This is a genomic window from Paenibacillus pasadenensis DSM 19293 (genome assembly GCF_000422485.1).
GTDB classification, from domain to species: Bacteria; Bacillota; Bacilli; order Paenibacillales; family Paenibacillaceae; genus Paenibacillus_O; species Paenibacillus_O pasadenensis.
In genome coordinates, this window is record NZ_KE383847.1 from 149,292 (window position 1) to 206,962 (window position 57,671).

Here is a 57,671-nt window from a genome sequence, read left to right on the forward strand (position 1 = left end):
GGATTCCCGCGATTGAAGGCACTCCCGGCTCCCTGTCCGAGCCGAAGCCCCGTATTCTTGCGATTCAAGGAACTCTCGGCTCCCTGGCCGAGCCGAAGCGCCGGATTCCCGCGATTGAAGGAACTCTCTACTCCCTGGCCGAGCCGAGGCTCTGCAACCTTTCCGCCGCGCGCTCCGTCTGGATCTATGCATCGTTAATTATTTATATCTAAAATATTTACCCCGAAGCGGGCCAAACATCCTGCGGATGGGTAATAGAACCAAAAGGAGGCGTTCACCATGAAAGCAAACGTTAAAAAAGCCGCCCTCTCGGTGCTGGCGGCGGCCGTCGTCGCCGGATTCGGAGCCTCGCTGCCGCAGGAGGCGGCCCATGCGGCAGCCAAGCCGGCCGCAGCGGCGTCGGCCTCGGATCAGAAAATGGCGATGGAGAAGCTGATGGCGATGTACAAGCCGGCGCTCGAGGGCCAGTTCCCGAACTTCAACGGCTTCACGGTCGGCGTGACGACCCGCCAGCAGGTCATCGACCAGCTCGGCGAGGCGCCGGAGCCGCGCAAGACGGCCGGAGGGTTCGACTTCTATCACGCCGAGATGGGCCATCCCGGCTACGCGCTCCGCTACGACCGCGACAACGTCGTCGCCGAGATGCGCTACTTCGGCACGAACGTCGAGCGCCAGACGAACATCGGCGGCATGACGCGCGACCTGCTCGTCCAGCAGTGGTTCATGCCGCAGGCTTCCACCGTGTTCACGTCGGGCGGCAAGAAGCAGAAGAAGCTCAGCTACGTGCGCGGCAACTATCAGCTCGACTTCATCTTCAACGACGTCAAAGGCACGGACCTCGACCACATCAATCTGATCCCGAAGGCGCTCTGAGCGGCCGCCGGGACGTGAAGCGCGACATCTGTTCCGGGACTCCCCGGGACAGATGTCTTTTCTTTTGCAGGCGGGGACGCCATCCCTGCTTTTCAACCGGCAGCCGGAAGGCTACACTGGAATCGGAACAGCCGACAGCGGCAGGCGAGGGCAAGAGCATGGCGGGGACTGCGTATGTCGTAGCCGGCTTGCCTGCGTGCGCTTCGGCGGGGAGGGAGAGATCGACGATGGAAAAGGCCCGTGAAAGGAAGCGGCTGCGCGAACATGGCGTGCGGATCGGAGGACTGCCGCCCGGTCCCGTCAACGCCATCACGGATGTGCCTGGCGTGCGGACGGCGCATGTGACGCTGATCCGGGACGAGCCGGGGCATGCGGTGCGCACCGGCGTGACGGCGATCCTGCCGCATGGCGGCAATCCGTTTCGCGAAAAGGTGCCCGCTGCCGCCTACGTCGTGAACGGCTTCGGCAAGACGGCGGGGCTCGTGCAGATCGAGGAGCTCGGCACGCTGGAGGCGCCGATCCTGCTGACGAATACGTTCGGCGTCGGCGCCGCGCTCGAGGGCGGGCTGCGCGCCATGATGGAGCAGGACGAGGGCGTCGGCGGAGAAGCCGGCTCGATCAACATCGTGGCGGCGGAGTGCAACGACCGCTATCTGAACGACATGCGCGGCCTGCATGTGCGGCCGGAGCATGCCGAGCGCGCGGTCCGGCTCGCCCGCGGCTCGGCGGAGGGCGTGCCTCCCGAGGAAGGCGCGGTCGGAGCCGGCACCGGCATGGTCTGCTTCGGCTATAAAGGCGGCATCGGCAGCTCGTCCCGGCTCGTGCGGACGGAGCAGGGCAGCGGCACGGTCGGGGCGCTCGTGCTGAGCAACTTCGGCCGGCGCGCCGATCTGACGCTGCTCGGCCGCCCGGTCGGGCGCTGGCTGGAGGAGCAGGCAGCCGCGGCGCGCAAGGACGCGAGCCGGCCGCTTGCCGGCATGGAGCAGGGGGGCGAAGGAGCGGGAGAAGGCGGCAGCGGCTCCTTCCCGCTGTCCCAGCCCCAGCCACAGCCCGAGCGCTCCGAGGACGGCTCGATCATCATCGTGCTGGCGACGGATCTGCCGCTCGACGCCCGTCAGCTGAAGCGGCTCGCCAAGCGGGCCGCGTTCGGGCTCGCCCGCACGGGCTCGGCGGCCGATCACGGCAGCGGCGACATCGTCGTCGCCTTCAGCACGGCGGAGCGCGTCGCCCATGAGCCGGACGAGCTCGCGCCGGCTCGCCGCTCGCTGCGGGAGGACGGCCCGACGCTCGCGGACGCCTTCCGCGCGGCGGCGGAGGCGACCGAGGAGGCGATCTGGAATTCCTTGTGCGCGGGCATCGGCATGACCGGGCAGGAGGGCCGCCGCGTCGAGGCGCTGCCAATCGAGCGCATCGTCCGCTGGCTGGAGGGGTAGCGGGCGCGATCCTGTCCTTCGAGCGCCAAGCCGAACAGCCCGAGCTCCGCGCGCAAGGCGGGGGCTCGGGCTGGCTTCGCAGGCGGGAGCGGCGGCTTGATTTTCACGATCAGGAGAGCCTCGGTCAGGACCGTGCAGGCCAGAGCCTCGGTCAAGGCTGTGCAGGCCGTTGGCGCTTCAAGGCAGACCGCGCCTGGCGGGGCGCCCGGCTCCTCGTCGGGCCGGACGCGCCTCTCTCGACCGTCAGGCGGCGTACATGTCCTCGATCGTCTGGCGGATCTCCTCCGGCGACTTGCCTTCGGCCATCATCGAGATCGACTCGGCGGCGATCTGCAGGCAGACGCCGCAGCGCGTGCCGTGGTCGTCCCAGATGACGGAGCCGTCCTCGCGCATCTCATGGATGAAGCAGTTCAGGTTGCTCTTGTGCCCGACGCTCTCCATGCAGCCGCAGTAGCACGGCATCGTCGAGAGCAGCTCGGCGGCTTTGGCGGAAGCGGCGTAGACGATGCGGATCTGCTCCGGCTGGGCGTCGAGGAAATTCGGCAGCGTGTCGGCCGAAGCGGTCTCCTCGCGCAGGTCGCCGGAGGCGTGGTCGGCATGATCGGCGTGATCGGCGTGGCCGGCCGAGGAGCCGGATTCGGCGTCCCCGCCCGAAGCGGGAGCGGAGCCTCCCCCGCAGGCGGCAAGCAGCAGCAGCAGGGCGAGGCCGGCGAGCGGCAGCAGCCGGCGCAGACGCGGCCGCAAGGAAATGCGATGAGGAATCATGGCGGGAACGGATGGCCTCCTTTGGCGGACGAGCTTTTTTCCACTATATCACACCTAGGCGCTCCATCCCGAAAAAAACGGTTGACCCTCACGCTGCGTGAGGCCTTATGCTGAAGCGGAAGGGAGGCGGAAAACGGATGCTGAAGGTGAAGGAAGCGGCGGAGCTGGCCGGGGTGAGCGTCCGGACGCTGCACCATTATGACGAGATCGGGCTGCTTCATCCGGAGGAAGCGACCGAATCGGGCTACCGGCTGTACTCGCCGCGCGACCTGAAGACGCTGCAGCAGATTCTGTTTTTCCGCGAGCTCGGCTTCCCTTTGAAGCAGATCAAGGCGATCCTGCACGATCCCGGCTACCGCGAGGAGGAAGCGCTGCGGCTGCACCGCGACCTGCTGCTGGAGAAGCGGAGGCGTCTGGACGTCTTGATCGCCAACGTCGAGCGGACGATCCGGCATGAACAAGGAGAGATGGATATGAGCGACAAGCAGCGGTTCGAGGGCTTCGACTTCGGGGCGAATCCGTACGAGCAGGAGGCGCGGGAGCGCTGGGGAGACCAGGCCGTGGACGAAGCGGGCGAGAAAGCGATGGGCGAGCAGGGGCAGGAGGAGATGAACGCGCTGTATCGCCGTCTGGCGTCGCTGCGCGAGCAGCCGCCCGCATCGGCGGAGGCGCAGGCGGCGATCGGGGAGTGGTACGCTTTCCTGCAGCGGTTCACGGCCTACTCGCCGGAGATGTTCCGCCAGCTCGGCGAGATGTATGTCGCCGACGAGCGCTTTACGGCGAACATCGACCGCTTCGGCGAGGGGCTTGCGGCCTTCATGAAGGAAGCGATGGCGGTTTACGCGGACCGCGCCTGAGAGGCGGCCTTGACGGGCCGCTTGATGAAGGGCTGGGCCGAGTCGGCTCAGCCTTTCTCCATCCAGAGCCATGCTTCATGCAGAGCCATGCTTCAGCTGGCACCGCCTTCCTTCCTTCGGGGGAAGGTTTTTCCTCGTTTCTGCCGATAGGTAGAGTAGAGGCGTACAGTGAGCTTGAATGGGGAGGAAAAAAGGATGAAAGCAGCAGCATGGCGCTGGCGCCGGTTCATGGCGGCCGCGCTCAGCGTATCTTTGGTCGGCTCGGGGCTGGCGGTCGGGCCGGGACGCGCGGAAGCGGCGGGACTGAGCCACGTCCAGTCCAAGATCGACGACGGAACTTCCGTCGCGATCCGGACGGGGGATTTCAACGGGGACGGAAACGAGGACGTCCTCGTGCTCGAATTGCTAGCCGATCGCGTCTTCGTGATGCTTGGACGCGGCGACGGGACTTTCGACAAGCAGGCTTCCGTCGGGGTCGGATTCAGACCGCGCATGGCCGAGCTCGCCGACTTCGACGGCGACGGGCGTCTCGATGCCGCGGTCGCCTGTTCGGAGGCCAATTCGGTCCATGTGCTTTACGGGGACGGAGCAGGCGGCTTCCGGACCGCCGAGGCGCTCGGCGGCGTGAATTATCCGTTCGGCATGGCGGCTGCCGATCTGGATGGCGACGGAGACATCGACCTTGCGGTCGGCAACCGCATGTCAGACTCGGTCACGATGTACGAAAACGATGCGGGCACGCTCAAGCTGCATGAAACGATCCCGGCAGGAACGAGAAATCGGGGCATGCTCGCCGGCGATTTCAACGGGGACGGGCTTGTGGATCTCGTGCTGGTCAACGATGCCGAATCCGTCGATTATTTGACGATCCTGCCCGGTACGGGAGCGCTCCGGTTCGGGGCGTCGTACAACGTGCCGCTTGGCCTCTCCCCGCAAGGCCTGGCCCAGGCCGATCTGAACGGAGACAGACATCTGGATCTCGTGGCGGCGCTCAACGGAACGAACGGCATCGGCGTGCTGCTCGGCCGCGGAGACGGGACGTTCGAGCCGCGCGCCCTTTATGCAGGAGGCGACAAGCCGCTTGGCGCTGCGCTTGCGGATTTCGACGGCGACGGCGTGCTCGACGTCGTTTCGGGCCGGCAGAGCGGCAGCATCGAATCGTATTTCCATCGCGGCCGCGGAGACGGGACGTTCGAGCCGGCGGCCGCCTTTTCGACGGCGCCCGTCCAGCTGGCCTACTATGCGGCGGGAGACTTCAACGGCGACGGCATCTCCGATCTGGCGGCGGCGAGCGGGACGGGCATCTACTCGCTGCTGAGCCAGGCGGAGGGCGAGCTTGCTTTTGCCGAGGCGGAAGCGACGGTCGGCGAAGCGGACGGACATGCCGAGCTGACGGTCACCCGGAGCGGCAGCGGGCTGGGCAGGCTCAAGGTCCGGCTGCGCAGCGAGGACGGCACGGCGCTGGCAGGCCGGGACTACCAGCCGGTCGACGAGCTGCTGCTGATCGAGGCGGGGGAGACGAGCGTTTCGTACAACGTCTTTGTAAAGGATGATGCGTCGTACCAAGGAGACCGCTCGTTCCGGCTGCGGCTGGAGTCGCCGACGGGCAAAGCGACGCTCGGAGCCGTCTCGGCCGTGACGGTCACGATCGTGGAGGATGAGCCGGCGCCGGATACGACGCCGCCTGCGGTCGACGCGTCGCGCTTCTCCGCGGTCGATGAATATGCCGGCACGCCGGATCGCCTGCAGGGGGCGGCCGGCGCGGCGAGCGAGCCGGGAGCGGCGATGCGCGCCTATCTCTGGAGCGACGCCGACGCCGACGGGGTCGTCGATGCCGGCGAGCTTGGCGCTGCGGTGCCGCTGGGCGCGAGCCTTGCAGACGGCTCCGTCGCGGCGGCGGCTATCGGTGATCTCGCTCCGGGCGCGTACCGCTACGTCGTGACGGCGACTGATGCGGCAGGCAACGAAAGCGCGAGAGCCGCCGCTGCCGCCGTCGCCTTCACGCTCGTCAAAGGCGAGCGGCCGACGCCGACGCCGACACCGACGGGGACGCCGACGCCGACGGGGACGCCGACACCGACGGGGACGCCGACACCGACGGGGACGCCGACACCGACGGGGACGCCGACACCGACGGAGACATCAACACCAACATCAACACCAACATCAACGCCAACACCAACACCAACATCAACACCAACACCAACACCAACATCAACGCCAACACCAACATCAACACCAACACCAACACCAACACCAACACCAACACCAACATCAACACCAACACCAACACCAACACCAACACCAACACCCACGCCATTCGCGGATGTCGTCGGCCACTGGGCGGAGGCGGACATCATTCGCGCGCAGGCGCTGGGACTGGTGCGCGGCGATGAAGCCGGCCGCTTCCGTCCGGATGCGGCCGTCACCCGCGCCGAGTGGATCGTCATGCTGGAGCGGCAACGGGGCGGAGCGGCTCCGCTGGCGTCGGGTACATTCGCCGATCAGGCATCGATCCCGGCTTGGGCCTCAGATGCGATCGGCGCCGCTCTTGCAGGCGGGATCCTATCCGGCTACGAGGATCGCAGCTTCCGGCCGCATCGTCCGGTCACGAGGGAGGAGCTGGCCGCGATGCTCGTCCGCACGACGGGGGCGTCCTTGGGCGACGACGGGTCCGTGCCGCGTTTTGCGGACGAGGAGGCCATTCCGGCATGGGCGAAGCCGTTCGTCTATGGCGCTGCCGGCGAAGGCTTGCTTCAAGGCCGAGGCGGCGGACGCTTCGGAGCCGAACAGCCGGCAACGAGAGCCGAGGCGGCCGTGCTGCTGACGCGGCTGTCGGAGCGGGGCTGATCAAGCGTACGCTTCGCGATGAGCCAGTCTTCCTGCCAGTCTTTTCTCCAGAACCAGCGGCTTCGCCTCGGCGGAGCCGTTGGTTCGTTTTTTTGGCGGAAGGACTTCTTGGCCTGCGTTAAGGTCAGCTTCGGAGCCATCTTCTGCTCCAGTTGCCGTCCAATCAAAACGAGAGTTTCGATTCCGCTTTTAGCGATCGATCTTGGATCTTCTACCGCGGAATCATAGGGCACTAGAAGGAAAGCATGTCTGTAGGTTGCCGGACGTTACCCTGATCGAGAGCCTGCTCCTTTCGATTGCACGGCGGTAGTCGGGGCACTTCGATTGCTTGAAGTTACCACTAAGGAGCGAGCTAGCGTGACTGCGGAGCTCCCTAACGCCATTTTTGCCGTTAAGGAGCGAGCTAGCGCGACTGCGGAGCTCCCTAACGACGTTTTTGCCGTTAAGAAGCGAGCTAGCGCGACTGCGGAGCTTCCTAACGCCATTTTTGCCGTTAAGGAGCGAGCTAGCGTGACTGCTGCGCCGACAGGGGCAACATCCGTCCGTGACGGTCCATGTGCGGAAGTCGAGGCACATCGCCGGTTGACAGACTAGCGGCCAGCTCAGCATAATGAGAAGGTATGAGAAAACGTTTGCGCAACCGCGCCGTGGCAGCACCAGCCGGCCGACGAATCGCCGCTAGCCGCTTACGGCTGCAGTCACGGCCGCTGGCGCGCCGGCCCGCCGTGCCGCACCCGCTCCGGCGCGGCTCCCCGCAAGCCTGCCGCTGGCGCTCCGGCTCGCCCGCCGTGCCGCACCCGCTCCGGCGCGGCTTCCCGCAAGCCTGCCGCTGGCGCTCCGGCTCGCCCGCCGTGCCGCTGCCGCTCCGGCGCGGCTCCCCGCGAGCCGGCCGCAACCGCGCCGCTAGCCGCCTGCCGGCAGCGGCGGAAGTGTTGCCGCGGGGCGGCGGCCGCCTTGCCATCGGGAGGCGCAATTGGATATGCTGTCAGGTGAGAGTTCAGACAGGGGTCAGAAGGGACGATTCGAACCGCAATGAACGAAAACCAAGAACAAGAGAAGAAAGTTCCCCGCTGGGCCTACGCGCTAGTCGGCGGCATCCTGCTGCTGGTCCTGCTGAGCGTCACCTACGCCGGCTTCATGAGCGGGAGGGTCGGCGACGACGCGGATGCGAGCGGAGGGCTGCCGGAAAAGACGGAGGACGGCGTCATGTTCCACGCCTGGAACTGGTCGTTCGACGCGATCCGGGAGAAGCTGCCGGAGCTTGCCGAGGCAGGCTTCAAGTCGGTGCAGACATCGCCGGTGCAGCCGAACAAGGAGCCTTTGACGAACGGCAGCCAGTGGTGGATCCTGTACCAGCCGACCGGCTTCGGCATCGGCAACTCGCAGCTCGGGACGCGGGAGCAGTTCCAGCAGCTGTGCGAGGAGGCCGAGAAGCACGGCATCAGCATCATCGTCGACGTCGTCGCCAACCATATGGGCAACGCCGGCGGCGGCGAGCTGGCGCATCGGCCGGCCAAGAACGTCGACCCGGAGCTGCTCGCGAACCCGGACTTCTGGCATGAGGCCAAGGGGGTGCTCGATTGGAACGCTCGCGGCCAGGTGACGCAGTGGGGCATCGGCTTGCCGGATCTCAACACCGCCAACGAGGCGCTGCAGGACAAGGTGATCGCGTTCCTGAACGATGCGGTCGCCCTTGGCGCGGACGGATTCCGCTTCGATGCGGCGAAGCATATCGAGCTGCCGGACGACCGGACGCCGTCGAATTTCTGGCCGCGGGTGCTCGGCGCGCTGGACGATAAGGAAAGGCTGTTCCTCTACGGCGAGGTGCTGCAGGGCGGCGCGGACCGCTACCCGTCTTATGCGGAATTCCTGCATCTGACCGCTTCGCGCTACGGGGAGTCGGTGCGCCATGCGGTCGGCTTCGGCGGGACGCCGGACGTATCGCTGGCGGAGGACTTCAAGGCGAGCCAGGTCGATCCGGCGAAGCTCGTGACCTGGGTCGAATCCCATGACACCTACGCCAACGACAGCGAGGAATCGACCGCGATGACCGACGAGCAACTGAAGCTCGGCTGGGCGATCGTCGCTTCGCGCGCCGGCTCGAATCCGCTGTTCTTCAACCGCCCGGCGGGCGGAGGCAAGTTCGCGGCACGCATCGGCGAGCCGGGCGGCGAGCTGTGGCGGGATCCCGACATCGCGGCGCTGAACCGGTTCCACAACGCGATGGTGGGCGAGGGCGAGCGGCTGCAGGCGCTCGGACCGGACGTGCTGCTGATCGAGCGCGGGGAAAAGGGAGCCGTGCTGCTCAACGCCGGCGCATCGGCCGCCCAGGTGGAGGCGGACACCGCGCTGCCGTCCGGCAGCTACGACAGCCATGCTTCCGCCGGCGGCACGTTCCTCGTCACGAACGGCAAGCTGGCCGGCAGCCTCGCGCCCGGCGCGATCGCGGTGCTGCAGCGCTAGCGCCGCCGGCGTCGACGGCAGGCGCGCAGCGGGAGCCCCGCTCCCGATACGAATCCCGGCAAGCGTTCGACCGGCTCTGCGGAGCCGGTCGAACGCTTTTTTTTCAGGACGACGATCCTCCTGCGGGCCGCGTTCGGCAAGCGGAGAAGGAGGGACTTTAGTCCGGCTTGACAGATTATGCAAAGGTTTGCATAATGAGGGGGACATCTAAGTGCAAGCGCTTGCATAAAGGGGGCGTCGAGCCTCGAAGCGCGACAATCCGGATGGAAGGAGGGGCTCGGGAAGGGGGAAGGCGCATGGCTTTCCTTTTATGAAAGCGTTTTCCAATAAAGGCGGCGCATGCCGCTGCCTCATTTCAGAATGCAAAGGAGAATGGTTGATGTTCAACAAGCTTAGATCCCGCTGGGGAATCGCCCTGGCCGGAGCGCTGCTGCTCCAGACGATCGCCGGAGCGGGGCTCGCGCCGGGAAGTCCCTCTGGACTCGCCGCCGGGACGGCTGCTGCGGCGGCACAGGAGTACGGCTTGCCGGCGGACGCCAAGGACGGCGTCATTTTCCATGCCTGGAACTGGTCGTTCGACAACATCAAGGCGCAGCTCCCGGCGATCGCGGCCGCGGGCTTCAAGTCGATCCAGACGTCGCCGATCCAGGGAAACAAGGAGCCGCTCAAGGAAGGCAGCCAGTGGTGGGTGCTGTACCAGCCGACGAACTTCGCGATCGGCAACGCCCAGCTCGGCAATCGCGAGCAGTTCCGCCAGCTGTGCGCGGAGGCGGAGAAGTACGGCATCGACATCATCGTCGACGTCGTCGCCAACCATACGGGCAATGCCGGCGGCGGCAGCCTGACGTACACGCCGGCGACGAACGTCGATCCGGATATCCGGAACAACACCTCGTATTGGCATGAGGCGCGCGGCGTCGACAACTGGAACGACCGCTGGCAGGTGACGCAATGGGGCATCGGCCTGCCGGACCTGAATACCGGCAGCCAAGGGCTGCAGGACAAGGTGATCGCGTTCCTGAACGATGCCGTGGCGCTCGGCGCGGACGGATTCCGCTTCGATGCCGCCAAGCATATCGAGCTGCCCGGCGATCCGGGAGGCTCGAACTTCTGGCCGCGAGTGCTCGGCTCGCTGAGCAGCCGGCAGGAGCTGTTCGTCTACGGCGAGGTGCTGCAGGGCGGGGCGGACAATTTTGCCGGCTATGCGGACTACATGAGCCTGACGGCTTCGAGCTATGGACATGAGGTGCGGCGGGCAGTCGGCTTCGGCGGCAGTCCGAACGTGGCGCTCGCCCAGCCGTTCCAGGCCGGCAGCGTGAACCCGTCCAAGCTGGTGACGTGGGTCGAGTCGCATGACACCTATGCCAACGACAGCGGCGAATCGACCGGCATGACCGACTATCAGCTGAAGATGGGCTGGGCGCTGATCGCGGCGCGGGCGCAGACAACGTCGCTGTTCTTCGACCGCCCGGCCGGCAGCGGCAAGTTCGGCAGCCCGCTCGGCCAGCCGGGACGCGGCCTCTGGCGCGACGGCGACGTGGCGGCGGTGAACAAGTTCCACAACGCGATGGCCGGCCAGGGCGAGTACCTGCGCACGCAGGGCAGCCAGACGATGCTGGTGGAGCGGGGCGCGAAGGGCGTCGTCATCGTCAATCTCGGCGGAGAGATCCGGATCGACTCGCCGACGAATCTGGCGAGCGGCACCTATGCGAACCGCGCTTCCGGCGGCGGCAGCTTCACGGTGTCCAGCGGCCGCATCACCGGCACCCTCGGCGGCGGCAAGATCGCCGTCCTGTATCAGGACGCGGCGCCAAGCCCGAGTCCGACGGCCGCGCCATCCGCGACGCCGAGTCCGAGCGCGACGCCGAATCCGACTGCGGCGCCGAGCCCGACGCCGAGCGCCACGCCGGTGCCGACGCCGACGCCGGCCGCGGGCATCGTCGTGCACTTCTACAAGCCATCCGGATGGGGAACGCCGAGCGTTTATTATTATGACGACAGCGTCAGCCCGGTCCGCACCGGTCCGGCCTGGCCGGGAACGGCGATGACGGACGAGGGAGACGGCTGGTACCGCTACGCGCTCCCTTCCTGGAGCCAGGCCAAGGTCATCTTCAGCTCCAACGGCGCTCAGCAGCCGGCGGCGCAGCAGCCGGGCTATGCCGTCTCCGGGAGAGAAGCGTGGATCAAGGACGGCGCGGTCAGCGCGGCGAAGCCGGAGCAGGGGCTGGTGCAGGTGACATTTACGATTCAGAACGCCGCGACGGTCATGGGCCAGAACGTGTTCATCGCCGGCAGCATCGCCGAGCTGGGCGGCTGGGACCCCGCGAAGGCGGTCGGACCCGGCTCGGCGGCGGCCTATCCGACCTGGACCGTCACGGCGAAGCTGCCGGCCGGGGCGAACATCGAGTTCAAGGAGATCAAAAAGGACGGATCGGGCGCTGTCGTCTGGGAAAGCGGATCGAACCGGATCTATACGGTGAGCGCGTCCAATCCGAACGTCACGTTTTCCTTTCGGCCGTGAACCATGAATGCCGCTGAAGGTTAAGCATGTGCAAAAAAAACGTCTGGCAGGGCTGGGGCGTGCGGCATCCTTTCATTATCTTTTTGGCCGCGATCTGCTACAATGGAGGCTGATTAGAGTCGCGAGCGGCTCCGGCAGCGCCGGGGCCGAGCGATCAGCCGACGGGCGCTTGCCGGAGCCGATCCACCTTCCGGAAGCTTAATAGGGAAGCCGATGCGAGTTCGGCGCGGTCCCGCCACTGTAGCGCCGAGCGGCCGCCCGCTCCACTGCGATCCGAGAGAGGAGAGCGGGAAGGAGGGCGGTCCCGCGATGAAGCGAAGCCAGGAGACCTGCCCGCCGGCGCAAGACCGGTCTTGCCCACGAGGATGGGAGGATGCCGGCCGCCGCGCGTCCGCTTCCATCCGCGAAGCCGGCCATGAGGCAGCTTTTTCGGCATCTTTCCGCCAGCGGCGGGAGGATGCTTTTTATTTTCCGGACGTCCGCGTCCGGCGGCAGGGAGATGCATGGGATGCACAGCTTCAGCGAGTGGTTGAAACGAAAGCGCAAAGCCCTCGGCGCGCTCGCCGCCGTGCTCGTCGTGGCCGGCACGGCCTGGCTGTATGCCGGCGCGGCCGGCAGCGGAGACGGCGGAGGCCGGCTGGCCGAGCGGCAGCAGGCGGAGCCGGACGGCGGGGTCGCGGCGGAGCGCCAGCCGCCGGATGCGGGAGCCGGCGGCGAGGCCGGCACGGCGGCGAGCCCGGACGGCGGCAGCGCGCAGCCGGCGGCGAGCGCCGAGCCGGGCGCTGGCGGCTCGGCGGGGCCGCAGCCGTCCGCCGGAGCGGCGGAGCCGCCGACGGGCGGCGGCACGGGCACGGCGCAGCCGTCCGCGACGCCGGCGGCAGGCGGCAGCGGCGGAGCCTCGCCGCCAGCGCCTGCGGGCAGCGCGGCAACGTCTCCGCGGCCGGCCGCCTCGCCGGCAGCGCCGCCAGCGGCGGGGGCGTCGCCGTCCGCCGCGCCGGCGAGGACGGCGCCGCCGCCCTCAGGCGCCAAGCCGGGCGGCGGCTCGGCTGCGGCCAGCCCGGCGGCGAAGCCGTCTCGGGCGGACACGGTGTCTTTGAGCGTGACGGGCCCGGCGGAGACGGGCGCGATCTTGTCCAAGCAGGCGATCGCGGTCGAGAAGGGCGACACCGTGCTGGACGTGCTCAAGAGGGCGACGCGCGCGGCGAAGGTGCAGATGGAGTACAGCGGCGAAGGGGCGGGGGCGTACGTGAGCGGCATCGGCAACGTGTACCAGTTCGATGAAGGACCGGGCAGCGGCTGGCTGTACAGCGTTGGCGGCGAGTTCCCGAGCAAGAGCGCCGGCGCGGTGAAGGTGGAGCCGGGCGACGTCATCGAGTGGCGGTACACGCTCGACTACGGCGACGATCTCGGCGCGCCGAGCGCCCAGCAGGGCGGCGGCTGATGGTTTTCGGCTTCGCCGGCCTGCATCCGCGCGTCTCTTTCGCCTACTTCGCGCTGCTGCTGCTCTGCTGCATGCTGCTGAGGCACCCGGTGCTGCTCGCGGCGACGCTGGCGGCGGCGCTGCTGCTGAACCTGTCGCTGGACGGCGGCCGCAGGCTGCGCCGGAGCCTGCCCGCGTATCTGCTGATCGCGCTGCTCGCCGCCGTCGCCAATCCGCTGTTCTCCAGCCGCGGTGAGACGATCCTGTTCTATCTGCGCGACCGTCCGGTGACGCTGGAGGCGATCGCGTACGGCGGACTGTCGGCGGCGGCGCTGCTGAGCCTGCTGCTCGTCTTCACGGCGTTCAACCTCGTGCTGGACTCCGGGCGTCTGCTGCGCCTGCTCGCGCCGGTCGCTCCGCAGACGGCGTTCGCGGTGACGGTGTCGATGCGCTTCGTGCCGCTGCTGACGCGCCGGCTCGGAGAGATCCGGTCCGTGCAGCGGGCGCTGGGCGACCTGCCGGAGGGCATGGGCCGCCGCCGCTACCTGCGCGAGGGGATGGAGACGCTGCATGCGCTCGTCGCCTGGTCGCTCGAGGAGGCGCTGCAGACCGCGCTGTCGATGCGCGCCCGCGGCTACGGCATCGGCCCGCGCAGCAGCGCCGACGTCTCGCGGCTGGACGGCCGGGACTGGGCGTTCCTATGGGTGCTGCTGCTGCTCGGCTGCAACATCATCATCGGACGCGCGTCGGGCGTCCATGCCTATGAGGCGTACCCGCGGCTCGAGCCGCTGCAGGAGACGCCGCTCGGCTGGGTGCATCTGGGCTGCTATCTGCTCTTTCTGGCGCTGCCCGTCCTCATGAACGGAAAGGAGAGGCTGCATTGGCGTCTTATCAGATCGAAGATGTAAGCTTCCGCTACGCCGGCTCGGCGGAGCCGAGGCTGGAGGACGTGCGCCTTTCCATCGGGGAAGGCGAGTTCGTGCTGCTCTGCGGGCCGTCGGGCTCGGGCAAGACGACGCTGCTGCGCCAGCTCAAGCGCGAGGCCGCGCCGGCGGGCGAGCGGACGGGCGCCATCCGCTACGCCGGCGAGCCGCTGGAGGCGCTGGACGAGCGCCGCTCCGCCGAGGAGATCGGCCTGGTGTTCCAGGATCCGGACAGCGGGATCGTCATGAGCACGGCGTGGCAGGAGCTGACGTTCGCGATGGAGAACCTCGGCTACCCGGCGGCGGCGATCCAGCGGCGGCTGGCGGAGCTCGTGCCGTTTTTCGGCATCGAGAGCTGGCTGCATCGGGATGTCGGCGAGCTGTCGGGCGGGCAAAAGCAGCTGCTCAGCCTGGCGTCGGTCATGACGCTGCGCCCGCGCGTGCTGCTGCTCGACGAGCCGACGGCGCAGCTCGATCCCGTCGCCGCGCGCGAGTTCATCGGGCTGATCGCCCGGCTGAACGAGGAGCTCGGTTTGACGGTCGTCATCTCCGAGCACCGGTACGAGGATCTGTTTCCGCTGGCGAGTCGCGTCGTGCTGCTGCGCGAGGGCCGCGTCGCGGTCGACGCGCCGCCGCGCGAGGCGGCGCTGGCGATCTGGCGCGAAGGCCGCGCCGAGTCGGCTCGCGTGCTGCCGTCGGCGGCGCGGCTTTGCCTCGGCGCGGAGCCGCTGGCGCCGTCGGCGGAGCGAGTGCCGCTGACCGTGCGCGAGGGCCGCGCCTGGCTGCGCGATGCGCTGGAGCGCCTCGGGCCGGAGCTCGGCCGCGGTCGAGGCGGCGGGCCGGCGGCGATGGCGGCCGAGCGCGCCGGCGCCGCCGCTTCGGCGGGGGCCGCCCCGAGCGGGGACTCAGCCTCCGCTGCTCCCGACGAGCCTCCGCTGCTGGAATGCCGCGACCTCGTCTTCGCCTACGCCAAGGACGAGCCGCTCGTGCTCTCGCGGCTGTCGCTGCAGGTGCGGCGCGGCGAGTGGATGGCATTGTTCGGCAGCAACGGCGCCGGCAAGTCGACGCTGCTCAAATGCATCGCCGGCGCGCTCGAGCCGCAGCGCGGCCGCATCCTGCTCGGCGGCGAGCCGCTCTCCGCCGGCAGCTCGCTGCGCAGCCTGCTGCGGCTCCGCAAAGGCTCCGGCGAGCCGCCGCAGCGCGGCCTGGCCGCGCCAGACGCGCGTCCGGCAGGGCGAAGCGGCGGGGCTGCCGGCGCCGACGCGGACGCTGCACGCGGCCCCGGCTCGCCGGACGCCAGCGCCTTGGCGGGGCGCGAGCCGTCCCGCGGCGCGGCCTCCTTGCGCCGCCGCATCGGCTACGTCGCGCAAAATCCGCTGCTTTATTTCACCCGCGATACGGTCGGCGCCCAGCTCGAGGACCGGCTGCGCCGGCTCGGGCTGGAGGAGGCCGCCTCGCCGCTGGCGGAGCTGGAAGCGCTGCTGGAGCTGGAAGGGCTGCGCGGCCGGCATCCGTACGACATCAGCGGCGGCCAGCAGCAGAAGCTGGCGCTGCTGCTCGTGCTGCTTGGCGAGCCTGAGCTGCTGCTGCTCGACGAGCCGACCAAAGGGCTCGATCCCGAGTCCAAGCATCGTCTCGCCGGTCTGCTCGGCCGCATCCGGGAGCGCGGCACGACGCTGCTCATGGTCAGCCATGACGTCGAGTTCGCCGCCGCCCATGCCGACCGCTGCGGGCTGCTGTTCGACGGGCGCATGGCGGGACTGCAGCCGACGCGCGCGTTCATGAGCGACAACTACTACTACACGACGTCGGTCCGGCGCGTCGCCGGAGAGCTGCTGCCGGAGCTGCTGACGCTGAAGGATCTCGGCCATGCCTAAGCGCTCCGCGGAAAGAAGCTCGTCGCTGCACAGCTCCGGCATGGGCGGAGTCTACGCGCTCTGCCTGCTCGGCGCGCTGGCGCTCATGGGGCTGGCGATGTGGCGGCGAGAGCTGTATTTGCCGCTCAGCCTGGCGATGATCGCGCTGGCGATGCTGCCGTTCTTCATCCGCTTCGAGCGGAGGAAGCTGCGGGCGGAGGAGCTGCTGCTCGTCGCCATGCTCGGCGCGATCGCGGCGGTGAGCCGCATCCCGTTCGTCGCGCTGCCGAGCGTGCAGCCGGTATCGTTCATCGTCATCATGGCGGCGCTCGTGTTCGGAGCCGAGTCCGGCTTTCTCGTCGGCGCGATCGCCGCGATCGTCTCCAATCTGTTCCTCGGCCAAGGCCCGTGGACGCCGTGGCAGATGTTCAGCTGGGGCATGATCGGCTTCACCGCCGGGCTGCTGCGCCATACCCGACTCATGGGCAGCGCGTGGGGCAGGGCGGCGTTCGGCTTCGCCTGGGGCTTCCTGTTCGGCTGGGTCATGAACCTGTGGGGGCTGCTCGGCTTCATCGGCGACCTGAGCTGGCCGGCGATCGCCGCCTCGTATGCGGCGAGCTTTCCGTTCGACCTGGCGCATGCGCTCAGCAACGTCTTTTTCCTGATGCTGTTCTCCGGCATCTGGCTGAGGATTCTTGGCCGCGCCAAGCGCAAATACGGGCTGCTCGATCCGTAGCGGCAGGCCGCAGGCACGCTGCAGACTTGGGCCGCATGCCGCATCAATCCCCTAATCAGGACCGAAAACGGCCCTGGACGAGCCGCCCTGCGCGCATCGCTTTTCCGCCGCGAGCGCAAGCGCAACCGTAAAAAACCGTTTCCGGCCGCGAGTGGCGGGGAAACGGTTTTTCGGCGTTCCAGGCGCGGCCGAGCCGCCGAAGCATGGGCTCAGCGCTAGAGCTTATACCCGAGCGAATCCAGCAGCCAGTTCAGCGAGATGATCGCGACGGCCAGATGAAGCAGCAGCACCAGCCAATCCTTGCGGGACATCTTCAAGTCCTGGACGAAGCTGTAGACGGCCCAGACGAGCAGCACCAGATAGGAGAGCTGAAGCAGGATGGTCGGCATTCGTCATTTCCCCTCTCGGCAAGTTGTGGAAGCGGACTTGCTGGTATAGCATATGTGGAGACGACGAGCGATAGGACGAAGGAGGAAAGAAAATGTGAAAGCGCTTGCGATCGGCATCGCCGGAGGAACCGGCAGCGGCAAGACGACGCTGGCCCGCTGGCTGCAGGAGCAGCTGTCGGGCTCCGGCCGGAGCCTCGAGGTCCTGCAAATGGACCGCTTCTACAAGCCGGTCCGCCCGCTCGGCAAGGGTCCTTTTTCCGATGCGGCCTACGAAGACTTCAACACGCCCGAGGCGGTCGACTGGGGAGCGGTGTCCGCCCGTCTCGACGAGGCGCTGGAGAAGAGGGACGCCGTCATCGTAGAAGGCTTCCTCGCCTTTCACGACGAGCGGCTGCGGGAGCGATTCGACCTGCGGGTATTCGTCGACTGTCCGTCGGACGAGCGGCTCGCCCGCCGTCTGGCCAAGTTCAAGCCCGGGCGCTACAGCCAGGAGCAGCTCATCCGGGAGTATCTCGACCTCGTCCGTCACCGTCACGACCTCTATGTCGAGCCGACCCGCTGGCATGCCGATCTCGTGCTGAACGGCTCGGCTTCCGGCGGACGGGGAGCGGCGGTGCTGCTGGAGTGGATGGAGGAGGAGCTGCGGAGGCGGCCGACGAATTCCACCAGAACGAAGGTGGAGTAGCGATGATTCCGCGATGGTGCCGCCATGCCGGCTTCCATGTGACCACCACGAAAAGGAGGGCATCTTCATGGAAAAGAAATGGATCCACGCTCCGTCCGCTTGCGGGACGGAAATCCGCTGCCGCCTGGTCCGGCAGGAAGGCGGAGGCAGCCGCTCGTTGGCCGTCCTGTTTCCCGGCCGCGGCTACTCCTGCGACATGCCGGTGCTTTATTATGCCGGGAAGTCGGCGATGGAGGCGGGCTACGACCTCTTGAACCTGGAATACGGCTACCAGGCGGCGCGCCGGGAGCCGAAATCATTCGAGGAAATGACGGCAGCCGCGAGCGCCGACTGCGCGGAGGTGCTGCGGCCGCTGCTGGAGCGGTATGACCGCCTCGCCTTCATCGGCAAAAGCATCGGCACCGTCGTCTCCGGCCTGACGCTGGAGGCGCTGAAGGAGGAGGGCAAAGAAAAGGAAATCCGCCATCTCTTCCTCACTCCGCTCGCCCAGACGATCCCGTTCATGCTGCAGTATGGCGGACTTGCCGTAGCCGGCACGAACGATCCGGCCTTCGGCCCGGAAGAGCTGCGCCGCATCGAGGCGGCCGAAGGAATCGAGCTGCTGCAGCCCGAGGGAGCCGACCACGCGCTCGAGACCGGCGAGGCCGGACAGTCGCTGGACATGCTGCGCATGGTCTTGGCCGGGATGGAGTCATGGCTGCGTCGAGGCGCGGCGGGAAGCGGGGAGCGAGCGTGAGGCGGAGAAGGCACAGAAGCGGCGATGCGCAGGCCGTAGTCGAGCTGCACGCCGAGCTGTACGGACGGGAGCGGGGCTACGACGACTCGTTCCGAGCGTTCGTCGAAGACAGCGTGAACGGATTGGTCGGCCGGGACGATCCTCGGGAGGCGTTATGGATTGTGGAGTCCGGAGACCGCCATCTCGGGTCGATCTGCCTCAAGAAAGCGGACGAGTCGACCGCTCAGCTGGGCCTTTTTCTCCTTCATCCGGATGCGAGAGGCACAGGGCAGGGAAGGCGGCTGCTGGAGGAGGCGCTTCGTTTCGGCGTGGAGCAGGGGTATCGCAGCGTCATGCTGTGGACGAATTCGGAGCTCGTGCAAGCCCGATCCTTGTATGCCTCCTTCGGCTTCGAGCGGGTCGAGGAGCGGGTGGCGTTCCTGTCCGGTCGGGAGATGACGGAGGAAAGATGGGAGCGGAGCCTCGAAGCGCCGATCGGGGGCGATTCCGCGTTCAAGCCGACCGCCAGTCCCGATCCGTCCCCGGCCGCGGACCCGGCCGCGGAAACGGTCATGGACCCGGCTGCGGAAACATTCATCTACCTCATCCGCCATGCGGAATCGGCCTACCGCCATGGCGAGGAGCGCAGCCGCGGCTTGACCGATGCCGGCCGGGCGGAGGCGCGGCGAGTCGCGGATCGGCTGCGGTCAAGGCCGATTCGGGCCGTCTATTCCAGTCCGTACGAACGGGCGCTCCAGACGGTGCGGCCGCTGGCCGAGACGCTCGGCATCGGCGTCGTCGAGCTGGAGCCGCTGCGGGAGCGGGCGATGGCGGACGAGTCCGCCGCGCTGTCGTGGGCGGAGGTGCAGGAGGCGATGCGGCGTTCGTTCGAGCAGCCGGAGCTGGCTTTGCCGGGCGGCGAGTCGCTGCGCGAGGCGCAAAGGAGCGTCGCGGCAACAGCAGCGAGCCTGCTGCGCGCGCATCCGGGCGAGTCGATCGCCCTCGGCACGCATGGCCGGATCATGGCGGCGCTGCTCGCTCATTATGATCCGAGCTTCGGCTTCGACGCCTGGCAGTCGCTGTCGATGCCGGACGTGTACCGCCTGACGTTCCGGGACGGCCGCTTCGCCGGAATGGAGCGGATCTGGAGCGACGGCGAGGGCGAGCCGGAGCCCCGCCCATGAAGCTCTATCATTTCAGCGAGGAGAGCGGCATCGGCGCGTTCCGCCCGCGGGTGAAGGCGAACCGGACCGAGCTGCCGCCGGTCGTGTGGGCGATCGACGAGGAGCGCGAGTTCACGTTCTGGGTGCCGCGCGCCTGCCCGAGGATCGTCTACTGGAGGAGCGAGGACATGGCGGCGGAGGACGAGCGGCGCTTCTTCGGCGCCACGTCCGCGCCGGCGGTCATGACGGTCGAGACCGGCTGGCTGGAGCGCATCCAGACGACGGCGCTGTACCGCTACGAGCTGCCGGCGGACGGCTTCGAGCGGTTCGACGAGATTGCCGGCTACTACATTTCCCGCATGGAAAAAATCCCGTCCTCCGTGACCCGGATGACGGGACTGCTGGAAAGGCTGGCCGCCTCCGGCATCGAGCTGCGCCTGACGCCAAGCCTGCATCCGCTGCGCGAAGCGCTGCTCGGCTCCTCCGTGACGCGCTTCGGCATCCATCAGTTCGGCAACGCCTCGCCGCCTTCTCCTTGAATGCCGCTGCCGCGGATCAGCTCGGCCAAGGCGGCAGCCGCCGGAGGCAGCGGCTCGCCGCGCCGGGTGCAGAGGGCGATGCTGTTGTGCAGCCGCACGCCCTCGACCTCGACGCGGCTCAGCTCGCCTCGCCGCACGGCGTCGCGCACGACGAGCGAGGAGACGAAGCTGGCCCCGTACCCGGCCGCGACGGCGCGGATCGACTCATGCAGGCCGTTGAACTGCAGCGAGATCGTCGGCTCGGGCACGCTGTGCGTCCGGCACAGCGCCAGCAGCCGCTCGCGGGTCGAGCTGCCCGGCTCGCGCTGCACGAACGGCTCGGCGACCATCCGCTCCAGCGGCACCGTCCGGCCGGCGTAGCGATGATCGGGAGAGACGACGAACCAGAGCTCGTCGCGAAAAAGCTCCTCCGAGCGGATGTCCGCCGGATGGACCTCGGGCAGGCCGCCGTACAGCGCCAGGTCGACCTCCACGGCGAGCAGCAGCCGCATCGCCTCGCTCGAGTTGGTCGTCCGCACGCTCAGCTCGACGTCGTCGTACCGCTGCCGGAAGCGGGCGAGCCAGGCCGGGAGCAAGTAGTTGGCCGGCAAATAGGTGGCGGCGAGCCGGATCTGGCCCAGGCTGCCTTCAGCGTAGCCGTGCGCCAGCCGCTCGATCTGCTGCTCCACGGCGAACAGCCGCCGAGCCAGCTCGTCGACCTGCCGGCCGGCGTCGGTCAGCCGGATGCCGCGTCCGTCGGGCTCCAGCAGCCGGACGCCGAGCTCGCCTTCGAGCTTGCGGATCTGCGACGTAATCGCCGGCTGGCTGATGCGCATCCGCTCGGAGGCGCGGGTGACGCTGCCGGTATCGGCGACATGGCGGAACAGGCGCAGCGCGTGCAGGTTCATTCGATGGAAGCCCCCTTTGCTTGCTCACGCCTCTCCGAAGCGCGCATCGAACTCATGGCGCAGCATGCCGTAGATGAGCTCGTCGTGCCGGCGGCCGTTCGTGAAGATCTGCTCGCGCAGCCGAGCCTCCAGCTGGAAGCCGAGCGCTTCCTGGAAGCGCATCGACGCCTCGTTGAAGGCGTACACATGGGCGGTCGCCTTTTCGTAGCGGAGCTCGTGAAAATAATACCGGAGCAGCAGGCGCACCGCCTCCGTCGCGTAGCCGCTGCGCCAATGCGGTCGGAACAGCGCGATGCCGTAGCGGAAGCTGCCGTCGCGCGGCTCGCAGTGATGCGCGTCCAGGCTGCCGACGAGCTCGCCCTCCAGCGTCTCGACCGCGAGCGAGATGTTGTCGCCTTGCGGCTCCTCCTCGGCTTTCTTTTCCGCCCAGCGGCGAGTGCCCTCCTCCGAGCGGGGGAAGTACACCGCATCCGCCGCGCGCGCTCCTTCGGAATCCAGGTCGTTGTCGTGAAAAAGCTCCCAGTCCTCCGGCTCGATCGGCCTCAGCCGAACCTTGCTTCCTTGCCAGATGTACATCGTCGCACCGTCCTCTCGCCGTAGCATTCGACTCCACGCGGTCGATTCCTGCCGCGCCCGGGCGGGCCTTTCTTGCGGCTACTGCTCCGGCTGGCGGCGGTAGATGAGCTGGACGACGCCGGAGGAGAACGTCTTCGCTTCGATCAGCTCCAGCTCCAGCCGCTGCTTCATCTCCGTGAACAGCGGCTTGCCTGCTCCGAGCGCGACCGGATGGACCGACAGCCGGTATTCGTCCACGAGCCCTTGCTCGATGAACGTGGCGATCAGGCCGGCTCCGCCGTACAGCCAGATGTCTTTCCCCGGCTTCCGCTTGAGCTCGGCGACCTTCTCGCCGACGGAGTCATGGATGTAGACGGCGCCGCGAGCGGCCTTGTTCCGGTTCGTCGAAAAAACGTACTTCTCCTTGCTGTGGACGGCCGTCCACAGCTCCTTCTCGCTCGGCGCCGCGTCGTCCGACGGGGCATGCTCTCCCCAGAGCTCGTAGCTTTTCCTTCCATACAGGATCGTGTCGATCCGATCCAGGAACGCCAGGAACTCCATGTCGGGGTCCATGATGCACCAGTCCGTCTCCCCTTGCTTGCCTTCGATGAATCCGTCCAGCGTCACGGCCAGATCGAGAATGATGTTGCGTCCCATGGGCTCAGCTCCTTTTTGGATTGAGCTTGATCATAAGCGAGGAATAGGACATCTTTCGGCTTATTCCAGCCTGCTTTATTCATTACTTTCAATTATGGATCTCTTCTAATCTTATATTATACTTATCGATTGCGTTCGCATACCCTAGAGACATGAAGCCGGCTTCAACTCGGAGTCAAGGGAGAGGGCATGCATGAAACGAATCTGGAAGGATGTCGACCGTTACCTGGAGGAAAGGCTGTGCGGAAGCGAGCCGGAGGCCGAGGCGCTGGACGCGGCGCTGCTGGCGAACCGCGAGGCGGGACTGCCGGCGATCGACGTCTCCCGCAGCCAAGGCAAGCTGCTGCAGCTGCTCGCGCGTTTGAGCGGGGCGCGGCGCGTGCTGGAAATCGGCACGCTCGGCGGCTACAGCACGATCTGGCTGGCGGGAGCGCTGCCGGCGGACGGACGGCTGATTACGCTCGAGCTGGAGGCGGAGCATGCCGAGCTCGCCCGCGGCAACCTGCGCCGCGCCGGGCTGGAGCGGCTCGTCGAGGTGCGGCAAGGAGCGGCGCTGGACAGCCTCGACGAGCTGATTGCCGATGGGGAAGAGCCGTTCGACTTTATTTTCATCGACGCCGACAAGCCGAACAATCCCGTCTATCTGGAGCGGGCGCTGAGGCTGTCCCGTCCGGGAACCGTCATCATCGCCGACAATATCGTGCGAGGCGGGGAGGTCGTCGACGGCAAGAGCACGGATCCCCGCGTGCAGGGCATCCGCAAGTTCCTGGAGCAGCTGGGCGCGGATCGCCGGCTGTCGGCCGCGGCCTTGCAGACGGTAGGCGGCAAAGGCTACGACGGCTTTGCGGTGGCGATCGTGAACGGGCTGGAGCAGGACAGGAGCCTTCTCGACGCATGAAGCGGCGGGGCGGCTCGCGTGGGCGGCAGCGGGAAGTCGAAGCGTCCGCTCGGACGTCCGGGCGACGGACGCACGGCGACGACCGTTAGCGGCGTCAATGTATCGGTGCGTTGACTGTTCATGGCGCGAATGGCGGGTCGTTCTTCCTGTTCGCTCGCAACATCCATGCCCCCTTCACCCGATCCCGCCGCAAGATTCTCCAATGCCTCGCCGGATGGTACAATGAACAACGTTGAAATCGTTCATTTAAGGGGCTGGGAAAGGCATGAACAAGCACTATGAGCAAGTCAAGGAGTTCCATGCGGCGTTCGGAGCGCCGGTGGCGGCAGCGCCGTCGATGGCTGCCCGGGGCGAAGGAGACGCTGTAGCCCAAGCGGCTGCGGCGACTGAAGAGCTGGCGGGGCGAATGAAGGCCGCCTCCTTGCGCGGCGAAGGCGGCAGAGCGCTGGCGCGGGCGTCCTGGATGGCCGAGGAGCTGGCTGAATTCCTTGCCGCCGAGACAGTCGAGGATCAGGCGGACGCGCTGATCGACCTGATGTACTTCGCGCTCGGCACCTTCGTCGAGATGGGCGTGGAGCCGCAGCGGCTGTTCGAGATCGTGCATGGAGCCAATATGGCCAAGCTCGGTCCGGACGGCAAGCCGATCTACAACGAGCAGGGCAAGGTCGCCAAGCCGGCGGGCTGGCAGGCGCCCGAGCCGCAGCTGATCGCCGAGATCGAGCGCCAGCGCGAGCGTGCGGGCTCGGTTGGCTGAAGCGGGAGGATAGGTGAGGACGCCAAAAAGCGGAGCCGGCAGCGGCTCCGCTTTTTGGCGTTCCCGCCCGCCGAGGGACTGCGGGAGATGGGCGGTGCGCCCCATCCTTGGAAATTCATCCTGACCCTAATGATACCTGGAAGCGCTATTCGGCGTTTTAGAAGGCTTTTTCGCAGCCAACGATACGGAGGAGCGCTATTTTGTCGAAAAAGCGGATTTGGGAGCGAATTTCGCAGCAATAAGGTCTGTCCGTATCGTTACCATTCCATTCGGCGCAAATCGGACGGAATAAGGTCTGTGAGTATCATTAGCTTGCGGAGCAGGCGTACGGAAACGACCGCCTCGCTCGTCGCGATAGGCAGGTCCGGCGGCACGGCGGGGCCAGCGGCAGGTCCAGCGGCGAGCCTGGTCGGGCCAGCAGTAGGTCTGGCCAGCGGCAGGTCCGGCGGCGAGCCTGGTCGGGCCAGCAGCGGGTCCAGCGGCGGGTCGTCCGCAGCCTTTGCGCCGGTCCGGAGAAGCGGATCGCCTTTGCCTAGAGGCCCATCGCCGCGAACGCCTCGGCGGCGGCTTCGAGCGTGCGGGCGATGTCCTCGTCCGTATGGGCGGTCGTCAGGAACCAGGCCTCGTACTTGGACGGGGCGAGGCAGACGCCGCGCTCCAGCATGAGGCGGAAGAAGCGCGCGAACGCTTCGCCGTCCGTATCCTGCGCCTCGTCGTAGTTCGTCACCGGATGATCGCAGAAATGCGTCGAGAACGAGCCGCGGATGCGGTTGACCGTCAGCGGCACGCCGTGGCGCGACGCCAGGTCCGCCAGGCCGTCGGCGAGGCCGGCCGCCAGCCGGTCCATGCGCTCGTAGACGCCCGGCTGCTGCAGCACCTCCAGGCAGGCGATGCCGCTCGCGATCGAAGCCGGATTGCCGGCCATCGTGCCGGCCTGATAAGCGGGGCCGAGCGGAGCGACCTGCTCCATGATGTCCTTGCGGCCGCCGTAGGCGCCGATCGGCAGGCCGCCGCCGATGATTTTGCCGAGCGCCGTCAGATCCGGCTCGATCGCCGCTGCGTCGGGGAACGCGCCGAACGTCTGCGCCGTGCCGTAGTGGAAGCGGAAGCCGGTGATGACCTCGTCGTAAATGACGACCGCGCCGGCCGCGCGCGTCAGGCGGCACAGCTCCTCGAGGAAGCCGGGCTTCGGCATGACCATGCCGAAGTTGCCGACGATCGGCTCGACCATGACCGCCGCCGTCTCGCCGCCCCAGCGCTCCAGCGCGGCCTTCAGGGCGTCGATGTCGTTGAACGGCACGGTGATGACCTCGCTCGCGATCGACTGCGGGATGCCCGCGCTGTCGGGGATGCCGAGCGTGGACGGGCCGGAGCCGGCGGCGACGAGCACGAGATCGGAGTGGCCGTGGTAGCAGCCGGCGAACTTGATGATCTTGGATCGGCCGGTATAAGCGCGGGCGACGCGGATCGTCGTCATGACCGCCTCCGTGCCGGAGTTGACGAAGCGTACTTTGTCGAGGGAAGGAATCGCGTCCTTGAGCATGCGCGCCAGCTGGACCTCCAGCTCCGTCGGCGTGCCGTACAGCGTGCCGCTGGCGGCCGCGCGGCTGATCGCCTCGGTAATATGCGGATGCGCGTGGCCGGCGATGATCGGGCCGTAAGCGCAGAGATAGTCGATATACTGGTTGTCGTCGACATCCCAGAAGTAGGCGCCTTGGCCGCGCTTCATGACGACGGGCGCGCCGCCGCCGACCGCCTTGAACGAGCGGCTCGGGCTGTTGACGCCGCCGACGATATGCTGCAGCGCCTCGGCATGGAGCGCCTCGCTGCGGGCGCGGGAGGCGCCGGGGACGGCGAAGCGGCTGGCGGATGGGTTGGACATGGGAGAACCTCCTGATCGGTCTTGGGATGGTAGGGCATGAAAGAAGGAGAGCAGCTGGCTGCTCTCCCGATAAGGGTAGATTGGACGGTAGCTTTAAGGCGAAGCCGCATTCGACGAGGCGTTCTCGCCCGGCGAAGCGGACGGCTCAGGCGCGTTCTGATCCTCCGCCAGCACCTCCTGCACGTATTCGCGCAGCTTGTCCTCGCTCGTGATCGCGAGCACTGACGCGCCGCCGACACGCTCGTCGGCGAGCAGCTTGCTCGGCGGCAGCTGGGCGGTGCCGGCATTGTGCAGGCCGAGGCCGAGCTTGGCGAGGCGAGCCATTTCGTTTGCCGACAGGTTCGTCTCGACGAACGGGCTGACCTTGCGGATGATCGTGCTCAGCTGGGCGATGTTGCCGAAGTTCTGCATCTTGTCGGCGACCGCGCTCAGGAACTTGCGCTGGCGCTCCGTGCGCGTGAAGTCGCTCGTCGCGTCGTGGCGGAAGCGCACGTACTGCAGCGCCTGATCACCGTTCAGCTCCTGATAGCCCTTCTTGAGATGGATATCGTAGCGGTTGCCATCGGCGTTGTCGACGTAGTTCATGTCCTTCTCGACATCGATGTTGATGCCGCCGATCGCGTCGACGAGTGACTTGAAGCCTTCGAACTCCGTGTAGACGTAATACTGGATCTCAAGGCCGGTCAGCTCGCTGATCATCTGCATGCTCAGCTTGTAGCCGCCGTAGACGATCGCTTCGTTGGCGCGGCCCTGGCCATGGCCGGGGATGTCGACCCAGGTGTCGCGAAGCAGCGAGAACAGATGGGCCTTCTTGGTGACGGGATCGATCGACACGACGATCATCGAGTCGGAGCGCGCGGGCTCTTTGCTCGTTTTTTTCGCGCGTCCGTCTCCGCCCATGATGAGGATGTTCACGCGCTCGGTGCCTTCCCATTCCGGCGGCTTCTCCAGCTGCGAGTCGTTCTCGAATTGCTCGAAGATCGAATTTTCCGGGTCTTTTTGGAGATTGTTCAGGGCATTGTAATTGTCGACGATGAAGTAGGCGACCAGTCCGGCCATGACGAGCACGACGGCGAACAGCGACCAGAGCCAGGCGCGGCGCTTCTTTTTAGCCTTCGGCGGCTTGGGGGCGGCGGGTTTGACGCGTCCCGGGCCGTGCCGATCTTTTCTGCTTTCCATCCGGCGGTGATAGCTCCCTTCCCAAATAAAAGCTGCTTCGTACAAAATCGGCATCGGCCGCGGAAATCATGAACCGACGCGGCGGAAATCGACTTCAGGCGCGCTGTCCGCAGCGAGGCGCCGCCAATGGATCGCGAGGAAGCGCCAAGCGGCGCCGGGCATCCGGCAAGGATCCCGTCGCTTGCTTCCCCAAGCTGTCGTAACATATCATAAAATTATAAATCCGGGGTCGGCAGGACGCAAGCTTTGCCGCAGGATGAAGGAAATCCGTCATCCATTTCCCGGGAAATGTCGAGTCGCCTTACGAGAGGAGCACGCCATGAGCACCATGCCGGCCATAGAAGTGCGCGAGCTGCGCAAGCAGTTCCGCGTCCAGAAAAACCGAGAGGGGCTGTCCGGCGCCCTCAAGGATCTGTTCAAGCGGGAGTACCGGGAGGTCGCCGCCGTCAAGGACATTTCCTTCGAGATTCCCAAAGGGGAAATCTGCGGATACATAGGAGAGAACGGAGCGGGCAAGTCGACGACGATCAAGATGCTGACCGGCATCCTCGTCCCGACAGCCGGCCATCTGCGGGTTAACGGCTTCGTGCCGCACAAGGACAGGGAGAAGTTCGTCGGCGGAATCGGCGTCGTGTTCGGCCAGCGCTCGCAGCTGTGGTGGGACATCGGCGTTGTCGAATCGTTCCAGCTGCTGCGCAAGGTATACAAGGTGCCGGAGGCGGACTACCGCAAGCGGCTGGACGAGCTGACCGAGCGGCTGCAGCTCGGCGAGCTGCTCAACCGGCCGGTGCGCAAGCTCAGCCTCGGCCAGCGGATGCGCTGCGAGATCGTGGCGAGCCTGCTGCACAATCCGTCGATCCTGTTCCTTGACGAGCCGACGATCGGCCTCGACATCGTCGTCAAGACCGAGATCCGCGACTTCCTCAAGCAGCTCAACCGCGAGCACGGCACGACGATCCTGCTGACGACGCATGACCTGCAGGACATCGAGGCGCTGTGCACGCGCGTCATCATGCTCGACGACGGGCGCATCATCTACGACGGAGCGCTGGACGAGCTCAAAAGCCGCTGGAGCCGCGGCCGCGAGATCGTGTTCCAGTTCGGCGAGCGCGTCAAGCCGGCGCAGCTCGCGGAGCTGACGGACGGCCTGCCCGGCGTCAGCTGGCGGGCCGAGAGCGACGTGACGGCGGCGATGTGGCTGCCGCACGAGGTCAAGGTCGCCGACGCGCTCGCCCGCGTCGTCGGCGAGTCGCGCCTCGACATCCGCGACATGAAGATCATCGAGACGAACACGGACGACATCGTCCGCGAGATCTACCAGTCCGGCGACGCCGCTTCGCCGGGGCGGACGCGCGCGGCCGAGCTGGCGGAGGCGGAAGCGGACGCCGCAGCGGGAGCAGGCGCGGGAGTAGGCAAGTCCGCCGCGAATCGGACGGACGCAGCAGCGGCCGAAGCCGGCAACGGACGGGACGCGGCCGAAACGGCGGCCGATCCCGTCGAAGGCACGGATGCGCCCGCTGCGGGCCTGACAGCGGCGAGCCGCATGCCGGCCCTTCGCAGCCGGCGGGCCGCGACGCGCTGGACGAGCCGGACCTGGCGGGCGAGGACAGCCTGACGGCGGCCGACCCGCAGCCTGTCGAGCCGGTCCAAGGCCCGGCCGCCGCGCCCGAGGCCGGCCGCGCGCCTTCCGGCAGCCCGGCCGCCGGAAAGGAGCCGATCCGCCGTGGGTAGCGCTTATGCGGATCTGATCCGCATCCGGTTCCTGATGATGCTCGCTTACCGCGTGAACTATTACAGCGGCATCATTATTTACGCGATTAATATTGGAGCCTATTACTTCCTGTGGGGAGCCATCTACGGCGGCCAGACGTCGCTCGCCGGCTTCACGGTCGGCCAGATGACGACGTACGTCGCCGTGTCGTGGATGGCTCGCGCGTTTTATTTCAACAACCTGGACCGGGAGATCAGCAATGAGATTCGCGACGGCAGCGTGGCGATCCAGATGATCCGCCCGTACAATTACCTCGTCGTCAAGATGATGCAGGGCTTCGGGGAAGGGCTGTTCCGCTTCCTGCTGTTCATGATCCCGGGCATGGCGCTCGCTTGCCTGCTGTTCCCGGTGCGGCTGCCGTCCGATCCGGCGACGTGGGCGGTCTATCTGGTCATGCTGTTCTTCGCTTTCCTCATCAACTCGCAGATCAACATCCTGACGGGGCTGGCGGCGTTTTTCGTCGAGAGCAGCGAGGGCATGATGCGCCTCAAGCGCGTCGCCGTCGACCTGTTCTCCGGCGTCATCGTGCCGATCAGCTTTTTCCCCGGCTGGCTGGGCGAGGCGATGAAGTGGCTGCCGTTCCAGGCGATCACCTACTTGCCGAGCTCGGTGTTCACCGGGCGCACGCCGGCCGGAGAAATTCCGGGCGTGCTCGGCATCCAGCTGCTCTGGTTCGTCCTGCTGCTCGTGCCGATCGCGCTGGTATGGCGGGCGGCCCGCAGACGGCTGTTCGTACAGGGGGGCTGACCGGACGATGAAAAAAATGCTGTTCTACCTGTCGCTGTTCTGGGATTACTTCAAGAACTACGCCAAAACGAAGCTGACGTACCGCGCCGACTTCTGGATCGAGGTGCTGGCGGATCTGAGCTTCCAGGCGGTCAATCTGGTGTTCATCCTGATCGTCTTCCAGCACACGCCGACGCTCGGCGGCTGGAGCGAGGCGGAGGTCGTGTTCGTCTACGGCTTCTTCATGGTGCCGTACGGCATTTTCGGCACGTTTTTCAACCTGTGGAACTTCAGCGACCGCTACATCACCAAGGGCGAGATGGACCGGATTCTGACGCGCCCGGCGCATAACTGGTTCCAGGTGACGCTCGAGAACATGGACCCGCCGTCGCTCATCGGCTCGCTGGCGGGCATCGTCATCATGGCGAGCTGCTGGGTCCAGCTCGGCTTGCCGCTGGAATTCTGGGACATCCCGGTCATGCTGCTGCTCGTCGCCGGCGCGGTGCTCGTCTACGGCGGGCTGTATACGGCGCTGACGGCAATCGCGTTCTACTCCGACGCGCCGACCGGCATCCTGCCGCTCATGTACAACATCCAGAACTACGGGCGCTACCCGATCAACATCTACAACAAGATCATCCGCTTCATGCTCACCTGGCTCATCCCGTTCGCCTTTGTCGGCGTCATCCCGGCCTCCTACTTCCTCGGGGACCATGGCGACGGCCTGGCGCAGCTGGCGCTGCTGACGCCTGTCATGGGCATCGTGTTCATGACGCTCGGCATGCTCGTGTGGAATCACGGCGTCAAGCGATACCGGGGAGCCGGCTCCTAAGCCGAAGCAGGATCCATGCGAAAGGAAGCTGACTTCATGACCCAACTTACGCTCGGCGAGCTTGCGCCGGACTTCACCCTCGCCGCCTCCGGGACGGACAAGCCGGAAGCTTCGCTGTCCGACTATCGGGGCCGCAAGGTCATCCTGTACTTCTATCCGAAAAACAACACGCCGGGCTGCACGCAGGAATCCTGCGATTTTCGCGATGCGATGCCGGCGTTCGCCGGCGCGGACGCGATCGTCCTCGGCATCAGCCCGGACAGCGTCAAGTCGCATGGCAACTTCCGCGCCAAGCACGGCCTGACGTTCCCGCTGCTGTCCGATCCGGATCACGCGGCGGCCGAGGCGTACGGCGTCTGGCAGCTCAAGAAGCTGTACGGCCGCGAGTACATGGGCATCGTGCGCTCGACGTTCCTCATCGACGAGGAAGGGCGTCTCGTCAAGGAATGGCGCGGCGTGAAGGTCGCCGGCCATGCCGCCGACGTGCTGCAGAGCCTCGCGCAAGCGGGCGCAGGCGAGGAATAGTCTCGAGGCGAGGCGTCCCAAGGATTCAGACGCGGGGCAGGATGCTTCAGGTTGTCCCGCCCCGGATTCGCCGCATACGTTGCAAGGCAGCCGCCTGGCCGATTTTCGGCCGGGGGCTGCTTTTTTTTATGAAATTGCAGGCCCTAAGATCCGCTGCGCCAGGAGCTGCGAGTCGCGCGGCCGGGGGCGGATCTCCGCTCATCCCGCCCAGCGATTGGTAAAAGACGGGCGGATTGGAAATAGTAATGGATAGCATCGTGCAGGAGGGGATCCGAAGTGAGGAAACGCGCGTCCGGTCGAACGAATAGGTGGAGAAAAAGGGGGGCTGCGGCGCTGGCTGGGACGCTGGTTTTCCTGTCGCTGCAGGCAGGAGCGGCGTCGGCGAAGGGGAGTTCAGCGGCCTTGCATTCAGCCGAGCGGCCGCCAGCATCGCAGGCCGCCGCCAAGCCGGCCGCGGTCGGACCGTTCCGACCGCTCGTGCTTGCGCATCGGGGCGCGTCCGCGGATGCGCCGGAAAACACGTTCGCGGCCTTCGAGCTGGCGCTGCGGCAGGGGGCCGACTACATCGAGCTGGACGTGCAGCTGTCGCGGGACGGAGTGCCGTTCGTGCTGCATGACGAGAAGCTGGAGCGGACGACGGACGGACGAGGCATCGCGTCGCGCCGGACGATGCGGGAGCTGGAGTCGCTCGATGCCGGCGGCTGGTTTGGCGAGGCGTACCGCGGGGAGCGGATTCCCCGCTTCGAGGAGGTGCTGCGCCGGTACGGCGGCAAGATCGGACTGCTGGTCGAGCTGAAGGATCCGCAGCTGCAGCCGGGGCTCGAGCGGGCCGTCGCCGCGGCGCTCATCCGCTTCGGCCTGACCGGAGAGCAGCGGCTGGAGGCGGGGGGACCGGGCTGGCGAAGAGCGCCGGTCATCGTACAGTCGTTCAGCCTGCCTTCGCTGAAGAGGCTGGGCGAGCTCATGCCCTCGGTGCCGCTCGGCGTCATCCTGTCGCGCGAGGAGGAGCTGGAGCAGAGCCGGCTGCATGAGATGGCCGACATCGCCACCTACGCGAACCTCCGCAAGCAGCTCGCCCAGCCGAAGCTCGTGCGCCGCGTCCACGGCTCGGGCATGGCCGTGTTCGTCTGGACGGTCGACCGCCGGCGCGAGGCGGTTCAAGCCGCCGCCGCCGGCGCGGACGGCATCGTGACGGACGGACCGGACCGATTCCGCGATTGGATCAAAAAAACACCGGACGGCATAAGGCGCCCGTCAGGCTCATAGAATCTAGCACTAGATTCGAGAGTAGGAAAGGGTGGACGGATATGGCGAAAAAGCTTGGCTTGCGGCTCCTGGCCGCGACGGCGGCGCTCGGCATCGGCTGGACGAGCCTCGGAGGAGAAGGAGGCGTCGAGCGGCCGCTGGCTGCGCCGCCGGCGGCGATAGGCGCGGCTCATGCCGCCGCAGGCAGCGGCGGCGAGGGAGGGGAAGGCGCGGCGGCAAGCGCGGCTCATGCCGCCGCAGGCAGCGGCGGCGAAGGAGGGGAAGGCGCTGCAAGCGCGGTCCGAGCGGGCGGGAGCGGAGCGGAAGCTCAAGCGGCAGGGGCTAGGTCGACTCGCGCAGCGATGGCCGCAGGCATCGGTTCCGCGCAGCCGGACAGCGAGGCCGCCTCTGCGGCGGCGCTCGACTCGCCTCAGCCGGAAATCGGCGGGGCGGAGCTGCTGGAGGCGCTGCGCCAGGCCGCGTCCAGAGCGTCCTCGACGGGCGCCGCTCCTGCCGCCGGGCAGCCCGGGGCTGTCGCCGCGAAGGCGAAGCCAGCCGCAGCCGCCAAAACCGTCTACCTGACCTTCGACGACGGACCGAGCGAGCATACGGCCCAGGTGCTGGACATCCTGCGCGAGCAGGGGATCAAGGCGACCTTTTTCATGGTGGGCCGTCAGGTGAAGGCCCATCCGGAGCTCGTCCAGCGGACGCGCGAGGAAGGCCATGCGATCGGCAACCATTCCTACGACCATGACTACAAGCAGCTTTACGGCAGCTTCCAGGGCTATGCCCGCCAGACGCTGCTCACGGAGCAGGCGCTGCTGGACGCTGGCGTCGCGACGACGCTCGTGCGGGCTCCGGGAGGCACGTATACGAACTTTGACGAAGGCTACTTCCGCGCGATGCGCGAGGCCGGCTACACGATGGCGGACTGGAACGTGGACAGCGGGGATTCCAAGCGGATCGGCGTGCCTGCGGCGGAGATCGCCGCCGGCGCGACGTCGGCGGCGCTCAAGCGGGAGATGACCGTGCTGCTCCATGACGGCACCGGCCACGGCGAGTCGGTCAAGGCGCTGCCGGCGATCATCGCTTTCTATCGCGCGCATGGATACGCGTTCGCGGCTTTGGACGGGGGCGGCGAGGCGCCGGTGTTTCCGGTCGCGGCCAAGCTGAAATGGAAACGGGAAGCGCCCAAAGCGGAGGAGATCGCCGCGCTGGCGGAGCGCAGCCGCGAGCTGCGGCGCAGTCCGGAGTGGCTGGCGGCCGCCGCGGACAGCGTGCCGGCCTGGAACGGCAGCGCGGCGCAGGCGGGCAAGACGGCGGAAGCGGATGCGAAGGCGGAGGCGAAGTCAGGCGCGAAGGTAGGCGTTGAAGCGAAGGCGGGAGCGGAGGCAGGAGCTGAGGCGGAAGTGAAGGCGGGAGCGAAGGCGGGAGCGAAAGCAGGAGCTGAAGCGGATGCCAAGGTGAATGCCGAAGCAGAAGGGAAAGCAAGTGCTGGAGCAAATGGATCCGCTTCTGCCAAAACCTACGGGACGCAGCTCGCCGATCTGCGGCTGCACGGCGCGACGGGCGAGACAACGATTGTCTACGGCGAGTACCGGATCGTCGAAGGGGAGCTTTATGTACCGGTGCGCCGGACAGCGGATGCGCTGGGGGGACGCGTCGAATGGGACGGGGCGCGCCGGACGGCGACGGTGTTCGCAACGACGGGAGAAGCGGCTGCGCTGGATCCCGAGACGGCCTTCCGCGATAGCGCGGGCGCGCTGTACGCGCCGCTCGAGGAGCTGCTGCGGCTGCTCGGCGACCCGCTGCAGAAGCTGGAGAAGACGCCGGGAAAAGTGGACGGCTGGCTGAGAAGCGCCATGGATGCCGGCGGATCTTCCCGCAGCGGTGCGAATGGAGAGCTCGCAGGTCCGAATGCGGAAACGGCGCCGGCGGCCGGGGAGTCGGCTGCGGCGGACAAAGCCTAGCGGTTCGATGGAATAGGAAAGGATATTCAAGGAGGCTCGCCGAAGCAGGAACAGCGGCGGGCCTGTTTCATCTGGAGGCCCGGTCAGCCCAAGGAGGAATGCAGAATGAAACGAATGCCGTTCAAGCGCCCGACGGAGGACTACAACCGCAGGCTGCTCGAGCTGGACGAAAGGCTGTGCGGCTTGATCGGCGAGCGGAAGCGGATCGCCGGGACGGAGCCCGGCTTTCCGCCTGCGGCCGACCTTTCGGCCTGGGCGAAAGCGAGCGATCTGCAGGAGGACTACGTGAACGCCTTGTTCTCCTTTCTCATGACAGATGACGAGGACTACCGTCCGGCGATCGAGCCGGAAGGATACCGGCGGATGCTCGTGATGAGCCAGTCTGTCGTTGCGGGCGACACGGTGTTCACGCTGTCCGCGATCCGGCAGTATGACAATGCGAGCGTCATCACGCTGCTTGGGGACGACGAGCCTGTCCCTTGCGAGCTGCCCTGGGGAGAGCGGGACCGATGGTTCCGCTGCGAGCTGCACGTCGAAGGGCCGCACCGGGTCCGATTCGACGGAGGCGGGGGTTCCAATCATTCGTTGATGTGGCGGTACGTCGTGACGCCGGCGCTGCCGGACGAGGCGCCGGGGCAGCGGCTCGTGTTCCGTCCCTATCGCTTCAAGCGGGGCGAAGGCCCAGCCAAGGGCGAGGAGATCGCGTTCATCCGCTAGGAGCGGAGCCTGAGGGTCACGGAAACACGGCGTATCGGCTCGACGAGGGAGTCTAGAGTGCCTTGGATCTCGGGGATCCGGCGCAGCGGCTCGATGAGGGAGTCCAGAGTGCCTTGGCTCACGGGAATGCGGGGCATTGGCTCAATAAGGGAACTGAAAGTGCCTTGGCTCACGGAAACCCGGCGCGTCGGTTCGATGAGGGAGTCGAGAGTGCCTTGGCTCACGGGAATGCGGCGCGCCGACTCGATGAGGGAGTCTAGAGTGCCTTGGATCTCGGGAATGCGGGGCATTGGCTCAATGAGGGAACAGAAAGTGCCTTGAATCTCGGAAATGCGGCGCATCGGCTCGACGAGGGAGTCCAGAGTGCCTTGAATCTCGGAAATGCGGCGCGTCGGCTCGACGAGGGAGTCCAAAGTGCCTTGGCTCACGGGAATGCGGGGTATTGGCTCAATGAGGGAACTGAAAGTGCCTTGGCTCACGGAAACCCGGCGCGTCGGTACGACGAGGGAGTCGAGAGTGCCTTGAATCTCGGGAATGCGGGGCATTGGCTCAATGAGAGAACAGAAAGTGCCTTGAATCTCGGAGATCCGGCGCATCGGCTCGATGAGGGAACTGAAAGCGCCTCGGCTCGCGACAGAGGTATGATAAACGTCCTAGCAAGCGGCGCGCCGATCAAGCACAAGACCGATATCAGCCATCTTTTTCCCGGAGACCGGGAGAAGGATGGTTTTTTTCATAGGCACGGGAAGCGGCAAACGCTCTGCCGAGCCTGTCGATCTCGCGGCATCGCCGTCAGAGGGCGGCCGCCTTTCTGCCTCCTACTGCGGAAAAAGGGCGGGCGGCTGCGGGGGAAAGTCTAAACCTTTCGCCGAGTGGGGAGACTGTCTAGCAAAGAGGCCGCTAGATTGGAAGGCGGAAAAGGGAGATGAGAGGCGATGGCCATGCAGCCGAAGCAGGAGCGAGAAGTCTGGGGGGACCCGTACCGGAGCGCCCCGGAGGACAGTCGGGAGGAGTGGCCGGAGCCGCCGGGGGCGCTGCTCGCCCGCATGGCGGCCCGCTCGGAAAGCGTGCTGCTCGGCAAAGGGGAGACGATCGGGCTGGCAATGACGGCGATGCTCGCCGGAGGCCATATTTTGCTCGAGGATGTGCCTGGAGTCGGCAAGACGATGCTGGCGCGCGCGCTCGCGAGGCTGCTGGGCGGGCAGTTCCGGCGCATCCAGTTCACCTCTGACCTGCTGCCGGCCGACGTGGCGGGCTCATCCGTCTGGGATGCGCGCTCGGGCGAGTTCGTTTATCGGGAAGGGCCGATCATGGCCAACGTCGTGCTCGCGGACGAGATCAACCGCACGTCGCCGCGCACGCAATCGGCGCTGCTCGAGGCGATGGAGGAGCGCCGCGTCACGGTCGACGGCGTCACCCGGCCGCTGCCGGAGCCGTGGCTGCTCATCGCGACGCAGAATCCGCTCGACGGGGAGGGCACGTTCCCGTTGCCGGAGGCGCAGATGGACCGGTTCATGATGCGCCTGTCGATCGGCTATCCGGAGCCGCGGGAGGAGGCGCGCATGCTGGAAATGCTGGCGGCCGGCGAGCGCCAGGCGCCGGAGCAGCTGCGGCCCGTCGTCTCGCTGCGCCAGTGGCAGCAGATGGCGGAAGAGAGCCGCACCGTCCATTGCAGCCCGGAGCTGCTCGCTTATATCGTGCAGATCGTGCAGGCGACGCGCACGGCGCCGGAGCTTGAGCTGGGCGCCAGCCCGCGCGCCTCGCGCGACTGGCTGCGGGCGGCGCAGGCGGCCGCCTACATCGGCGGACGCGATTATGTGCGCCCCGCCGATCTGCGGGCGGTCGCCCGGCCGGTGCTGGAGCACCGGCTGGCCGCTCGCGGCGCTTACGGGCAGCCGGACCGAGCCGCGCCGCGGCGCGTGCTGGAGCGGCTGCTGGCCGCGACGCCGCTGCCCGGCGGCAAGGCGGCCGGGCGATGAGCGCGGGAGGCGGACCGTTCTCCGGGCTGCGCCAAGGAGCGAGGAGCGTTGCCGGGGGGAGCGCGGGAGGCGGAGCCGGGACGAACTCGGCTGGGATAAGCGCGATGGGCGGAGGGACCGCCGTTCCAGGCGTTGCTGGGAGGAGCGCGGCAGGAGCGGCAAGGACGGACCGAACTGGGGGTAGCACGGCTGTCGGAGGGGCCGGGACGAACTCGACTGGGATTAGCGCGACGGGTGGAGCGGCCGCCGTTGCTGGCGGCGGAGGGCAGCCGAGCTTCCCTGCCGCTTCTTTTGGAGGCGGGCGTCGGCCAGCCGGAGCGCCTCGAAGCCGGCAATCGGCGGATCGCCGAGGACGGCCCCGCTCGCGATGGCTGGCTCTAGGCCTGCTGGCGCTTGCGTTCGGCGGCGCTGCCGGAGCGGCGGCGGCGCGCGGCGCGGCGCTCGATTGGTTCGCGGCGGCTTGGGCCGGCGGCCTGCTCTTGCTGGCGGCGCTGCCGGCGCTTTGGAGCTGGACCTGCGGCGGCAGCCTTCGCCTCGAGCGCGTGCTTGAGGCCGGCGGCGACGCGGGCGAAGCGGCGGTGAGGCTGCGGTTCAGCGGCCGGCGCCTGCCGCCGCTGCTGCTCGTGCAGGTGCGGGAGGAGCTGAGCCGGCGCACCGGCGTCTCGGAGCAGCCGCTCGTGCTCACCTGCTGGGCGCTGCCTTGGCTGCGAAAGGAATGGACCGTGTCATACCGGATCGGCTCGCTCGGGCGCGGAGAATATGCGTATGGGCCTTGCACCGTCTCCATCGCCGATCCGCTCGGGCTCGCATGGACGTCGGTCCGGCTGGAGGCGCCGGACGGGTTCGCCGTCCTGCCCGAGCCGGAAGGGCCGCCGCTCGGCGCCGTGGCTGACGGCAGTCCGCGCTCCCTTGCGGCCGGGAGCGGCAGCGGACAGCCTGACGGCGGCAATCCGCGAAGCGCGCCAGGCCGAGGCCCGTTGACGCGCGCCTATCGCGAGGGCGACCCGCTTCGCCGGGTCGATTGGAGGGCCGCGGCGCGCGGGCGCGGCTTGCAGACGCGTCAGGACGAGCAGGCCGGCTCGCCGGAGCTCGTCGTGCTGCTGGAGCTGGAGCATGCGCTGTGGCAGCGTCCGGGGAGCGCGAGCGGGCTGCCCGGCTCCGCCAGCGCCGAACCCGACGCGCTGCTGGACGTCTGCGCCGGGCAGGCGGCCGCGCTGCTGCGCGACGCGGCCGCTGCCGGCTGGGCGGCGCGGCTTGCCGCTGGAGCGGAGCCGCCGCTGGCGGTGGCCGGCGGACGCGGCTTGCCGCTTGCGGCTAGGCGGCTGGCTGCCGCCAAGCCCCAGCCAGGCGGCAGCGCGGACGCGGCGCTGGAGCGGCTGCTGCGGAGCGGTTCGCTGGCGCCCGGCAGCCGCATCGCGGCGCTGACGCCGCTCGGCGGCTGGGAGCGGCTGGCGGAGCTCGCGCGCGCCGCCCGTTGTCCGCTCGAGCTGCGCGTGCCGATCGGGCCGGCGTTGTCGGCGGCCGCGCGGCGCGAGTGGGAGCGATGGGCGGCCGAGGCGGGGGTCGAGCTGGTATGGCTGCCGCTGGAAGCGTCGAGATGCCGCGCCTGGCGCGCGAGCGCGAGCGTGCGCGAGCACGACGGTGGAGCCGGAGGGGCAAGCCGGAGCAGGAGCGGGCGCGCGACCGGGAGCGAAAGCGGAAGCTGGACGGTCTGGCGCTGAGCTCCCGCGAGCCCGGCAGCGGCGCGGAGAGTTGCGCGGAAAAACCGAGCAACTCGGGCACGGAAGAGCGGGAACGAGGAGAGTTGCGCGGAAAAACCGAGCAGCTCGGGCACGGAAGGGTGGTAACGAGGGGAGTTGCGCGGAAAAACCGAGCAACTCGGGCACGGAAGGGTGGTAACGAGGGGAGTTGCGCGGAAAAACCGAGCAGCTCGAGCACGGAAGGGCGGGAACGAGGTTAGTTGCGCGGAAAAACCGAGCAGCTCGGGTATGAAAGAGCGGGAACGAGGCCACCTGCGCGGACCAAGCTGCAAAGGCTCGGCATATGACGATTGCGAGGCTCCGGCCGACGCCGCCCGCAACGAATGGAGGAGGTACGGCATGAAGGATAGCGGCTCGAACGATTTTTCGGCGGGACTGGTGCTGCAGGGAGCAGCCTGGAAGCAAGCCGGTTCGGGGCAGGCAGGAAAGGCCGTCGGAACGCCGGGGCGAGGCACGGTCGGCGGGACGGCAGGCAGCGGAGGCAAGGGAAGCGCAGTCGGCGCAAACCCGCCGAGCGGAAGCGCAGTCGGCGCAAACCCGCCGAGCGGAAGCGCATCGTCGACCGTTGGCGGAAGCGCCTTGTCGAAGCCGGGCAGCAGCCTGGCTCCGACAAGGCGTTCGCCGTCCGCTCCGGCCGGCGTCGGGTCCGCCGTCCGTCCATCGGCCTCGAGCCGCCATGCGCGCCTGGAGCATGCCGGAGGCTTCCTTCGCTGGCCGCTCCGGGCCGCGGCAAGCCTGCTGCTGCTCGGCTTGCTGACGGAGTGGCTGCTGCCGCTCGGGCGGCTGCCGCAGTGGAACGACGCCTACCGCATCGGCGGGCTGGCCGCCATTGCCGGCCTGCTGCTGCTTGCCGGCGTCTGGCTGCTGCCCGGCTGGGCCTCGCTGCTGCTCCGGCTCGCCGTCGTGACGGCGGGGGCGGGCTGGATCGGCGAAGGCCCGGACGGCTGGTCCGGCATCTCGGGATTGCCGCGACTGCCGGGGCAGCTGGCGCAGGATGCCGGACAGCTGCTTGCCGGCGGTCCAGCCGCGATGTCCGGCGTCGGACAGGCCTTTTGCTTGCTGCTTGGGCTGTCGATCCTGCTCTCGGCGCTGCAGACGCTCGTCTGGATCCGGCAGTGGGGCATCGGCTTGCTCGGGCTGACGGCGGCGTATTTGTGGGCGCTGAGCGAATGGTTCGGGCTGAACACGCTTCCGAATCTGGCGCGCGCGTCGGCCGAAGGCGTGCTGCTGGCCGCGCTGCTCACCCTGCATCGGCTGAAGCGGCGTCAGGCGGACGCCGCGGGCTCAGGGGCGCCTCCCTCTTCCGCTGCCACCGCCAGTGCGGAGATGCCGCCTTGGCGCTGGTGGGCGGCGAGCGGCGGGATAGCCGCTTTGCTCGCCCTCGGCGCGGCCGGACTTTCGGCGGGCAAGACGACTGTGGAGCGGCCGGCCGACTGGGCGCTGGCTGCGCAGCAGGCGATCCGCGCATCCGCATCGCAGGACGGGGCGGGGGCGATCCGCCAGTCGCCGATCTTCACCGGCGCAGGCGGGCAGGCGGCTGCGGAGGCCGGAGCGGGCGGCGCCGCCGCCGAAACGGGCTACGGCTTGGACGATACGCGGCTCGGGGCGCCGCTGCGGCAATCCGACCGCACGCTGTTCTGGGCGGTTTCTCCCGAGCCTCTTTACTGGAGGATGGAGGAGAAAACCGTCTATACCGGCCAAGGCTGGCGGGAAGAGGGCGGCGAGCTCGTAGCGCGGCCCGTCGGTCCGGGGGCGGCTGTGCCGGGGAAAGCAAGTGCGGCAGCAGAAGGGGCGCAGTCGGCGAGCACGGAATCGGCGAGCACGGCGAGCAAAGGCACGGAGAGCAAAGTCACGGAGAGCAAAGTCGCGGCGAGCCAAGGCACGGAAAGCGGAGGCGCGGAAACGATCCGGCAGTCGGTCTGGCTGCCTCGTTTGGAGGAAGGGATGCCGCTGCCTGCGGCCGGCACGGCGGCAGCGATCCTGTCGGCCCGGTCGCCGGCGGCCGAAGCGTACAGGGACTGGACGTCCTATTTGAGCGAAAGCGGCGGCGGAGCCGTCTATCTGCCCCAGGCGGCCGGCGGGGCGCTGGGCTATACGGTCGTGTCGGAACTCGTCCGGCCGACGGCGGAGCAGCTCCGTCAATCGGGCGCCGCTTCGAACAGCGCGCAAGAGAGCGGGAACGGACAAGAAGGGCAGGTCCGGCGGACGACAGGCGCAGGAGCGGCAACGGCGGAGGCCGACGAGGCGGCGCTCCAGCTCGAGCTTGAGCTGAAGGCGGCGCTGCAGCTGCCGGCCTCGCTGCCGCAGCGGGTGAAGGAGCTCGCCGCTTCGGTGACCGCCGGCCAGGCAGACCGATACGGGCAGGTCGTCGCGGTGAGCGACTACTTGAAGGCGCATTATCGCTACTCGCTGACGGAGACCGAGGCGCCCGCGCCGGGGCAGGACCTGGTCGACCAGTTTCTGTTCGAGCGGAAGCTCGGCTACTGCGTGCACTTCTCGACGGCGATGGCGGTCATGCTGCGCTCGGTCGGTATTCCGGCCCGGTGGGTGAAGGGATTCGCTCCAGGCGAGGAGACGGCGTCGGGAAAAGCTCCTGCGGAAGTCCGCGCGGCGCTCGGGAGCGCCGCGGCCGGAGCCGGAGGAGACGTCTACCGGGTCAGCGGGCTGGACGCGCATTCCTGGGTGGAGGTTTATTTTCCCGGTGTCGGGTGGGTCGCGTTCGACCCGACGCCGGGGTACGCGGCGGGCGCCGCGCCGCAGCCGGAGGCTGCGGCCGCTGCCGCCGCAGCCGGCGCGCCGGCTGCGGCGAGCCCGGCGCCGCAGCCAGGCGCAGCCGCCGGCACGCGGCTGCGCGAGGCCGCTGGCGCAGCGGCCGGCCGCGCGGCCGAGCTCGCGCGCACGCTGGCGCAGCCCGGCGCGCTCGCGGCCGTCGCCGCGCTGGGCGCGCTCGCGGCCGCGCTGGCTTCGCCGGCGCTGCGCTCGCGGCTGCGCCTCGCGCTGGCGCTGCGCCGCTACGCGCTGGCGGCCGGCGGCGAGCGCCGCCGCCGCGACGCGCAGCGGGCCGCGCTGCTTGCCGCCGCGGAGGCGCAGCTGCGCGCGCTCGAGCGCCGGCACGGCGCGGCGCCGCCGCCCGGCGGCGGCCCGGCCGAGCGCGCCGAGGCGCTCGCGCCGCGGCTGGCGCCGGCGGCCGCCGCGCAGCTGCGCCGGCTCGCGGCCTGGGCCGAGGCCGCGCGCTTCGCGGCGCCGGCGGCCTGGCGCGGCCCTGCGGCGGCGGAGCTTGCCGCCGCGCTGGCGCTCGTCCGCCGCGCCCGCGCCTGACGCGCCGCGCGGCGAAGCCTCCTGCGCGCGAAAAGCCCGCCCGCAGCCGCGGCTCCGTGCGCGGCGAAGCCTCCTGCGCGCGAAAAGCCCGCGCTCCGTAGCCGCCGCCCCTCGCGCCGCGGCCCCCGGCTCCTGGCTCTGCCAGCCTGCCCGTCCCGGCCGCCCTCGCCGGCGACCTTCCGGCCGCGCAGCCGCGCGGCTTCCCGCCTTGACTGGCCGGAAGCCGCTTTGATAGAATGAGTCCAATTGACTGAGGGAGGTTCGGGCGTGAACAAGCCTAATGAAATGATCGTGGTTCTCGATTTCGGAGGACAGTACAACCAGCTGATTGCTCGGCGCATCCGGGATCTCGGCGTCTACAGCGAGCTGCTGCCGTACAACACTCCGGCTTCCAAGATCCGCGAGCTGGCGCCGAAGGGGATCGTGTTCTCCGGCGGGCCGGCAAGCGTCTACGAAGAAAACTCGCCGATGGTCGATCCGGAGATCTACGAGCTCGGCCTGCCGATCTTCGGCATCTGCTACGGCATGCAGCTGATGAGCCATCAGCTCAAGGGCAAGGTGCAGCGCGCCGGCAAGCGCGAGTACGGCCGCGCGGACGTGACGTTCGCCGAAGGCGCGGCGCTCGCGCTCGGCCTGGAGAACCGCCAGACGGTATGGATGAGCCATACCGACCTCGTCGTGGAGATGCCGGAGGGCTTCCGCTTGGATGCGGGAACGGAACATGCGCCGATCGCGGCCATGAGCCATCCGGAGAAGAACTTCTACGCCGTGCAGTTCCACCCGGAGGTGCGCCACTCCGTCTACGGCAACGACATGATCCGCAACTTCCTTTATACGGTATGCGGCTGCGAGGGCAACTGGAGCATGGAGACGTTCATCGACGACGCGATCCGCGACATCCGCGCGCAGGTCGGCGAGACCGGCCGCGTGCTGTGCGCGCTGTCGGGCGGCGTCGACTCCTCCGTCGTGGCCATGCTCGTCCACAAGGCGATCGGCGACCGCCTGACATGCATGTTCATCGACCACGGCCTGCTGCGCAAGGGCGAGGCGGAGAGCGTCATGGAGACGTTCGTCGGCAAGTTCGGCATGGAGGTCATCAAGGTCGACGCGAGCGAGCGCTTCCTCGGCAAGCTGCGCGGCGTGTCCGATCCCGAGCAGAAGCGCAAGATCATCGGCAACGAGTTCATCTACGTGTTCCAGGAGGAGTCCGCCAAGTTCGCGAACTTCGAATTCCTCGCCCAGGGCACGCTGTATACGGACATCGTCGAGAGCGGCACCGCGACCGCGCAGACGATCAAGTCCCATCACAACGTCGGCGGCCTGCCGGAGGACATCACGTTCAAGCTCGTCGAGCCGCTGAGCGCGCTGTTCAAGGACGAGGTCCGCAAGGTCGGCTCCGAATGCGGCCTTCCGGACGCGATCGTCTGGCGCCAGCCGTTCCCGGGTCCGGGCCTCGCGATCCGCGTGCTCGGCGAAGTGACGGACGAGAAGCTCGAGATCGTGCGCGAGTCCGACGCGATCCTGCGCGACGAGATCGCCAAAGCGGGCCTCGACCGCGAGATCTGGCAGTACTTCACGGCGCTGCCAGGCATGCGCAGCGTCGGCGTCATGGGCGACGCCCGCACGTACTCTTACACGGTCGGCATTCGCGCCGTGACGTCGATCGACGGCATGACCGCCGACTGGGCGCGCATTCCGTGGGACGTGCTGGAGAAGATCTCCGTGCGCATCGTCAACGAGGTCGACAACGTCAACCGCGTCGTCTACGACATCACGTCCAAGCCGCCGGCGACGATCGAGTGGGAATAGCCCGCTGAGCCAAACGAGAAACGCCCTTTGCCAGACGGTTTCGTCGGGCAAAGGGCGTTTTTGATGTTGGAAATCAGGCTGCTCAGCCGAGATCATGCATCCGCACGAGCAGGACGGACGCTTCCGCGCGCGTCGTCGCCGCGGACGGCTCGAAGCGGTTGCCGTCGCGGCCGTCGATCAGCCCTTTTTGCCGGATGCCGTTCAGAGCCGGGATCGCCCAGGCCGGGATCGCGGCGTCGTCGGCGAACGTAGTGCGGCCGTCCGCCGGCTGCTGCAGGCCGAGAGCCGCTCCGACCATCGTCGCCATCTCGGCGCGCGTAACGAGCGCGTTCGGCTTGAAGCTGCCGTCGGCATAGCCTTTGACGATGCCGAGCTGCTTGGCCTGCGCGACGGCCGTCTGCGCCCACTCGCCGATCGAGGCGGCGTCGGCGAACGGCTCGCCCTCGACGGCCGGCTGCACGTTCAGCGCGTTCATCAGCATGACGGCGAACTCGGCGCGGGTGACCGGCTTGTCGGGGCCGAACGTGCCGTCGGGATAACCGGCGGCGATGCCGTAGGAGGCCGCCCGCTTGACCGGCTCCTCGGCCCAGTGGCCGGTCAGGTCGCTGGCGGCGAGCTCCGGAGCCGGAGCGGCCGGCTCGACCGTGCCGGAGGCGGGCACGTCCTGCGTGCCGATCGTCTGGAACCATCCTTTGACGGTATCATAGTCGGAGCTGAACGCCAGCGCGAGCGTCAGCAGGATGCGCGCATGCTGGGCGTTCAGGCTGTCGCCGGCAATGATGCCCGGCGTATTGCCTTGGTACATCGTGCCGGAGCCGGTGCGCGTCGTCGTAACGAACAGCACGCCTTTTTCAATCGCCTCGGCACGGGCGGCGCTCATTTCCGCGGACAGGCCGCCGGCGCCGGTGCCGGCGGTGACGATGCCTTTGACGCCGTCCAGGGCGAACTGCTTGATCGCGCCTCCGCCCGCGCCTTGGTAGGCATAGGCGATCTCGACGGCCGGGAAGTTGCTCTTGGCGATCGACGTCAGGTCGAACGGCGTGCGCCACTGCGGCGTGCCGGACGCCATCGCCCGCGCGGTGAGGCGGTAGAGGCTGATGTTCTTCTCGTCGATGTAGCCGAGCGCGCCGAGCGCCGGCGTCTCGAACGTATCCATCCGGTGGGCGTTCGACTTCGTCACGTCACGCGCCGTCTGGATGACGTCGTTCAGCATGACGACGGTGCCGTAGCCCTTCGTCTTGCCGCTGCCGGCGAGCTTGATCGCGTTGTACAGGTTGGCCGGCCCGTCGGTGCCGATGACGTCCCACGGACGCATCGCGCCGGTGACGACGACCGGCTTTTCGCTGCGCACGGTCAGGTCGAGGAAGTAGGCGATCTCCTCCATTGTGTCGGTGCCGGTCGTCACGACCGCGCCGTCGTACTTCTCCAGCGCGGCGTCCACCGTCTGCGACAGGTCGTACAGGTCCTGCAGGCTGTAGCTGCCGGATCCCTTGTTGCCGAATTGCGCCGTCTCGACGTCGGCGATCTTCTCCTTGCCGGGCAGCTGCGCGACGAGGTCCTCCATGAGGTAGGTGCCGGCGCGGTAGTTCTGGAAGCTCGTCCCGTCCGCCGCCTTGCCGGCCAGCGTGCCGCCGGTGGCGACGACGATGACGTCAGGCAGCTCGGAGGTGTGAAAAGCCTCCGGCACGGCGGGAATCTCCACCGTCGGCGCGAACGGATTGGCGCTGATCGCAGCGGCCTCGGCGGCCGCAGCGGCAGGGACGGGGCCGGACGCCGCGAAGGCGCCGGCGGCAAGGGAGAGCATCGCCGCGAGAGCGGCGGAGCGTTTGAGCGTGGTCAGCAAGGTAGCCATTGGTCTTGTCCTCCTTTATTCCGCTGCGCTGGCGGTGCTGGCGGCGCTGGCCGCGCCAGTGCCATAGTCGGCGAACCAGCCCTTGATCGTGTCGAAGTCACTGGAGAAGGCGAGGCCGAGCAGCAGCAGGATGCGCGCGTGCTGGGCGTTCAGGCTGTCGCCGGCGATGATGCCGGGCGAGCTTCCCGGATACATCGTGCCGGAGCCGGTGCGGGTCGTCGTGACGAACAGCACGCCTTTTTTGATCGCTTCGGACCGCGCCGCGCTCATCGCCGACGACAATCCGCCCGCGCCGGTGCCGGCGGTGACGATGCCTTTGGCGCCGTCCTTGACGAAGCCGTTGATCGCGCCTGCTCCTGCCGCTTGATACACATAGGCGACCTCCACCTTCGGCAGCGCCTCGGGCGCGATCCGGGTCAGGTCGAACGGCGTCTTCCAGGCGGCGGTGCCGGCTTTTCCGGCTCGTCCCGGCGCGCGGTAGATGCGGATGTTCTTCTCGTCGATGTAGCCGAGCGCTCCGAGCATCGGCGTTTCGAACGTGTCCATCCGATGCGAGTTGCTCTTCGTCACGTCGCGCGCCGCGTGGATGTAGTCGTTCAGCATGAGGACGGTTCCGAACGAGGTCGTCTTGCCGCTGCCGGCAAGCTTGATCGCGTTGAACAGGTTGGCCGGCCCGTCGGTGCCGATGACGTCCCACGGCCGCATCGCGCCGGTGACGACGACCGGCTTTTCGCTGCGCACGGTCAGATCGAGGAAGTAGGCGATCTCCTCCATCGTATCGGTGCCCGTCGTGACGACGGCGCCGTCGTAGATGCGGAGCGCCTCGTCGACCGCGAGCGACAGCTCGCGCAGCTCCGGAATCGTGTAGCCGCCGGAGCCTTTATTGCCGAATTGGTAGGTCGACACGTCGGCGAGCTGGCTTTTGCCGGGCAGCTGCTTGACGAGATCGGCGATCAGGTAGGTGCCGGCCCGATAGCTTTGGAAGCTGGTCGGGGCGTTCGCCTTGCCGGCGAGCGTGCCTCCGGTGCCGATGACGATGACGTTCGGCAGCGGCGACGATTTCGCGGCTTGCGGCAGCGGCGGAATCGCCGCCGCTTCGGCGGCGCTTGCGCGCGGCGCGCCGAAGGCGGCCAGCAGGCCGATCAGCAGCGAGACGGCGAGGGCGTAGACGAGCAGGCGCTTGGGGGATAAGGATGCAGACATCAGACAAGTTCCTCCACTCTATGTAATAGTAGTTGACGCCATCAGTCTATTAAATGTTAAGAAAGTTTACAAGATGGACGATTGGCAGCAGGCGCCCTTCCGTCCGTAGCGGTTGGAAGTTTATTTCACGGAAGAATTCATGACATTATGGCTGTTGAAAGCATGAATTGGACAGTTTCTTCCAAATCCATCAAAAAAGGGCGGGTATGCTTCTCGGCAGCCCGCTCGAGCAACAGGCTTTCTTTTTGTGCAAGGACGGAACAACGGCTCGGCATCGGCCGGCCGTTCCTTTTTTGCATCAGCTTCATTATGGTAAAATTTAAGCGAATTTCGGACGAAAAAAATTTCTCCTGTCCGCAGCTTCGGGGAAATTTTTGCAAAGCGATCGAACGAAGGAGCCATCATCCCGACATGAATCCACCTGCTTCCGCCAGTCCGTTCCTCGAGCCGCCCGAGCGGCTCGTCAGCTACCGGCTGCTCGTGCTGCTCGCCGTCGTCGTCACGGCCGGAGCGAGCCAAGGGCTGCTGCTGCCGCTGCTCGCGATCCTGCTCGAGCGCGCGGGCGTGCCCGAGGACGTCAACGGCCTCAACTCGATGGCGCTTTACATCGGGACGTTCTCGACGATGTTCTTCATCGAGCGTCCGGTGCGGCGCTTCGGCTTCAAGGCCGTCATTGTGACGGGCATCGTCCTCATCACCGCCGCCACGCTGCTGTTCCCGCTGACGGCAGGCTCGCTGACGGCGTGGTTCCTGCTGCGCCTCGTCATCGGCGTCGGCGACAGCGGCATGCATTTCGCCACCCAGCTCTGGATGGTCAGCCGCGCGCCGGCGAGCCGCCGCGGCACCTTCATCTCGCTGTACGGCATGTCCTACGGCGTCGGCTTCAGCATCGGTCCACTCGGCATCAACCTGCTGCACTTCGGCGAAGCGGCGCCGTTCCTCGTCAGCGCCGGGCTGTACGCCGTTGTGCTGCTGCTCGCGCTCGGCCTGCCGGCCAAGGAGCGGCCGGAAGCGGCCGAGCCGGGCGAGGCGACGGGCGCCGCGCGCTACCTGAAGGTGTATCGGATCGCCTGGTACGCGCTGCTGCCGGCGATGCTGTACGGCATCATGGAAGCGTCGATGAACAGCAGCTTCCCGCTGTACGGCACGCAGATCGGCCTGAACCGCGAAGCGATCAGCGCGCTGCTGCCGGCGCTCGGCCTCGGCGGCCTGCTGCTGCAGCTGCCGCTCGGCTCGCTCAGCGACCGGATCGGTCGTCTGCCCGTGCTAATCGGCTGCGGGCTTGGAGGCGGCGTACTGTTCGCCTGCATCCCGGCCGCGGGCGACAGCGTCGTCCTCGTCGCCGCGCTGCTGGCGCTGGCCGGCGGCCTCGTCGGCTCGTTCTTCTCGCTCGGCCTCGCTTATGCGGCCGACCAGCTGCCGCGCCATCTGCTGCCGGGAGCGAACGTGCTCGCCTCGATCCATTTCTCCGTCGGCAGCATCGCCGGTCCGGTCGTCGGCGGCTTCGGCCTCCGGTACGGCGCGGCCGGCAGCCTGTTCTGGCTGCTGGGCGGAGCGTTCCTGCTGTTCGGCATGATCGGGCTGGCGCTCGCGCGCCTGCGTCCTCCGGCCGCGGCCGCGGACGCCGAGCGCTGACGGTTTTTCCCGGATGTTGGATAATGTTCGGAAAATAAGCCGAAAATCAAAGAGATCGGTTGACTTATGTCGAAAATGAAGGTAAATTAGTTACGTTCTGATTGATATCCAACGCAACTTTCGTATAATTCCGGGGATCGGCCCGGAAGTCTCTACTCGGTCACCGTAAATGACCAGGCTACGAAAGTTCGGAGCGGAAGCCGCTTGCGCCCCGCTCGCTGTCGCCTTCATCGTCCGGCTGTTGCCGGCCGTCGGGGCGGCAGGGAGCGGAGTCGGGACCATTTCCGCTCCGGACGATCCGGGAGAGACGCTTTCGGCAGCTGCCCGCCAGCTGCCGCGCGCTCTCCTTTTTGCTTTTCCGAAAGCAAGGCCCGAGGCCGCTTCCGCGCGGGAGCGCCTCGGGCGCCAGCCAATCCAACTGTCCAGGGGGGACAAGCAGCATGGAGCGCTTCTTCAAGCTCAAGGAAAACGGCACCACCATCCGCACCGAAATCATGGCCGGCCTCACGACGTTCATGACGATGGCCTACATCCTGGCCGTCAACCCGAGCATCCTCTCGGCGTCCGGCCTGAGCTGGACCGCAGTGTTCCTCGCGACTGCGCTGGCGGCAGGCATCTTCACGATCGCGATGGGCCTGTTCGTCAACTTCCCGGTCGCGCTCGCGCCGGGCATGGGCCTCAACGCCTACTTCGCCGCCACCATCATCGCCTCGCAGGGGACGGGCAATCCGATCTCGCCGGCGATGGGCCTGACCGCTGTCTTCATCTCCGGGATCATCTTCCTCATCCTGACGGTGACGCAGATCCGCCAGATGCTCATCACCGCCGTGCCGGACAGCCTCAAGCACGCGATCACGGTCGGCATCGGCCTGTTCATCGCCGTCGTCGGCCTCAAGAACAGCGGCATCATGACGATCGCCGCCGAGACCGCGGTCACCGACGTCGAAAAAGGCACCTTCACCAACCTGCTCAGCTTCGAGACGGTCATCCACATGGGCGACATCCATAACCCGTCCGTCTACCTGACGATCCTCGGCCTGCTGCTCATCGCCGTGCTGATGGTGCTGCGCGTGCCGGCCGCGTTCCTGTGGGGCATCCTCGGCACGACGCTCGTCGCCTGGCTCACGGGCAACCTGCCGACGATGGCGGAGAACCCGACGTGGCTGCCGGACTTCGGCGAGCTCAACTTCTGGCACTTCGACTTCGCCGGCGTCATGCAGGTCGGCCTCATCACCGTCGTGCTCACGTTCACGTTCGTCGAGCTGTTCGACACGTTCGGCACGCTCGTCGGCACGGCCAACCGCGCCGGCTTCATGAAAAATCCCGAGGAAGGCAAGAAGCGCGTCGGCAAAGCGATGTTCGTCGATGCGGTCGGCGTCAGCGGCGGCGCGATGCTCGGCACGAGCACCGTCACGGCCTTCGTCGAAAGCTCCTCCGGCATCGCCCAGGGCGGCCGCACCGGCCTGACGGCCGTCACGACCGGCATCTGCTTCCTGCTGTCGATCTTCCTCGCTCCGCTCGTGGCGCTCATCCCGGGCTCCGCGACGGCGGCGGCGCTCATCCTCGTCGGCCTGCTCATGATGCAGTCCGTCAAGGAGATCGACTTCCAGGACATGGTCTACGCCGTTCCTTCGTTCTTCATCATCATCATGATGCCGTTCACGTACAACATCGCCAACGGCATCAGCTTCGGCATCGTGTCGTACGTCCTGCTCGCGCTGCTGGCCAACCTGACCGGCAAAGCCGGCAAGAAATACAACATCCATCCGCTCATGTGGATCCTCGCCTTGCTGATCGTGCTCCGCTACCTGTACCTCGGAGCGGGCTGATCCCGCTCGGGTCCGCCGCCCTTCCCGCCCAGGCGGGGAGGCCGGCGGACCGCCAGCCTGCGGCATGCAGAAGCCGCCTCTCGCGCCATTCGGCGCGCGGAGGCGGCTTTTTTGTTTTGGCGCACGGTCCATATGTTCCCAGGTGGTGGGGGTGTGCCGACAGCGGCGGCCCCTTCGCTTCTGTCGGCCTTGCCGGGCGAAGGGGCTTTGCCGCTGCCGTCCAAGTTCTTCGACCCTTCCTGCTGGATGCGCTCCTTGTGCCGAATGGACTCGATAGACGGAGGTCAGCTGCCCATCCATTTCAACCGCCTCGAACCGATGTAACGAACCTGAGCGACGCTATTCCGTTCAAAACCGATGTTCAGCTTTATTTAACGAAACGGACAAGCGCTATTTAGGCGAGGAGGGGAGCGTTTCGGTGATTTGTCGACCCATAGCGCATGTGGGTTTCGTTAGAAGGTTCGTTTGCCCGATTCCGCACGAATAGCGCTTGTGAGGTTCGTTAGCCCATGAAACCCGGGAAAGATACGGCTTCGACGCAAGCTGTCCCAAGGCCATTCCGCTAGGAGCGGCTGTGTCTGGGCGCGTTTCATTAATCCGTGTCGGAGCTGGCGTGGAGGCGCTTCATCGACCAGTTCCAGGTCGAAGCTGCCAGCCGCCGCCTTCCCCCTCACTCCTGCTGCGAAACGATCCGCACCCGGTAGCGCGGAGCGAGCGCGACGCCGCGGTAGACGCGCCCCTCTAGCGCGTAGCTCCAGCTGAGCGCGGCGGTGCCGACGAGCTCGCCGCCGCCGAAGTCGGCGGCGACGCGGCCGCTGTACCGCACCCGATGCACGCTGCCGGGCAGCATCAGGCCGAGCTGCAGCCCGTCGGCCAGCACCGCCGCCGGCGCGCCGTCCAGCCGCAGCGTTTCCGGCAGCAGCTGCAGCCCCTCGGGCACGAAGCCCGAGAGGAATCCCTCGGCGGGCTGGCTGCCGATCGCGCTGATCGCGATCTCGATGCCGACCGTCTCGCCGGGCTCGCTGACGGTGCGGTCGGCTGCCGCCGCGACGCGGAAAGCCGCTGCCGTCACGACGGTCAGCGCCGGTCCGGCCGCGACCTCGCTCTCGACCGGCCGGCCCGCCCCCGCGCTGAAGCGGACGACCGCTTCATTGCGCAGCGGGAGCGGCTCGGAGCCCGGCCGTCCTTGGAGCGGCAGCACCTCCGCCCGGTAAAACGCCGTGACGGGAGCGCCCGGCGAGACGAAGCCGAGCGCCAGCCCGCTCTCGAGGCTGCCCGCCGATGCCGGCGGCGCTTCGCCGTCCACCCGCAGGCTGCCGGCCAAGTACCTCAGGCCGGCTGGCAGCGGATCGGCCAGCACCGCGTACAGCGGCGGCCCGGACGGCACGCTTGCCGTCACGACATAGCTGAGGATGTCGCCGGGCGAAGCCTGATGCGCATCGACTCGCTTTGTCGCACGAGGCGGGGCCGGCGGATCGGGCGGCACGATCGTCAGCTGGACCGGATTGGACGGGACAAATTGCGCCTCTCCGTCCGCCGACGCGTACTCCGCCGACGCGGAGGCGAGCTGCCCGGAGGCGGCAGTTGAGACGACGCGTACGGCGAACGACAGCCCTACCTCGGCGCCAGCCGCCAGCTCTCCGACGAGGATGCCGGTGAGCGGATCGGCATCCGGCAGCCGGACGCCGTTCAAGGTGACGCTGCCGGCAACAACCTCCACGCCCGGAGGAAGCGTGAAGCGGACGACGATGCCGGTCACGGCGGAGCTGCCGCCGTTCACGAGCCGCAGGACATATTCGGCGGTTTCGCCGACCGCGACGGGCACGGGGCCGGCTGTCAAATACGCGGCCAGCGCGGCCGAGCGTACCGGAATCGAGAGCTCCGCTGGCTCGGCGCCGACAGTGAGCACCCGCCCGCCCGGCGTGCGGAATGTCGCCGAGCCCCACGCCTCGTTCACGAGCGCGCCTCCCGGCACGGGGCCGGTCACCAGCGCCTGGAAGCGGAACGAGGCGCTGCCGCCCGGCTCGAGCAGGCCGAGGTAGATGCCCTGTGCCGGATCGGCGCCAGGCAGCAGGCCTCCGCCTAGGACGACGCTGCCGGGCACGAACGAGGCGCCGGGAGGAGTGCTCGCCCCGGCCGTCAGCTCGCCGGCGAGATTGCCTTCATTGAAAGCGGTGACCGTGTAGGTGACGATGCCGCCTATGGAAGCTTCCGCCGTCGAGGCGCTCAGCGTCAGCCGGATGCGAGGCCCTGCGACGAAGGTGATGACCGTGTTGGAATAGGCGGCGGAGCTGACGGCGCCGGACTGGAAGCGGACGGTCGACTGGTTGTGCAGCGGACCGAGCGGCGCAGCCATCAGGAGCTCACCGCGGTGACCGTCACCTGGAACGTGACGGTCGCCGCCGCGCCGGGAGCGATCGTGCCGACGGCGATGCCGGACGCCGGGCTGGCCGCGGGCTGCGCGGTCCCGTCCACGGTGACGCTGCCGGGCACGAATGCGGCTCCGGCCGGCACGGGGTCGACCAGCACGACGTTGTTGACCGGCGAGATGCCACTGTTCGTGACGGTCATCGTGTAGGTGAGTGTATCGCCGACGACGGCGTCGATCGCCGAGGCGCTTTTTACGACCGTGACATCCGGCGAGGAGACGGGGATGACGAGCGTGTTGGAGAGGACGCTCTGCGTCAAGGTCCGTCCGTCCGGCGGGCTGAACGTGAACGAGCCGGTCGCCTGGTTGCTGAGCAGCTGCGGGTTCGGCAGCGAGGTGACGTTCACTTGCAGCGACAGGACGATGAAAGCGCTCGCTCCCGGTGCGAGCACGCCCGCCGCGATGCCGGCCGTCGGATCGGCGCCCGGCTGCGGCACGCCGTTGACGAGCACGCTGTTCGGCACGAAGTCGGCGCCTGCTGGCGGGCTGTCGAACACGGTCAGGCTGGCCGGATAGTTGCCGGTATTGGTCGCGGTGACGAAGTAGGTGACCGTGTCGCCGACGGTCGCCTGCGTCCGGTCCGCCGATTTGACCAGCGAGACGATCGGCTGGTAGACGGGCGTGATGACCGGATTCGAGGTCGAGCTGCCGGCAAAAGCTCCGGAGGTGAAGGCGGCCGAAGCGCTGTTGGTCAGGCTCGGCGGAGTCGGCAGCCCGCTGACGAGCACGCTGAACTGGACGGAGACCGAGCCCCCCGGCGCGATCGTGCCGACCGCGATGCCGGTCGCGGGATTGGCGGTCGGCAGCGAGGCGCCGCCGACGGTGACGCTGCCGGGCACGAACGAGCTGCCGGGAGGCACGGTGTCCGACAGCACGACATTCGCGATGTTCTCGATCCCGCTGTTGCTCACGAGCGCCGTATAGACGAGCGTGTCGCCGACGACGGCGTCGCCGGCGCTGACGCTTTTGACGACCTGCACGTTCGGCGAGCTGACCGGGATCGTCACCGTATTGCTGACGGCGCTGCCGGTGAGCGTGCGCGAGTCGGGCAGCGTGAAGGCGAAGGATGCGGTCGCCTGATTGGCCAGCTGCTGGCCGGCCGGCAGCGACTGGATCACGACGGAGAACATGACGCTGACCGGCGTGCCGTTCACGACTCCGGCCGGGATGCCGGTCGCCGGATCGGCGCCGGGAACCGGCGAGCCGCCGACGATGGCGCTGTTCGGCACGAACGCCGTGCCTGCCGGGATGACGTCGAACATGGTGACGCTCGCGCCGTAATTCCCGGTATTGCTCAGCAACACCGTGTACACGACCGTATCGCCGACCGTGGCGTTGACGGCGCCGGCCGACTTGACGGCGGCGATGATCGGCTGATAGACCGGCGTGACGACCGTATTGGAGAAGGCCGCTCCCGAAAACGTGCCGGTCGTGAAGCTGGCCGAAGCCGTATTGGCGATCTGCGCCGGATTCGGCAGCGAGACGACCTGGAGCGAGAAGGTGACGGCAGCGCTCGCGCCTGGCGCGAGATCGGGCACAGGGGCTCCAGCTGCGGGGTTGGCGGCGGGATTTGCGACGCCGTCCACCGCGTAGCTGCCGGGCACGAAGGCGGTTCCGGGAGGCAGCGGATCGGTGAGCACGATGCTGCCGAGAGTCGTCGCGCCGCTGTTCGTCAGCACGATCGTATAAGGAATGATGTCGCCGACGGAGGCGGCGCTCAGCCCTGCGCTCGCGGCCAGCGCCAGATCGGGCGCCGACACCGGGATCGGCAGCAGGTTGGAGCTCGTGCTGCCCGTCAGCGTGCGGCCGCTCGGCAGCGTGAAGCTGTAGGCGGCCAACGCCTGGTTGGCGATGACCTGAGGCACTGGCAGCGAGACGACATTGAACGAGAACGAGACGGCGACGCTCTGGCCGGGCGCGATGACGCCGGCGGGGATGCCGGCGATCGGGCTGGCTCCGGGCTGCGGGACGCCGCCGACGATGACGCTGTTCGGTACGAAGGCGGTTCCCGCCGGAACCGGATCGGTCACCGTCGCCAGCGCGGCGTAGTTGCCGCTGTTCGTCAGCGTGACTGTATAGCTGATCGTATCGCCGAGCGTCGCGCTCGCCGTTCCGGCGGTCTTGACGGCGGCCAGGCTCGGCTGGTAGACCGGCGTCGAGACGAGCGCGGACAGCGCGGAGGCGGCGAGAGCGCCGGAGGTGAAGGCGACGGAGGCCTGATTGCCGACCGCTCCGCTCGCCGGCACGCCCGTCACCGTCAGGCCGAAGGCGACCGTGGCGCCTGCTCCGGGCGCGAGCGTCCCGAGCTGGATGCCGGCCGCGGGCGTAGAGGCGACAGGGATGCCGTTCACCGTAACGCTGCCCGCCGTCAGCGCCGTGCCGTCCGGCAGCGGATCGGTCAGCACGACGTTGTTGACCGGGTCGATGCCGGCGTTGACGACGGCGATGCTGTACGGAATCGAGTCGCCGACGGCGGCGTCCGCGGCGGTCGTCGTCTTGACGATGGACACGTTCGGCGGCGAGACGGAGACGCTCACGGCGTTGGACACGGCCGTCCCGCCCAGCGTGCGCCCGTCCGCCGTCGTGAACGAATAGGTCGCCGACGCCTGGTTGACGTACGTCTGCGGGCTCGGCAGCGTCGCCGCGGCCAGCGAGAACGTCGCCGTCAGGCTCGCGCCGGGCGCGATGCTGCCGATGCTGAACGGAGCCGCCGTCGGATCGACGCCGGGCAGCGGCACCCCGCCGACGGCGAGGCTGTTCGGCACGAAGCTCATGCCGGCCGGGAGCGTGTCGGCAAGCGAGACGATGCCGGCCAGATTGCCGCTGTTCGTGACGACGACGCTGTAGGCGACCGTATCGCCGAGCGTCGCGGACGAGCGGCTCGCCGATTTGACGAGCGCGATCTGCGGCTGCGTGACCGGCGTATTGGTCGTGTTGGAGGCCGACGTGCCGGAGAAGCTGCCGGAGGTAAAGCTGACCGTCGACTGGTTGATGATCTGCGATGGGATGGCCATCGTAACGTTCACCTCGTATTGGACGGCGGCCGAAGCCCCCGGTGCCAGAGTGCCGAGCGGAATGCCGGTGGACGGCGATGCGGAGGGGAGCGCGCTCCCCGAGACGACGACGCTGCCGGAGACGAACGCGGTGCCGCCCGGCAGGCTGTCTGCCAGCACGACGCTGTTCACCGGCGAGGCGCCGTTGTTCGTGACGATCACGGTATAGACGAGCGTATCCCCGACGACGGCCACGGTCTGGTTGAAGCTGGCAGCGGCCGAGACGCTCGGCGAGGAGACCGGCAGCGTCACCGTGTTGGAAGCCGCGCTGCCGATGACCTGGCGGCCGCCGGGCAGCGTGAAGGAATAGCTGCCGCTGGCCGAGTTGCTGGCCGTCTGCGGGGAAGGCAGCGAGACGACGTTCGCCACGAACGCGACAGTGACGGAGGCGCCGGGGGCGATATTCGGCAGATCGATGCCGGCTCCCGGATCGAGGCCGGGATTGGGCGCTCCGTTCAGCGTGACGGTATTGACGGAAAACGCGAGGCCGGAGGGTAGGATGTCCTTCACCGTGAACGGAGCGGCCGCGTTGCCGCTGTTGCGGATGACGAGCGTATAGGTGAAGGAGTCCCCGACGGTGAGCGAGGCCGAGCTCGCCGACTTGACGATGGAGAAGACCGGCTGGACGACGGGCACGGACACGGCGTTCGAGACGGATGCGCCGGCGAAGGCTCCCGAAGCGAAGGCGGCTTTGGCCTGGTTGGCGACGGCGCCGGAGGCCGGGATGGCGTTCACGGCCGCCTGGAACACGATCGTCGCGCCGCCGCTCGGGACGATCGTACCGAGCGCGATGCCGGTATTCGGATTCGCCGACGGCTGGGCGATGCCGTTCACGGTGACGCTGCCCGCGACGAAGCCCAGCTCCGCCGGCAGCGGATCGGAGACGATGACGTTCTGGATCGGCGAGCCTCCGCTGTTGAACAGAACGACCGTATAGGCGATCGTGTCGCCGACGGCCGCGGCCGCGGCGCTCGCGCTTTTAGTCAGCGTGACATTAGGCGAAGAGGCGGGCAGCGCGACCGTGTTCGACACGGCGCTGCCGCTCAGGCTGCGTCCGCTCGGCAGCGTATAGCTGTAGGCGGCCGAAGCCTGGTTGGTCAGCTGCGGCGGAGACGGCAGCGAGGCGAGCGTCAGCTGGAACGTGACCGCCCGCGAGCCTCCTGCGGCGATCGTGCCGGCGTTGATGCCGGACGCGGGATTCGCGGCCGGCGCGGGCACGCCGCCGATCGTGACGCTGCCCGGCACGAAGGTCGAGCCGGCCGGGATCGGATCGGTGATCGTAACGGCGGCGGCGATGTTGCCGCTGTTCGCGGCCGTCACCGTGTACGTGACGGTATCGCCGACGACGACTGCAGCGGCGGATGCCGTTTTGGTCAAGGAAACGACCGGCTGATAGACCGGCGTCGCTACGAGGTTCGACAGCGCCTGCCCGCTCGCCGTGCCGGAGCTGTACGAGGCGGCCGCCTGGTTGGAGAGGCTGCCTCCGGCCGGCACGGATTGCGCCGTCACCTGGAACGCGACGGCGACGGAGGCGCCGGGGGCGATCGTGCCGACCGCGATGCCCGCGCCGGGAACCGCGGTCGTCCGCGCCGCGCCGCCGACCGTGACGCTGCCCGCGACGAACGCCGTCCCCGTCGGCATCGGGTCGGTCAGCACGACGTTCGTCAGCGCGGTGCCGCCGCTGTTCGTGATGACGCTCGTGTAGGTCAGCGTCTCGCTGACGGCGAGATCGGCCAGGCTCGCCGTCTTGGCGACGCTCACGCTCGGCAGGCTGACCGGGATCGTGACCGTGTTCGAGGCGGCGGAGCCAGACAGCGTCCGGCCGTCCGGCGGCTGGTACGTGTAAGCGGCGGTCGCTTGGTCGACGAGCTGCGGCGGCGCGGGCAGGCTGTTCACATTCACCTGAAAGGTGACGGTCGAGCTGCCGCCGGCGGCGATGCTGCCGATCGCGACGCCCGCCGCCGGGTTCGCGCCCGCGATGACCGTGCCGTTCACCCGGAAGCTGCCCGTCACGAAGCT

At 67.9% G+C, this 57,671-nt stretch carries 40 protein-coding genes, 1 pseudogene and 2 riboswitches (1 of these 43 only partly in view); of the genes and pseudogenes, 30 read left to right on the plus strand and 11 right to left on the minus strand.

Going from position 1 to position 57,671, the window contains the following annotated elements; genetic code table 11:
• The 3 genes from H582_RS32380 to H582_RS0111475 all read left to right on the plus strand — a co-directional run.
• The coding region (locus H582_RS32380; protein ID WP_169452403.1) for a hypothetical protein at nucleotides 1–212 on the plus strand (212 nt) is incomplete at its 5' end.
• A 67-nt stretch (nucleotides 213–279) separates the two neighbouring features.
• Nucleotides 280–873: a YjgB family protein gene (locus H582_RS0111470; RefSeq protein WP_028598652.1), complete on the plus strand. Its 594-nt coding sequence runs from the start codon at nucleotides 280–282 to the stop codon at nucleotides 871–873.
• Nucleotides 874–1,100: 227 nt separating this feature from the next.
• Nucleotides 1,101–2,306 carry a DmpA family aminopeptidase gene (locus H582_RS0111475; protein ID WP_028598653.1) on the plus strand — a complete coding sequence of 402 codons (1,206 nt, stop codon included), beginning with the start codon at nucleotides 1,101–1,103 and terminating at the stop codon, nucleotides 2,304–2,306.
• A gap of 243 nt (nucleotides 2,307–2,549) precedes the next feature.
• Here H582_RS0111475 and H582_RS27080 read toward each other — a convergent pair whose 3' ends face one another.
• Nucleotides 2,550–3,071: a PCYCGC motif-containing (lipo)protein gene (locus H582_RS27080; RefSeq protein ID WP_052333156.1), complete on the minus strand. Its 522-nt coding sequence runs from the start codon at nucleotides 3,069–3,071 to the stop codon at nucleotides 2,550–2,552.
• A 137-nt stretch (nucleotides 3,072–3,208) separates the two neighbouring features.
• On the opposite strand from H582_RS27080, the gene H582_RS0111485 reads away from it, so the two are divergent.
• From H582_RS0111485 to H582_RS0111525, 8 genes are all read left to right on the plus strand, one after another.
• Nucleotides 3,209–3,928 carry a MerR family transcriptional regulator gene (locus H582_RS0111485; protein ID WP_043111210.1) on the plus strand — a complete coding sequence of 240 codons (720 nt, stop codon included), beginning with the start codon at nucleotides 3,209–3,211 and terminating at the stop codon, nucleotides 3,926–3,928.
• A 195-nt stretch (nucleotides 3,929–4,123) separates the two neighbouring features.
• A complete protein-coding gene (locus H582_RS30015; RefSeq protein ID WP_052333157.1) occupies nucleotides 4,124–6,778 on the plus strand; it encodes an FG-GAP-like repeat-containing protein in 2,655 nt (884 codons plus the stop codon).
• A gap of 1,032 nt (nucleotides 6,779–7,810) precedes the next feature.
• Nucleotides 7,811–9,241 (plus strand): alpha-amylase family glycosyl hydrolase, encoded by a 1,431-nt coding sequence (locus tag H582_RS27090; RefSeq protein WP_052333158.1) that lies wholly within the window; start codon nucleotides 7,811–7,813, stop codon nucleotides 9,239–9,241.
• A 379-nt stretch (nucleotides 9,242–9,620) separates the two neighbouring features.
• Nucleotides 9,621–11,762 carry a carbohydrate-binding module family 20 domain-containing protein gene (locus tag H582_RS30020; RefSeq protein ID WP_052333159.1) on the plus strand — a complete coding sequence of 714 codons (2,142 nt, stop codon included), beginning with the start codon at nucleotides 9,621–9,623 and terminating at the stop codon, nucleotides 11,760–11,762.
• A 146-nt stretch (nucleotides 11,763–11,908) separates the two neighbouring features.
• A riboswitch (cobalamin riboswitch) is annotated at nucleotides 11,909–12,113 on the plus strand.
• Between the two features lie 157 nt (nucleotides 12,114–12,270).
• The gene (locus tag H582_RS27100) at nucleotides 12,271–13,203 is read left to right on the plus strand and encodes a DUF4430 domain-containing protein (RefSeq protein WP_156876706.1); all 933 of its coding nucleotides are present in this window, start codon (nucleotides 12,271–12,273) and stop codon (nucleotides 13,201–13,203) included.
• Nucleotides 13,203–14,090 carry a CbiQ family ECF transporter T component gene (locus H582_RS0111515; RefSeq protein ID WP_028598656.1) on the plus strand — a complete coding sequence of 296 codons (888 nt, stop codon included), beginning with the start codon at nucleotides 13,203–13,205 and terminating at the stop codon, nucleotides 14,088–14,090. The genes H582_RS27100 and H582_RS0111515 overlap by 1 nt, the downstream gene beginning before the upstream one ends.
• The gene (locus H582_RS27105; protein ID WP_043111211.1) at nucleotides 14,063–15,982 is read left to right on the plus strand and encodes an ABC transporter ATP-binding protein; all 1,920 of its coding nucleotides are present in this window, start codon (nucleotides 14,063–14,065) and stop codon (nucleotides 15,980–15,982) included. The genes H582_RS0111515 and H582_RS27105 overlap by 28 nt, the downstream gene beginning before the upstream one ends.
• 85 nt (nucleotides 15,983–16,067) lie before the next feature.
• Nucleotides 16,068–16,697 carry an ECF transporter S component gene (locus H582_RS0111525; protein WP_028598657.1) on the plus strand — a complete coding sequence of 210 codons (630 nt, stop codon included), beginning with the start codon at nucleotides 16,068–16,070 and terminating at the stop codon, nucleotides 16,695–16,697.
• A gap of 215 nt (nucleotides 16,698–16,912) precedes the next feature.
• Here H582_RS0111525 and H582_RS31860 read toward each other — a convergent pair whose 3' ends face one another.
• On the minus strand, nucleotides 16,913–17,086 hold the full coding sequence (locus H582_RS31860) for a hypothetical protein (protein WP_153784348.1): 174 nt from the start codon (nucleotides 17,084–17,086) through the stop codon (nucleotides 16,913–16,915).
• Nucleotides 17,087–17,180: 94 nt separating this feature from the next.
• Here H582_RS31860 and H582_RS27110 point away from each other — a divergent pair, with 94 nt between their 5' ends.
• From H582_RS27110 to H582_RS0111550, 4 genes are all read left to right on the plus strand, one after another.
• On the plus strand, nucleotides 17,181–17,771 hold the full coding sequence (locus H582_RS27110; RefSeq protein ID WP_052333161.1) for a uridine kinase family protein: 591 nt from the start codon (nucleotides 17,181–17,183) through the stop codon (nucleotides 17,769–17,771).
• Nucleotides 17,772–17,838: 67 nt separating this feature from the next.
• Nucleotides 17,839–18,507 carry a type 1 periplasmic-binding domain-containing protein gene (locus tag H582_RS0111540; RefSeq protein WP_028598658.1) on the plus strand — a complete coding sequence of 223 codons (669 nt, stop codon included), beginning with the start codon at nucleotides 17,839–17,841 and terminating at the stop codon, nucleotides 18,505–18,507.
• Nucleotides 18,504–19,670, plus strand: coding sequence for a GNAT family N-acetyltransferase (locus H582_RS30025; RefSeq protein WP_164820186.1), 1,167 nt, complete (start codon nucleotides 18,504–18,506; stop codon nucleotides 19,668–19,670). The genes H582_RS0111540 and H582_RS30025 overlap by 4 nt, the downstream gene beginning before the upstream one ends.
• A complete protein-coding gene (locus H582_RS0111550) occupies nucleotides 19,667–20,188 on the plus strand; it encodes a DUF6886 family protein (protein ID WP_028598660.1) in 522 nt (173 codons plus the stop codon). The genes H582_RS30025 and H582_RS0111550 overlap by 4 nt, the downstream gene beginning before the upstream one ends.
• On the opposite strand, the gene H582_RS0111555 is transcribed toward H582_RS0111550, so the two are convergent.
• The 3 genes from H582_RS0111555 to H582_RS0111565 all read right to left on the minus strand — a co-directional run bounded on the left by H582_RS0111555 (nucleotide 20,155) and on the right by H582_RS0111565 (nucleotide 22,287).
• Nucleotides 20,155–21,075 carry a LysR family transcriptional regulator gene (locus tag H582_RS0111555; protein WP_028598661.1) on the minus strand — a complete coding sequence of 307 codons (921 nt, stop codon included), beginning with the start codon at nucleotides 21,073–21,075 and terminating at the stop codon, nucleotides 20,155–20,157. The two genes, H582_RS0111550 and H582_RS0111555, sit on opposite strands and share 34 nt — an antisense overlap.
• A 24-nt stretch (nucleotides 21,076–21,099) precedes the next feature.
• Complete coding sequence (locus tag H582_RS0111560) at nucleotides 21,100–21,651, minus strand: GNAT family N-acetyltransferase (RefSeq protein ID WP_028598662.1); 552 nt, start codon at nucleotides 21,649–21,651, stop codon at nucleotides 21,100–21,102.
• Nucleotides 21,652–21,729: 78 nt separating this feature from the next.
• Nucleotides 21,730–22,287 (minus strand): dihydrofolate reductase family protein, encoded by a 558-nt coding sequence (locus H582_RS0111565; RefSeq protein ID WP_028598663.1) that lies wholly within the window; start codon nucleotides 22,285–22,287, stop codon nucleotides 21,730–21,732.
• Nucleotides 22,288–22,480: 193 nt separating this feature from the next.
• On the opposite strand from H582_RS0111565, the gene H582_RS27115 reads away from it, so the two are divergent.
• Nucleotides 22,481–23,185, plus strand: a complete 705-nt coding sequence (locus H582_RS27115; protein ID WP_043111212.1) for an O-methyltransferase — start codon at nucleotides 22,481–22,483, stop codon at nucleotides 23,183–23,185.
• 265 nt (nucleotides 23,186–23,450) lie between these two features.
• A complete protein-coding gene (locus H582_RS0111575) occupies nucleotides 23,451–23,939 on the plus strand; it encodes a pyrophosphohydrolase domain-containing protein (RefSeq protein WP_028598664.1) in 489 nt (162 codons plus the stop codon).
• Nucleotides 23,940–24,471: 532 nt separating this feature from the next.
• Here the strand turns inward: H582_RS0111575 and H582_RS27120 are convergent.
• The gene (locus H582_RS27120; RefSeq protein ID WP_043111213.1) at nucleotides 24,472–25,821 is read right to left on the minus strand and encodes a glutamate-1-semialdehyde 2,1-aminomutase; all 1,350 of its coding nucleotides are present in this window, start codon (nucleotides 25,819–25,821) and stop codon (nucleotides 24,472–24,474) included.
• Between the two features lie 93 nt (nucleotides 25,822–25,914).
• Entirely contained in the window at nucleotides 25,915–27,000 is a 1,086-nt protein-coding gene (locus H582_RS27125) for an LCP family protein (RefSeq protein ID WP_084137107.1), read from the minus strand.
• 328 nt (nucleotides 27,001–27,328) lie between these two features.
• Here H582_RS27125 and H582_RS27130 point away from each other — a divergent pair.
• From H582_RS27130 to guaA, 11 genes and pseudogenes are all read left to right on the plus strand, one after another.
• A pseudogene (locus H582_RS27130) lies at nucleotides 27,329–28,381 on the plus strand (ABC transporter ATP-binding protein); the annotation flags it as partial.
• 342 nt (nucleotides 28,382–28,723) lie between these two features.
• Nucleotides 28,724–29,518, plus strand: coding sequence for an ABC transporter permease (locus H582_RS0111595; protein ID WP_028598665.1), 795 nt, complete (start codon nucleotides 28,724–28,726; stop codon nucleotides 29,516–29,518).
• A 19-nt stretch (nucleotides 29,519–29,537) separates the two neighbouring features.
• On the plus strand, nucleotides 29,538–30,329 hold the full coding sequence (locus H582_RS0111600) for an ABC transporter permease (RefSeq protein ID WP_028598666.1): 792 nt from the start codon (nucleotides 29,538–29,540) through the stop codon (nucleotides 30,327–30,329).
• A gap of 36 nt (nucleotides 30,330–30,365) precedes the next feature.
• Nucleotides 30,366–30,854, plus strand: a complete 489-nt coding sequence (gene bcp / locus H582_RS0111605; RefSeq protein WP_028598667.1) for a thioredoxin-dependent thiol peroxidase — start codon at nucleotides 30,366–30,368, stop codon at nucleotides 30,852–30,854.
• A gap of 402 nt (nucleotides 30,855–31,256) precedes the next feature.
• Complete coding sequence (locus H582_RS27135; protein ID WP_052333163.1) at nucleotides 31,257–32,120, plus strand: glycerophosphodiester phosphodiesterase; 864 nt, start codon at nucleotides 31,257–31,259, stop codon at nucleotides 32,118–32,120.
• Between the two features lie 41 nt (nucleotides 32,121–32,161).
• The gene (locus H582_RS30030) at nucleotides 32,162–34,069 is read left to right on the plus strand and encodes a polysaccharide deacetylase family protein (RefSeq protein ID WP_052333164.1); all 1,908 of its coding nucleotides are present in this window, start codon (nucleotides 32,162–32,164) and stop codon (nucleotides 34,067–34,069) included.
• A gap of 105 nt (nucleotides 34,070–34,174) precedes the next feature.
• Nucleotides 34,175–34,786, plus strand: coding sequence for a hypothetical protein (locus tag H582_RS27145; protein ID WP_127464576.1), 612 nt, complete (start codon nucleotides 34,175–34,177; stop codon nucleotides 34,784–34,786).
• Nucleotides 34,787–35,721: 935 nt separating this feature from the next.
• Entirely contained in the window at nucleotides 35,722–36,765 is a 1,044-nt protein-coding gene (locus tag H582_RS27150; protein WP_240478998.1) for an AAA family ATPase, read from the plus strand.
• A complete protein-coding gene (locus tag H582_RS0111645) occupies nucleotides 36,762–38,486 on the plus strand; it encodes a DUF58 domain-containing protein (protein WP_084137111.1) in 1,725 nt (574 codons plus the stop codon). The genes H582_RS27150 and H582_RS0111645 overlap by 4 nt, the downstream gene beginning before the upstream one ends.
• 378 nt (nucleotides 38,487–38,864) lie before the next feature.
• Nucleotides 38,865–41,843, plus strand: coding sequence for a transglutaminase-like domain-containing protein (locus H582_RS0111650; protein ID WP_028598670.1), 2,979 nt, complete (start codon nucleotides 38,865–38,867; stop codon nucleotides 41,841–41,843).
• Nucleotides 41,844–42,110: 267 nt separating this feature from the next.
• Entirely contained in the window at nucleotides 42,111–43,652 is a 1,542-nt protein-coding gene (gene guaA / locus H582_RS0111655) for a glutamine-hydrolyzing GMP synthase (RefSeq protein ID WP_028598671.1), read from the plus strand.
• 82 nt (nucleotides 43,653–43,734) lie between these two features.
• Here guaA and H582_RS33220 read toward each other — a convergent pair whose 3' ends face one another.
• Complete coding sequence (locus tag H582_RS33220; protein WP_084137117.1) at nucleotides 43,735–45,504, minus strand: asparaginase domain-containing protein; 1,770 nt, start codon at nucleotides 45,502–45,504, stop codon at nucleotides 43,735–43,737.
• 15 nt (nucleotides 45,505–45,519) lie between these two features.
• Nucleotides 45,520–46,707, minus strand: a complete 1,188-nt coding sequence (locus H582_RS27160) for an asparaginase (RefSeq protein ID WP_052333166.1) — start codon at nucleotides 46,705–46,707, stop codon at nucleotides 45,520–45,522.
• 411 nt (nucleotides 46,708–47,118) lie between these two features.
• On the opposite strand from H582_RS27160, the gene H582_RS27165 reads away from it, so the two are divergent.
• A complete protein-coding gene (locus tag H582_RS27165) occupies nucleotides 47,119–48,342 on the plus strand; it encodes an MFS transporter (RefSeq protein WP_084137120.1) in 1,224 nt (407 codons plus the stop codon).
• Between the two features lie 100 nt (nucleotides 48,343–48,442).
• Nucleotides 48,443–48,543, plus strand: a riboswitch (purine riboswitch).
• A 239-nt stretch (nucleotides 48,544–48,782) separates the two neighbouring features.
• Entirely contained in the window at nucleotides 48,783–50,171 is a 1,389-nt protein-coding gene (locus H582_RS0111685) for an NCS2 family permease (protein ID WP_028598673.1), read from the plus strand.
• A gap of 670 nt (nucleotides 50,172–50,841) precedes the next feature.
• Here H582_RS0111685 and H582_RS0111690 read toward each other — a convergent pair.
• Complete coding sequence (locus H582_RS0111690; RefSeq protein WP_028598674.1) at nucleotides 50,842–52,527, minus strand: DUF11 domain-containing protein; 1,686 nt, start codon at nucleotides 52,525–52,527, stop codon at nucleotides 50,842–50,844.
• A protein-coding gene (locus H582_RS0111695; protein ID WP_420835659.1) for a DUF7507 domain-containing protein crosses the window boundary here: on the minus strand, nucleotides 52,527–57,671 show its 3' portion. Its footprint extends 1,569 nt past the window's final position; the window shows 5,145 of its 6,714 coding nt (coding positions 1,570–6,714); the start codon falls outside the window, past its right edge; its stop codon occupies nucleotides 52,527–52,529. Before H582_RS0111695 ends, H582_RS0111690 begins: the two co-directional genes overlap by 1 nt.

Excerpts from the sequence above, each read along its gene's own strand:
- H582_RS0111525 (WP_028598657.1), top strand. The coding sequence starts at position 16,068 with ATGGGGCTGGCGATGTGGCGGCGAGAGCTGTATTTGCCGCTCAGCCTG.
- H582_RS0111650 (WP_028598670.1), top strand. The coding sequence starts at position 38,865 with ATGAAGGATAGCGGCTCGAACGATTTTTCGGCGGGACTGGTGCTGCAG.
- H582_RS27090 (WP_052333158.1), top strand. The coding sequence starts at position 7,811 with ATGAACGAAAACCAAGAACAAGAGAAGAAAGTTCCCCGCTGGGCCTAC.
- H582_RS33220 (WP_084137117.1), bottom strand. The coding sequence starts at position 45,504 with ATGGCTACCTTGCTGACCACGCTCAAACGCTCCGCCGCTCTCGCGGCG.
- H582_RS27115 (WP_043111212.1), top strand. The coding sequence starts at position 22,481 with ATGAAACGAATCTGGAAGGATGTCGACCGTTACCTGGAGGAAAGGCTG.
- H582_RS0111575 (WP_028598664.1), top strand. The coding sequence starts at position 23,451 with ATGAACAAGCACTATGAGCAAGTCAAGGAGTTCCATGCGGCGTTCGGA.
- H582_RS27165 (WP_084137120.1), top strand. The coding sequence starts at position 47,119 with ATGAATCCACCTGCTTCCGCCAGTCCGTTCCTCGAGCCGCCCGAGCGG.
- H582_RS27125 (WP_084137107.1), bottom strand. The coding sequence starts at position 27,000 with ATGGAAAGCAGAAAAGATCGGCACGGCCCGGGACGCGTCAAACCCGCC.
- H582_RS0111645 (WP_084137111.1), top strand. The coding sequence starts at position 36,762 with ATGAGCGCGGGAGGCGGACCGTTCTCCGGGCTGCGCCAAGGAGCGAGG.
- H582_RS30015 (WP_052333157.1), top strand. The coding sequence starts at position 4,124 with ATGAAAGCAGCAGCATGGCGCTGGCGCCGGTTCATGGCGGCCGCGCTC.
- H582_RS27145 (WP_127464576.1), top strand. The coding sequence starts at position 34,175 with ATGAAACGAATGCCGTTCAAGCGCCCGACGGAGGACTACAACCGCAGG.
- H582_RS0111475 (WP_028598653.1), top strand. The coding sequence starts at position 1,101 with ATGGAAAAGGCCCGTGAAAGGAAGCGGCTGCGCGAACATGGCGTGCGG.
- H582_RS27160 (WP_052333166.1), bottom strand. The coding sequence starts at position 46,707 with ATGTCTGCATCCTTATCCCCCAAGCGCCTGCTCGTCTACGCCCTCGCC.
- H582_RS0111485 (WP_043111210.1), top strand. The coding sequence starts at position 3,209 with ATGCTGAAGGTGAAGGAAGCGGCGGAGCTGGCCGGGGTGAGCGTCCGG.
- H582_RS27120 (WP_043111213.1), bottom strand. The coding sequence starts at position 25,821 with ATGTCCAACCCATCCGCCAGCCGCTTCGCCGTCCCCGGCGCCTCCCGC.
- H582_RS0111565 (WP_028598663.1), bottom strand. The coding sequence starts at position 22,287 with ATGGGACGCAACATCATTCTCGATCTGGCCGTGACGCTGGACGGATTC.
- H582_RS31860 (WP_153784348.1), bottom strand. The coding sequence starts at position 17,086 with ATGCCGACCATCCTGCTTCAGCTCTCCTATCTGGTGCTGCTCGTCTGG.
- H582_RS0111550 (WP_028598660.1), top strand. The coding sequence starts at position 19,667 with ATGAAGCTCTATCATTTCAGCGAGGAGAGCGGCATCGGCGCGTTCCGC.
- H582_RS30030 (WP_052333164.1), top strand. The coding sequence starts at position 32,162 with ATGGCGAAAAAGCTTGGCTTGCGGCTCCTGGCCGCGACGGCGGCGCTC.
- H582_RS27150 (WP_240478998.1), top strand. The coding sequence starts at position 35,722 with ATGGCCATGCAGCCGAAGCAGGAGCGAGAAGTCTGGGGGGACCCGTAC.
- bcp (WP_028598667.1), top strand. The coding sequence starts at position 30,366 with ATGACCCAACTTACGCTCGGCGAGCTTGCGCCGGACTTCACCCTCGCC.
- H582_RS30020 (WP_052333159.1), top strand. The coding sequence starts at position 9,621 with ATGTTCAACAAGCTTAGATCCCGCTGGGGAATCGCCCTGGCCGGAGCG.
- H582_RS0111690 (WP_028598674.1), bottom strand. The coding sequence starts at position 52,527 with ATGGCTGCGCCGCTCGGTCCGCTGCACAACCAGTCGACCGTCCGCTTC.
- H582_RS0111685 (WP_028598673.1), top strand. The coding sequence starts at position 48,783 with ATGGAGCGCTTCTTCAAGCTCAAGGAAAACGGCACCACCATCCGCACC.
- H582_RS27100 (WP_156876706.1), top strand. The coding sequence starts at position 12,271 with ATGCACAGCTTCAGCGAGTGGTTGAAACGAAAGCGCAAAGCCCTCGGC.
- H582_RS0111560 (WP_028598662.1), bottom strand. The coding sequence starts at position 21,651 with ATGTACATCTGGCAAGGAAGCAAGGTTCGGCTGAGGCCGATCGAGCCG.
- H582_RS27080 (WP_052333156.1), bottom strand. The coding sequence starts at position 3,071 with ATGATTCCTCATCGCATTTCCTTGCGGCCGCGTCTGCGCCGGCTGCTG.
- H582_RS0111515 (WP_028598656.1), top strand. The coding sequence starts at position 13,203 with ATGGTTTTCGGCTTCGCCGGCCTGCATCCGCGCGTCTCTTTCGCCTAC.
- H582_RS0111540 (WP_028598658.1), top strand. The coding sequence starts at position 17,839 with ATGGAAAAGAAATGGATCCACGCTCCGTCCGCTTGCGGGACGGAAATC.
- H582_RS0111470 (WP_028598652.1), top strand. The coding sequence starts at position 280 with ATGAAAGCAAACGTTAAAAAAGCCGCCCTCTCGGTGCTGGCGGCGGCC.
- H582_RS0111555 (WP_028598661.1), bottom strand. The coding sequence starts at position 21,075 with ATGAACCTGCACGCGCTGCGCCTGTTCCGCCATGTCGCCGATACCGGC.